The 55729-nt window shown below is 70.5% G+C and carries 52 protein-coding genes, 1 pseudogene and 1 riboswitch (2 of these 54 only partly in view); of the genes and pseudogenes, 27 read left to right on the top strand and 26 right to left on the bottom strand.

The window, feature by feature from the left end; genetic code table 11:
• On the bottom strand, positions 1-2305 hold the 5' portion of the coding sequence (locus tag ABZ297_RS07915) for a flippase-like domain-containing protein (protein WP_355341125.1). 80 nt of this gene lie to the left of the window's left edge; only the first 2305 of its 2385 coding nucleotides appear in the window; the start codon lies at positions 2303-2305; its stop codon lies off the left edge, out of view.
• A 319-nt stretch (positions 2306-2624) separates the two neighbouring features.
• Here ABZ297_RS07915 and ABZ297_RS07910 point away from each other — a divergent pair, with 319 nt between their 5' ends.
• Positions 2625-4640 (top strand): molybdopterin oxidoreductase family protein, encoded by a 2016-nt coding sequence (locus tag ABZ297_RS07910; protein ID WP_355341122.1) that lies wholly within the window; start codon positions 2625-2627, stop codon positions 4638-4640.
• On the opposite strand, the gene ABZ297_RS07905 is transcribed toward ABZ297_RS07910, so the two are convergent.
• Positions 4618-5238: a hypothetical protein gene (locus tag ABZ297_RS07905; RefSeq protein ID WP_355341120.1), complete on the bottom strand. Its 621-nt coding sequence runs from the start codon at positions 5236-5238 to the stop codon at positions 4618-4620. The two genes, ABZ297_RS07910 and ABZ297_RS07905, sit on opposite strands and share 23 nt — an antisense overlap.
• Before the next feature lie 243 nt (positions 5239-5481).
• Between ABZ297_RS07905 and ABZ297_RS07900 the strand changes: the two genes are divergently transcribed.
• Positions 5482-6024, top strand: coding sequence for a helix-turn-helix transcriptional regulator (locus ABZ297_RS07900; protein WP_355341117.1), 543 nt, complete (start codon positions 5482-5484; stop codon positions 6022-6024).
• 102 nt (positions 6025-6126) lie between these two features.
• Here ABZ297_RS07900 and ABZ297_RS07895 read toward each other — a convergent pair whose 3' ends face one another.
• Both ABZ297_RS07895 and ABZ297_RS07890 read right to left on the bottom strand, forming a co-directional pair.
• Positions 6127-6525 carry a GNAT family N-acetyltransferase gene (locus tag ABZ297_RS07895; protein ID WP_355341144.1) on the bottom strand — a complete coding sequence of 133 codons (399 nt, stop codon included), beginning with the start codon at positions 6523-6525 and terminating at the stop codon, positions 6127-6129.
• 114 nt (positions 6526-6639) lie between these two features.
• Positions 6640-7050 (bottom strand): annotated as a pseudogene (locus tag ABZ297_RS07890) (GNAT family N-acetyltransferase); the annotation flags it as partial.
• A 107-nt stretch (positions 7051-7157) separates the two neighbouring features.
• On the opposite strand from ABZ297_RS07890, the gene ABZ297_RS07885 reads away from it, so the two are divergent.
• The gene (locus ABZ297_RS07885; protein ID WP_355341114.1) at positions 7158-7607 is read left to right on the top strand and encodes a hypothetical protein; all 450 of its coding nucleotides are present in this window, start codon (positions 7158-7160) and stop codon (positions 7605-7607) included.
• 21 nt (positions 7608-7628) lie between these two features.
• Here the strand turns inward: ABZ297_RS07885 and ABZ297_RS07880 are convergent, their stop codons facing one another.
• The 4 genes from ABZ297_RS07880 to ABZ297_RS07865 all read right to left on the bottom strand — a co-directional run bounded on the left by ABZ297_RS07880 (position 7629) and on the right by ABZ297_RS07865 (position 9790).
• Positions 7629-8096, bottom strand: coding sequence for an SRPBCC family protein (locus ABZ297_RS07880; protein WP_355341111.1), 468 nt, complete (start codon positions 8094-8096; stop codon positions 7629-7631).
• A gap of 25 nt (positions 8097-8121) precedes the next feature.
• Positions 8122-8502, bottom strand: coding sequence for a VOC family protein (locus ABZ297_RS07875; protein WP_355341108.1), 381 nt, complete (start codon positions 8500-8502; stop codon positions 8122-8124).
• A 41-nt stretch (positions 8503-8543) separates the two neighbouring features.
• Positions 8544-8867 (bottom strand): multidrug efflux SMR transporter, encoded by a 324-nt coding sequence (locus ABZ297_RS07870; protein WP_350812062.1) that lies wholly within the window; start codon positions 8865-8867, stop codon positions 8544-8546.
• A gap of 31 nt (positions 8868-8898) precedes the next feature.
• Positions 8899-8973, bottom strand: a riboswitch (guanidine-III (ykkC-III) riboswitch).
• 10 nt (positions 8974-8983) lie between these two features.
• Positions 8984-9790 (bottom strand): methyltransferase domain-containing protein, encoded by an 807-nt coding sequence (locus ABZ297_RS07865; protein WP_355341105.1) that lies wholly within the window; start codon positions 9788-9790, stop codon positions 8984-8986.
• A gap of 102 nt (positions 9791-9892) precedes the next feature.
• On the opposite strand from ABZ297_RS07865, the gene ABZ297_RS07860 reads away from it, so the two are divergent.
• From ABZ297_RS07860 to ABZ297_RS07850, 3 genes are all read left to right on the top strand, one after another.
• Entirely contained in the window at positions 9893-11698 is a 1806-nt protein-coding gene (locus tag ABZ297_RS07860; protein ID WP_355341102.1) for an acyl-CoA dehydrogenase, read from the top strand.
• A 41-nt stretch (positions 11699-11739) separates the two neighbouring features.
• Entirely contained in the window at positions 11740-12678 is a 939-nt protein-coding gene (locus ABZ297_RS07855) for an MBL fold metallo-hydrolase (RefSeq protein ID WP_355341099.1), read from the top strand.
• 69 nt (positions 12679-12747) lie between these two features.
• Positions 12748-12972, top strand: a complete 225-nt coding sequence (locus ABZ297_RS07850) for a DUF6458 family protein (protein WP_355341096.1) — start codon at positions 12748-12750, stop codon at positions 12970-12972.
• Here the strand turns inward: ABZ297_RS07850 and ABZ297_RS07845 are convergent, their stop codons facing one another.
• The gene (locus ABZ297_RS07845) at positions 12973-13266 is read right to left on the bottom strand and encodes a Dabb family protein (RefSeq protein ID WP_355341093.1); all 294 of its coding nucleotides are present in this window, start codon (positions 13264-13266) and stop codon (positions 12973-12975) included.
• 4 nt (positions 13267-13270) lie between these two features.
• Positions 13271-16978, bottom strand: a complete 3708-nt coding sequence (locus ABZ297_RS07840; protein ID WP_355341090.1) for a CBM35 domain-containing protein — start codon at positions 16976-16978, stop codon at positions 13271-13273.
• A 146-nt stretch (positions 16979-17124) separates the two neighbouring features.
• Here ABZ297_RS07840 and ABZ297_RS07835 point away from each other — a divergent pair, with 146 nt between their 5' ends.
• Both ABZ297_RS07835 and ABZ297_RS07830 read left to right on the top strand, forming a co-directional pair.
• The gene (locus ABZ297_RS07835; RefSeq protein ID WP_355341087.1) at positions 17125-17658 is read left to right on the top strand and encodes an RNA polymerase sigma factor; all 534 of its coding nucleotides are present in this window, start codon (positions 17125-17127) and stop codon (positions 17656-17658) included.
• Entirely contained in the window at positions 17658-18647 is a 990-nt protein-coding gene (locus tag ABZ297_RS07830) for a CU044_5270 family protein (protein WP_355341084.1), read from the top strand. The genes ABZ297_RS07835 and ABZ297_RS07830 overlap by 1 nt, the downstream gene beginning before the upstream one ends.
• 90 nt (positions 18648-18737) lie before the next feature.
• Here ABZ297_RS07830 and ABZ297_RS07825 read toward each other — a convergent pair whose 3' ends face one another.
• Genes ABZ297_RS07825 through pdhA form a run of 3 tightly spaced genes read right to left on the bottom strand, consistent with a single transcriptional unit; the run spans position 18738 to position 22244 of the window.
• Positions 18738-20093 (bottom strand): dihydrolipoamide acetyltransferase family protein, encoded by a 1356-nt coding sequence (locus tag ABZ297_RS07825; protein WP_355341081.1) that lies wholly within the window; start codon positions 20091-20093, stop codon positions 18738-18740.
• A gap of 18 nt (positions 20094-20111) precedes the next feature.
• Entirely contained in the window at positions 20112-21092 is a 981-nt protein-coding gene (locus tag ABZ297_RS07820) for an alpha-ketoacid dehydrogenase subunit beta (RefSeq protein WP_355341078.1), read from the bottom strand.
• Positions 21093-21152: 60 nt separating this feature from the next.
• Positions 21153-22244, bottom strand: coding sequence for a pyruvate dehydrogenase (acetyl-transferring) E1 component subunit alpha (gene pdhA, locus ABZ297_RS07815; protein WP_350812073.1), 1092 nt, complete (start codon positions 22242-22244; stop codon positions 21153-21155).
• Positions 22245-24010: 1766 nt separating this feature from the next.
• On the opposite strand from pdhA, the gene purS reads away from it, so the two are divergent.
• From purS to ABZ297_RS07790, 5 genes are all read left to right on the top strand, one after another.
• A complete protein-coding gene (gene purS, locus ABZ297_RS07810) occupies positions 24011-24256 on the top strand; it encodes a phosphoribosylformylglycinamidine synthase subunit PurS (RefSeq protein WP_355341075.1) in 246 nt (81 codons plus the stop codon).
• A 221-nt stretch (positions 24257-24477) separates the two neighbouring features.
• Entirely contained in the window at positions 24478-24864 is a 387-nt protein-coding gene (locus ABZ297_RS07805; protein ID WP_355341141.1) for an ATP-binding protein, read from the top strand.
• A gap of 162 nt (positions 24865-25026) precedes the next feature.
• The gene (purQ, locus tag ABZ297_RS07800) at positions 25027-25713 is read left to right on the top strand and encodes a phosphoribosylformylglycinamidine synthase subunit PurQ (RefSeq protein WP_355341072.1); all 687 of its coding nucleotides are present in this window, start codon (positions 25027-25029) and stop codon (positions 25711-25713) included.
• Positions 25710-27962: a phosphoribosylformylglycinamidine synthase subunit PurL gene (gene purL, locus ABZ297_RS07795; protein ID WP_355341069.1), complete on the top strand. Its 2253-nt coding sequence runs from the start codon at positions 25710-25712 to the stop codon at positions 27960-27962. The genes purQ and purL overlap by 4 nt, the downstream gene beginning before the upstream one ends.
• Before the next feature lie 214 nt (positions 27963-28176).
• Complete coding sequence (locus ABZ297_RS07790; protein ID WP_355341066.1) at positions 28177-29619, top strand: MFS transporter; 1443 nt, start codon at positions 28177-28179, stop codon at positions 29617-29619.
• On the opposite strand, the gene ABZ297_RS07785 is transcribed toward ABZ297_RS07790, so the two are convergent.
• Complete coding sequence (locus ABZ297_RS07785) at positions 29616-30275, bottom strand: TetR family transcriptional regulator (protein WP_355341138.1); 660 nt, start codon at positions 30273-30275, stop codon at positions 29616-29618. The genes ABZ297_RS07790 and ABZ297_RS07785 overlap by 4 nt on opposite strands.
• A gap of 69 nt (positions 30276-30344) precedes the next feature.
• Between ABZ297_RS07785 and ABZ297_RS07780 the strand changes: the two genes are divergently transcribed.
• Positions 30345-31769 (top strand): MFS transporter, encoded by a 1425-nt coding sequence (locus ABZ297_RS07780; RefSeq protein ID WP_355341063.1) that lies wholly within the window; start codon positions 30345-30347, stop codon positions 31767-31769.
• Here ABZ297_RS07780 and ABZ297_RS07775 read toward each other — a convergent pair.
• Positions 31733-33610, bottom strand: coding sequence for an ABC transporter ATP-binding protein (locus ABZ297_RS07775; protein ID WP_355341060.1), 1878 nt, complete (start codon positions 33608-33610; stop codon positions 31733-31735). The two genes, ABZ297_RS07780 and ABZ297_RS07775, sit on opposite strands and share 37 nt — an antisense overlap.
• A 35-nt stretch (positions 33611-33645) precedes the next feature.
• A complete protein-coding gene (locus tag ABZ297_RS07770; protein WP_355341057.1) occupies positions 33646-35709 on the bottom strand; it encodes a PhoX family phosphatase in 2064 nt (687 codons plus the stop codon).
• Between the two features lie 127 nt (positions 35710-35836).
• Here ABZ297_RS07770 and ABZ297_RS07765 point away from each other — a divergent pair, with 127 nt between their 5' ends.
• Positions 35837-36307, top strand: coding sequence for a sterol carrier family protein (locus ABZ297_RS07765; protein ID WP_355341055.1), 471 nt, complete (start codon positions 35837-35839; stop codon positions 36305-36307).
• Here ABZ297_RS07765 and ABZ297_RS07760 read toward each other — a convergent pair.
• On the bottom strand, positions 36304-37698 hold the full coding sequence (locus ABZ297_RS07760; RefSeq protein WP_355341053.1) for a hypothetical protein: 1395 nt from the start codon (positions 37696-37698) through the stop codon (positions 36304-36306). The genes ABZ297_RS07765 and ABZ297_RS07760 overlap by 4 nt on opposite strands.
• Before the next feature lie 316 nt (positions 37699-38014).
• Here ABZ297_RS07760 and purF point away from each other — a divergent pair, with 316 nt between their 5' ends.
• Complete coding sequence (gene purF / locus ABZ297_RS07755) at positions 38015-39451, top strand: amidophosphoribosyltransferase (RefSeq protein WP_355341050.1); 1437 nt, start codon at positions 38015-38017, stop codon at positions 39449-39451.
• Positions 39448-40497: a phosphoribosylformylglycinamidine cyclo-ligase gene (purM, locus tag ABZ297_RS07750; protein WP_355341047.1), complete on the top strand. Its 1050-nt coding sequence runs from the start codon at positions 39448-39450 to the stop codon at positions 40495-40497. Before purF ends, purM begins: the two co-directional genes overlap by 4 nt.
• A gap of 97 nt (positions 40498-40594) precedes the next feature.
• On the opposite strand, the gene ABZ297_RS07745 is transcribed toward purM, so the two are convergent.
• Positions 40595-40819, bottom strand: a complete 225-nt coding sequence (locus tag ABZ297_RS07745) for a DUF3073 domain-containing protein (protein WP_350812090.1) — start codon at positions 40817-40819, stop codon at positions 40595-40597.
• A gap of 151 nt (positions 40820-40970) precedes the next feature.
• Positions 40971-42050, bottom strand: coding sequence for a Glu/Leu/Phe/Val dehydrogenase dimerization domain-containing protein (locus tag ABZ297_RS07740; protein ID WP_355341044.1), 1080 nt, complete (start codon positions 42048-42050; stop codon positions 40971-40973).
• A gap of 106 nt (positions 42051-42156) precedes the next feature.
• Here ABZ297_RS07740 and ABZ297_RS07735 point away from each other — a divergent pair, with 106 nt between their 5' ends.
• Both ABZ297_RS07735 and bldC read left to right on the top strand, forming a co-directional pair.
• A complete protein-coding gene (locus ABZ297_RS07735; protein WP_355341041.1) occupies positions 42157-43020 on the top strand; it encodes a hypothetical protein in 864 nt (287 codons plus the stop codon).
• Between the two features lie 323 nt (positions 43021-43343).
• Positions 43344-43547 carry a developmental transcriptional regulator BldC gene (bldC, locus tag ABZ297_RS07730; RefSeq protein WP_013133571.1) on the top strand — a complete coding sequence of 68 codons (204 nt, stop codon included), beginning with the start codon at positions 43344-43346 and terminating at the stop codon, positions 43545-43547.
• 129 nt (positions 43548-43676) lie between these two features.
• Here bldC and ABZ297_RS07725 read toward each other — a convergent pair whose 3' ends face one another.
• Positions 43677-44342, bottom strand: a complete 666-nt coding sequence (locus tag ABZ297_RS07725) for a TetR/AcrR family transcriptional regulator (RefSeq protein WP_355341036.1) — start codon at positions 44340-44342, stop codon at positions 43677-43679.
• 203 nt (positions 44343-44545) lie between these two features.
• Here ABZ297_RS07725 and ABZ297_RS07720 point away from each other — a divergent pair, with 203 nt between their 5' ends.
• The 4 genes from ABZ297_RS07720 to ABZ297_RS07705 all read left to right on the top strand — a co-directional run bounded on the left by ABZ297_RS07720 (position 44546) and on the right by ABZ297_RS07705 (position 48342).
• Positions 44546-45538: a LacI family DNA-binding transcriptional regulator gene (locus ABZ297_RS07720; protein ID WP_355341033.1), complete on the top strand. Its 993-nt coding sequence runs from the start codon at positions 44546-44548 to the stop codon at positions 45536-45538.
• Positions 45539-45663: 125 nt separating this feature from the next.
• Positions 45664-45912, top strand: a complete 249-nt coding sequence (locus tag ABZ297_RS07715) for a hypothetical protein (protein WP_355341030.1) — start codon at positions 45664-45666, stop codon at positions 45910-45912.
• A 28-nt stretch (positions 45913-45940) separates the two neighbouring features.
• Complete coding sequence (locus ABZ297_RS07710) at positions 45941-46750, top strand: N-acetylmuramoyl-L-alanine amidase (protein ID WP_355341027.1); 810 nt, start codon at positions 45941-45943, stop codon at positions 46748-46750.
• Positions 46747-48342: a beta-N-acetylhexosaminidase gene (locus ABZ297_RS07705; protein WP_355341024.1), complete on the top strand. Its 1596-nt coding sequence runs from the start codon at positions 46747-46749 to the stop codon at positions 48340-48342. The genes ABZ297_RS07710 and ABZ297_RS07705 overlap by 4 nt, the downstream gene beginning before the upstream one ends.
• A gap of 33 nt (positions 48343-48375) precedes the next feature.
• On the opposite strand, the gene ABZ297_RS07700 is transcribed toward ABZ297_RS07705, so the two are convergent.
• The 3 genes from ABZ297_RS07700 to ABZ297_RS07690 are packed head-to-tail and all read right to left on the bottom strand — an operon-like array spanning position 48376 to position 50659.
• A complete protein-coding gene (locus ABZ297_RS07700; protein ID WP_355341021.1) occupies positions 48376-48939 on the bottom strand; it encodes a GNAT family protein in 564 nt (187 codons plus the stop codon).
• Entirely contained in the window at positions 48936-50003 is a 1068-nt protein-coding gene (locus tag ABZ297_RS07695; RefSeq protein ID WP_355341018.1) for a quinone-dependent dihydroorotate dehydrogenase, read from the bottom strand. The genes ABZ297_RS07700 and ABZ297_RS07695 overlap by 4 nt, the downstream gene beginning before the upstream one ends.
• Before the next feature lie 5 nt (positions 50004-50008).
• Positions 50009-50659 carry a response regulator transcription factor gene (locus ABZ297_RS07690; protein WP_355341015.1) on the bottom strand — a complete coding sequence of 217 codons (651 nt, stop codon included), beginning with the start codon at positions 50657-50659 and terminating at the stop codon, positions 50009-50011.
• Positions 50660-50677: 18 nt separating this feature from the next.
• Here ABZ297_RS07690 and ABZ297_RS07685 point away from each other — a divergent pair, with 18 nt between their 5' ends.
• Positions 50678-51052, top strand: coding sequence for a tautomerase family protein (locus tag ABZ297_RS07685; RefSeq protein ID WP_355341012.1), 375 nt, complete (start codon positions 50678-50680; stop codon positions 51050-51052).
• Between the two features lie 66 nt (positions 51053-51118).
• Positions 51119-52498: a dihydrolipoyl dehydrogenase gene (gene lpdA, locus ABZ297_RS07680; protein ID WP_355341009.1), complete on the top strand. Its 1380-nt coding sequence runs from the start codon at positions 51119-51121 to the stop codon at positions 52496-52498.
• Positions 52499-52535: 37 nt separating this feature from the next.
• Here lpdA and ABZ297_RS07675 read toward each other — a convergent pair whose 3' ends face one another.
• The gene (locus ABZ297_RS07675; protein ID WP_355341006.1) at positions 52536-53003 is read right to left on the bottom strand and encodes an anthrone oxygenase family protein; all 468 of its coding nucleotides are present in this window, start codon (positions 53001-53003) and stop codon (positions 52536-52538) included.
• Positions 53004-53068: 65 nt separating this feature from the next.
• Between ABZ297_RS07675 and ABZ297_RS07670 the strand changes: the two genes are divergently transcribed.
• Together ABZ297_RS07670 and ABZ297_RS07665 are read left to right on the top strand one after the other, a co-directional pair.
• The gene (locus ABZ297_RS07670) at positions 53069-53455 is read left to right on the top strand and encodes a hypothetical protein (RefSeq protein WP_355341003.1); all 387 of its coding nucleotides are present in this window, start codon (positions 53069-53071) and stop codon (positions 53453-53455) included.
• Between the two features lie 7 nt (positions 53456-53462).
• On the top strand, positions 53463-54038 hold the full coding sequence (locus ABZ297_RS07665; RefSeq protein ID WP_355341135.1) for a helix-turn-helix domain-containing protein: 576 nt from the start codon (positions 53463-53465) through the stop codon (positions 54036-54038).
• A 163-nt stretch (positions 54039-54201) separates the two neighbouring features.
• Here the strand turns inward: ABZ297_RS07665 and ABZ297_RS07660 are convergent, their stop codons facing one another.
• Together ABZ297_RS07660 and ABZ297_RS07655 are read right to left on the bottom strand one after the other, a co-directional pair.
• Positions 54202-55485, bottom strand: a complete 1284-nt coding sequence (locus tag ABZ297_RS07660) for a hypothetical protein (RefSeq protein ID WP_355341000.1) — start codon at positions 55483-55485, stop codon at positions 54202-54204.
• Between the two features lie 19 nt (positions 55486-55504).
• On the bottom strand, positions 55505-55729 hold the 3' end of the coding sequence (locus tag ABZ297_RS07655) for a SigE family RNA polymerase sigma factor (RefSeq protein WP_355340997.1). The gene runs 279 nt beyond the window's last position; the window shows 225 of its 504 coding nt (coding positions 280-504); its start codon lies off the right edge, out of view — the gene reads right to left on this strand; its stop codon occupies positions 55505-55507.

Genomic DNA, 55729 nt, shown 5'->3' with positions numbered 1-55729 from the left:
GCAGCAGGACGGCCGACGTGGCCAGCTCGGCGGGCAACCCCGCCACGGTGAGCCCCAGCGTGAGCGAGGCTTCGACCGCGCCCAGTCCACCAGGAGTGGGCGCGGCCGAGCCGATCGCGTTGGCCGTGAGGTAGACGACGGCGACGGCGGTGAAGTCGAGCGAGCCGCCGAAGGCCGCCACACAGGCGTCCAGGCAGCCCACGAAGGCGAGGGTGATCATCAGCGTGCCTGCGCAGCCCTCGATCACCTTGCGGGGCGACTGGAGCACGTCCAGCAGCCGCGGCAGGACGTTCGAGAACAGCGAGCGCATCCGGGCGGTGATGGCCCTGCGCAGGGGCGGCACGCCGAGCAGCGCCACCACCAGCACCGCCACCGCGAGCATCACCACGACGAGCCCGCGCGAGGGCGTGAACGAGGTGGCGGTGCTCGACCCGGTGATGTACGCGAACAGCAGCAGCAACGCGATGTGGAAGATCATCATGACGAGCTGCGACGCGCCCACGCTGGCCACCGCCAGCGCCGGGGAGATACCACGTTTCTGCAGGTAGCGGGTGTTGATCGCGACCCCGCCCACCGCGGCGGGCGCGACCAGCTTCACGAACGAGGACGCGAACTGCACGAGCACGGTCCGCCAGAGCGGCAGCGGCTCCGGCACGAAGCCCCTGAGCATGAGCGCGGCAGCGACGAAGCTGATGAACGAGGCGACCAGCGCCAGCCCCGACCAGGCCCAGTTGGCGGTGGTGATCACTCGCCCCACGTTCACCTGGCTGAGCTGGGAGAGCAGGATGTACGCGGCCAGCGTGCTGGCGATGATCGTGACGAGGGTGCGCGGCCTGAACCGCTCCAGCCGCACCTCCTCGACCTTCGCCTGCGGCTTGAGCGCCACGATCTCCTCGCGGAGCCTGGGGAGCAGCTGCTTGTCCTTCGACAGCGCCGAGCGCGTCTCGCGGGTGAGCGCGATGCGCTGGAGCAGCGGCATGGCGGCGGCGAGCGCGTCGGGCCCGATGACCGCCGCCGCGATGCGCACCGAGCGCTCGGCGCCCACGCGCAGCCCGAGGTAGGTGAGGAGCTGGGCGACGTCCAGCCTGAGCAGCAGGTCGCCGGCGGCGATCTCGCCGCTGCGGGCGTCGGTCAGCACGACCCGGCCCGCCCTGTCGAGGTGGATGCCGTCGCCGGTGAGCCGCCGGTGCGCGAGCCGCTGGATCTGCAGCAGCTCGACCTGCTCCCAGATCTGCGCGACCAGGTCGTCGTCGATCTCGGAGTCGGGGACCTCGTCGAGCGGGGTGGTCTCCAGGTGCTCGTAGGCGAGCAGCGCGGCCTCGGTGCCGATCTCGCTGGTGCCGAGCAGCCGCGGCGTGCTCGCGCCCGCCGCCTGCGCGGCGTACGCCATGAGCGCCTCGCGCTCCAGCTCGGCGCGGAGTGACCTGATGGCCCTGCGCCTGGTCTCCGAGTGCAGCCTGAAGCGCCGCCAGAGCCGGTAGGGCAGGCCGGCGACCTGCCTGTCGCGGTCGAGGACGGTGACGTCGAGGCTGCTGCCGTCCTTGAGCCCGATGGCGTAGCGGCGGCTGCCCTGGTGGTCGTCCTCGATGCGGCGGGCCGAGACCGGGGCGAAGGAGAGCTTGCGGAGCGAGGCGATCACCGCGTTGCCGGGCGGCCTGGTGTTGGGGCTGCCGACGCCGTACAGGGTGCCGTAGCCGATGACCATGCCGACCAGGACGGTGACGGCCGCGCCCGGCAGGGTGATCTGCCTGCCGGAGAAGAGGGCGAAGATGTCGAGCGCGATCACGGTCCACATGAGCGCGCGCCAGGTGGGCCTGCGCGAGATGCGGACCGCGGTCGCGTACGCGATGACCGAGGTGAGCAGCGTGTTCAGCGGCTCGATGGAGCGCCCGCCGGTCAGCAGCATGCGCAGGTCCTGGACGCTGCCCGTGACCAGCCACTGGCCGAGCAGGAAGGAGACGACCATGCCGACGATGGCGGCGATCAGCCCCTCGGCCACGCGCAGGCCGTCGCGGTGGAAGACCCGCTCGACGGCGAACGCCACGGGCACGATGAGCACCGCCGCGCCACCCAGGAACGTCGCGATGCGGCTGAGCAGGTCGGGGACGAGGGTGGTGCCCTCCTTGACGTCCGCCTCGAGGCCGTTGAGGGTCTGCTTGGCGACCAGGGCGAGCAGGATGACCGCGGTGAGCACGATCAGCGTGGAGAAGAACCGCAGCAGGTCGGAGGGGCGGCGCAGGCGCTGCGGCAGAAGCGGCTCGACTACGTAGACGTCCGCGTCAGCTTCAGCGCGCGCTTCGGCCACGGCTGGATCCCCTCCCGAGAGGCCCTCCGCGTCTTCACGTTCCCTGATATCGGCCACCGACAGCGATTCTGTACCTTCCCGGCCGGACCGTACGATCATTACCTTCCAGTGTCCTCAACCGTGACCTTGAGCGCCGCACCGGGTGCGAGTCGGGTCGGCTTCACCCGCAGGCTGCGCCTGGCAGGCTACACGGTGAAATTGGAACCCTTCACCTCTGATTTCTACCGCGAGGCCGGATCGTCCGCGCTGATGGGAAAGCAGGAATTCCGCATGCGGCGCCCCTCAGGCGGTCAACGGCAGGGCGCATAGGCTGTGAGCCATGCCGGGTGAATTGAGGGTTTTGGGGGCTTGTCCGCTGGACTGCCCTGACACCTGTTCCTGGGTGGTCACCGTCGAGGACGGCAAGGCCGTCAAGATGCGTGGCAACCCCGACCACCCCTACACCAGGGGCGCGCTCTGCGTGAAGGTCAACCGCTTCCTCGAGCACACCGAGGCGGCCGACCGCATCCTGTACCCCCTGCGTCGCACCGGCCCCAAGGGTTCGGGCCAGTTCGAGCGGATCACCTGGGACGAGGCGCTCGACGAGATCTCGGCCCGGCTGCGCGGCATCGTCGACGAGCACGGCGGCGAGGCCATCTGGCCGTACAACGGCACCGGGTCGCTCGGCTACCTCCAGGGCTGCGAGGGCGTGGCCGGGCGCCGGTTCTGGAACGTGCTCGGTGCGTCCAAGCACTGGCTGAACATCTGCTCGGCGGCGGGAAGCAGCGGGCTGACGCTCGCCAACGGCACGGCGGGCGGCATGGACCCGGAGAACTTCGCGCTGTCCAGGCTGATCCTGCTGTGGGGCACGAACACGCTGACCAGCGGCCACCACCTGTGGAAGTTCATCCAGGACGCGCGGGCGAACGGCGCGTACGTGGTGGCCATCGACCCGATCCGCACCAGGACGGCCGACCAGGCGGACGAGCACCTGGCGATCAGGCCGGGCACCGACGCGGCGCTCGCGCTCGGCCTGCTCAACGTGGTGCTCGCGGAGAACGCCCAGGACGAGGAGTTCCTCGCGGAGCACACGCAGGGATGGGAGCGCTTCCGCGAGGAGATCCTGAGATACCCGGTCGAGAGGGTGGCCGAGATCACCGGTATCCCGGCCGAGGACGTCCACAGGCTGGGGATGCGTCTCGCGCACACCCGGCCGACCGCGATCCGCGCCACCATGGGCATCCAGCGGCACGAGGGCGGGGGCGCCGCGATGCGGACGATCGCCGCGATCCCCGGCGTCACCGGCGACTGGCGGCACCCGGGCGGCGGGGTCGCGTACTCCACCAGCGGGCACGTCCACTTCGACATCGACACCCGCGACGACCTGCTGGAACGGCCGGTGCGGACGCTGGCCATGACCAGGCTCGCCTCCGAGCTGGACTCGGTGAAGTGCCTGTGGGTGTACGGCGCGAACCCGCTGGGTTCGACGTCCGACACCAACCGGATCAGGCGGCAGCTCGAACGCGAGGACCTGTTCACGGTCGTGATGGAGCACTTCCCCACCGACACCGTCGACTACGCCGACATCGTGCTGCCCGCGACCATGCAGACCGAGCACCTGGACCTCCACGCCGGTTACGGCCATCTCTACCTGCTGTGGAACGAGCCCGCCGTGGCGCCGCCCGGCGAGTGCCTGTCGACCACCGAGACGTTCCGCCGCCTGGCGGCGCACATGGGGATGACGGAGCCGTCGCTGTTCGACTCGGACCTGGAGCTGGCCGAGCAGCTTCTGGGCAGCGGGCATCCCTCGTTGGAGGGCGTCACGCTGGACCGGCTCCGCAAGGAGGGCTGGGTGCGGATGAACTACCCCAAGCCGTTCGCGCCGTTCGCCGAGGGCTTCCCGACCGCCTCCGGCCGGTTGCGCTTCCCCCCTCCCGGGAAGGCGTACGTGCCGTCGATGTCCGCGCGGACGGCTGGGAGCTCGCCGTACCGGCTGACGCTGATCAGCCCCGCCGCGCACACCTTCCTCAACACGATCTTCGGCAACAATCCGGAGTTGCGGCGGCGCGCGAAGGGGCCCGTGGTGCTGGTGAACCCGGCCGACGCCGAGGAGCGCGGGCTGGTGAGCGGGCAGCGGGTGCGGGTGCACAACGGCGGCGGCGAGTTCCTGGCGGACGTCGAGGTCAGCGACCGGGTGGCGCGGGGCGTGGTGGCCTCGCCGAAGGGGCACTGGCCCAAGCACAGCCCGGGCGGGTCGAACGTCAACGCGGTCGTGGAGGAGCGCGACGCCGACCTGGGCAAGGGGCCGGTTTACCACGACAACCTGGTCGAGGTCAGCCCTTGTGCCGGTCCATGAAGGCCACGATCAGGTCGAGCACCTGGGGGCCGTGAGGGCTGCGGAACAGGTCGGAGGCGTGCAGGCTGGCGCCCTTGACGACGTGCAGCTGGTTGTCGGGGGCCTTGGTGGCCGCGTCGTGGGACCGCTGCAGGTCCGTGGCGCCGCCGTAGCCGTCGTTCTCGCTGCCGATCTGCAGCAGCGGGACGGTCAGCCTGGACGCGTCAGCCAGGTCGATCGCCCCTGACAGGCCGACGACGCCCGCGACCTTGGAGCCCAGCTTCTCGGCCGCCGGCACCGCGCTCGTCGCCCCGATCGAGCCTCCCACCAGGAACAGCCGCTTGACGCCCTTCTCCTTGGACAGCCGCTCGCCCATGGCGACGGCGACGTCCTCGGGGAGGTCTGTGCGCTTCCTGGCGTACAGCAGCACGCGGTAGCCGGCCGCGACCAGGCGGTCGGAGAGCGGGCGCCAGTTGCACACGGTGCCGTTGCGCTCGTAGGTGATCACCACGCCGACCGGGCCGTGGCCCGTGATCACGCCGGGCATGTCGTCGCCGTAGGTGAAGATCTTGCCGTCCTTCTCGGTGAAGCAGCCCGAGACGTTCGGTCCGGTGGCCAACGGCACCGGGGTACTGGAGACGGGGGTGCTGGACGACGGGGTGCTGGACGACGGGGTGGCGGACGGCGCCGGGGCGGAGGACGAGGGCGGCGCGGGCGCGGCCTGATCGCTGGCCGTGCCCCCGCAGGCGGTCAGCACCAACATGATCCCCACCAGACCGACGACCCCGCGCATATCCGCCCTCTCCCGCACAACTATGTCTGAACTGACATAGTCTGTGGGCACCATACCCTTGGACGCACGATGACCTCAACGCTTGGATTCGCGATACTCGCCGTACTGGCACGCGGCGACCGCACCGGATACGACATCGCCGCCGTGATGCGGCGTCCCGTCGGCTACTTCTGGACCGCCGGGCACAGCCAGATCCACACCGAGCTGCAGAAGCTGCGCATCGCCGGGCTGGTGGGGTACGAGGCCGCGCACGGGCCGGGGCCGCAGGACAAGAAGGTCTACCACCTGACCCCCGAGGGGTCGGCGAAGCTGCGGGAATGGATCACCAAGCCGCCGCGTGAGCGTCCCGAGCGCGACGAGCTGGTGCTCAAGACGTACGCGGCGTGGCTGGCGGAGCCGGGGCTGGTCAGGCAGATGTTCACCGACCAACTGGCCGCGCACGAGGCGCGGCTGACCGAGTACGAGCGGGCCGAGGCGTCGTTCGGCGAGCCGCCGCCCTTCGGTGACCCGCGGTTCGGCAACTACGCGACGCTGCTGTGCGGGCTGGGCTACGAGCGGCACCGGGCCGAATGGTGCAGATGGATGATCGCCCAGCTCGGCACCGGCTCGTAGCTCCCCGGGTGGCCGCCCGGCTCGGCACCGGCTCGCAGCTTCCCGAGACCCGTTCGGCGCGGCACCCGCTCGCGGCTTCCCGGGGCCCGTTCGGCTCGCCGGTCAGCTGAGGGACAGCTTGTAGCCCTCGTGGGAGGCGGTGAAGCCGAGCGAGTCGTAGAAGCGGTGCGCGTCCGTGCGCGACTTGTCGGACGTGAGCTGGACCATCGCGCAGCCCCTCGCCCTGGCCCTGTCGACCGCCCATGTGATCATCTTGCGGCCGAGGCCCTGGCCGCGGGTGGAGGCGGCGACCCTGACGGCCTCGATCTGGCAGCGCTCCGCGCCCAGCCGGGACAGCCCCGCCAGGTAGGTCAGCTGCATCGTGCCGACCACCTTGCCGTCGTGCTCCGCCACGATCAGCTCGTCGTACGGGTCGGCGTCGATGCGCGCGAAGGCGGCCAGGTAGCGCTCGTCGTTCGGGTCGCCCTCGCGCCGGGCGCCGAGCGGGTCGTCGGCCAGCATCGCCACGATCGCCGGGACGTCGGCGGCGCGGGCCGCGCGGAACAGCAGCGACAGGACGTAGTGCGACTCCGACAGGCCGGGGTTGGACGGCAGGGACATCACCTTGCCGCTCGGGACGAAGCCCCTGCTCGCGTACAGGGCCCTGGCCGCCTTGTTCTGGTCGACAGCCCAGAGCTCGACCTCTTCGACCCCGTACGCCCTCGCCACGGTGAGGGACTCGTCCAGGAGCAGCCCACCCAGGCCGGCGCCTCTGACCTCGGGGGCGACCCACATGGACACGATGTGCGCCCGGCCGTTCTCCTTCCGGACGCAGACCAGCCCGACGTCGTGGCCGTGCTGGGCGGCCACCAACCACCGCGATTCCGGATTTTTCAGCCTTTCGGACCACATAGCCGCGTCGAAGGTGCTCTCCTTGTCGTACGACGAGGCGAACGCGTCCGGAGAGTCCTGGAGGGCCCGCAGCCGGATCGCGCGCAGCCGCTCCCTGTCGTCCGCGCCCAGCTCCTCGATCAGAGTTTCCCGCATGCCCGCATCATGTCAGGGCCCCTTCCGGTGCCGGTCACGGCGGGTAGGGGTGGAATCAGGGTCCGTCCCCGATGTGGTCCGGGGGTCTGGGGAGGCACTGTGGGGACATGAACGAAATCAGTCGACGCGATGAGGTGTCCCTGTCCGGTGCCGCGCTGCGCGGCGCCCCGTGGAAAGCCGCCGCCATCAGCGGCGGCGTGGTGAGCGCGGCCGGTTACGGCATGGGGCTGCTCACCGGCGGCGGGGACCTGGGATGGGCCCTGGGGCTGGGCATCAGCCTGTTCGCGCTGATCGCCGCGATCGGCGCAGTCTCCAAGCCGCACGAGGGCGACCGGGTGACCCGGCAGGCCAGGCTCTGGTCGCTGCGGCACCCGTGGAAGTTCTCGCTGCTGCCCGCCGGGATCGCCGCCGTGCTGGACTACCCGGTGCAGCTTGTACTGGACGGCGAGGGCGTCTTCGGCTCCGCTTGGGCGGCGGCCTGGCACGGCGCCCTGGTCTACCTGATCGCCGCCGTCGTCACGCTCACGATGTCGGGACGGGCCCGCCCGCAGCAGTGACCTCTGGGCGTCCGCGCCCTGTCAGCCGCCCTCGGCCACGCGCTTCAGCCCTTCGAGCGTCCTGACCATGTTCGCCCTGTTGTGGCCGGCCCGGTCGGGCACCTGCGTGACCAGGCGGCCGACTGTCTTCATCCACGGGCGCGCGATGTTCCAGGTCTTCTGCTCGACCAGGCAGCCGCCGGCTGTAGGGGTCAGGTCGAACCGCCAGATCGCGATGTCCATGACCCCGGCCGCCCGCACCTGGTAGGCGAACGTCCTGCCGGGCTCGGCGGCGGTGACCGTGCAGGTGGTGGACCAGCTCCGGGCGCCGTTGCGGTTGTCGCCGACGAACCTGGCGCCCGGCCTGGCCTCCTTGACCTCGCCGATCCACCGCGCGTTCAGGCATTCGGCGTTCCAGCTTGCAAGACTGTCGAAGTCGGTGATCACTTCGTACACCCGTTCCGGTGCAGCGGCGATCTCGATGCTCGCGGACGCGCTCGGTTCGCTCATAACGATCAGCTTCGCTGACCGAACCTTATTCTGACAAGGCTCGCTCGGCCTGGCTGCGACAGACGCAGAACTCGTTCCCCTCGGGGTCGAGCATGGTGACCCAGCCGACGCCGTTCTCCCGGCGATCGTCGAAGATGGTCGCGCCGAGGCCGAGCAGCCGCTCGACCTCCTGGTCGCGGCTCCGGCCCTCGGTGCCGTTGACGTCCAGGTGCACGCGGTTCTTCACGCTCTTGCCCTCGGGCACCCGGATGAACAGCAGGAACGGGTCGTGCTCGGTGCGGAGCATGACCTCGTCGTCGCCCGGCTGGTCACCCTCACCCAGCGGCAGGCCGGTGGCGGCGCTCCACCACGAGGCCAGCTTGTACGGGTCGGCGCAGTCGATGGTCACGGCATGGATCTCAATCACCCCGCCACCCAACCGCGACGCCGCCGAACGCGTCAACCCGGTCAGTGGGCGCTGGACGACAGGTTGAGGCCGACCACGCCGATCAGGATGGCGGCGATCGAGGCGATCCGGACGAGCGACACGTTGTCACCCATCGCGATCATGCCGAGCGCGGCCGTTCCCACGGCCCCGATGCCGGTCCAGACCGCGTACGCCGTCCCGACTTCCAGGGACCTGAGCGCGTACGACAGGAGGCCGAAGCTGAGCGCTCCGCTGACGAGGAAGGCGATGGTCCACCACAGGTGCGACAGGCCGTCGCTGAGCTTGAGCGACAGCGCCATGGCGACCTCGAACACGCCGGCGATGATGAGAACGAGCCAGACCATGACAACTCCCTGCGAGGACGAGACGGATACCGTCGCGTCGTCTTCGCGTTACCGGGTACGGCGCGTCTCGTCCGGGAGCATTCGGGCTCATCGGGTGAACGGCGCCGCGCGGCCGATCATTCCCGGCGGTCCCACCAGATGGTGACCCAGCGCTCGCGCGGGAGCGGCCACATGCCGAACTCCTCGGCCGTCTCGGCGACCTCGTCCGCCCGCGACTGGTCCAGGCAGAGCCGGCGGCAGGCGCTGACCGCGAGGTCGTGCAGGGTGGTGAACCGTTCGAGCGGCGCCTCCCGCTCCTCGACCCTGACCCCGTAGCCGAGGGCGGCGACCAGCGCGACGCAGTCTTCGGCGACGGGCCTGACCGGGCGGTCGACGCCGTGGAAGTGCTGCCAGAGAGGGGTCGTCCAGCTCATCGGGTGGCGGTGCGGCAGTTCGAGGACGACCCGCCGCCTGCTGTGGGCGTTCAGCGCACGCAGGAAGCCGGCCAGGTCGGGGACGTTGTAGACGACGTGCGCGCAGATGGTCACGTCGGCCTCGGGCAGCCCGCCCGCCACGTCGGGCCAGCACCCCTCGACCGCGGTCAGCGGGACGCCCAGCTTGTCGGCCCTGGTCGCCATCTCGGCGAGCATGGCGGGCGAGGTGTCGACGGCGTACAAGTGGCCGATCCGGTCACGCAGCGGGAGCGAGGAAGCTCCGGGGCCGGAGCCGACGTCCAGCAGCGTTCCGCCCTCGGGCAGGGCCTCCGCCAGGCGGGTCATGGTGGGGCCGTCGTCGGGCTCGGCGAGCGCCCTGTCGGTGCGCGCGGCGAAGCGTGCGGGCGAGTGACCCCAGGGGTCGGCCGGAGCCGCAGCCAAAATCTTCTCCGGGATGGCCCACGCCTCAAGGCGTTCTCGCCACCGATCGGCGAGTTCTGCTGCGTCCATGACATGAGCATGCCACGCATACCGGTGGTTACTCACGGGTAGCATAGCTAGTAAGGTTACCCACGAGTAGATAAACCCCCGGGTTCAAGGAGACACGCACTCATGGGCCACTACAAGAGCAACCTGCGCGACCTGGAGTTCAACCTTTTCGAGGTGTTCGGTCGGCGTGAGATCCTCGGCACCGGCCCCTATGCGGAAGTCGACGAGGACGTCGCCCGAAGCATCCTGGACGAGGTCAACAGGCTGTCCACCGGCGTCCTGGCCGACTCGTTCGAGGAAGGCGACCGCCACCCGCCCGTCTTCGACGCCGCGACCGGCAGCGTCACCGTGCCCGAGGGGTTCAAGAAGTCGTTCAAGGCGCTGGTCGACGGCGGTTGGGCGCACCTGGACCTGCCCCAGGAGCTGGGCGGCCCCGGCATCCCGCGGAGCCTGGCGTGGGCCACGGCGGAGATGGTCCTCGGCGCGAACCCCGCCCTGTACATGTACGCCGCCGGACCGAACTTCGCCTACACCCTGTGGAAGCTCGGCACCCCCGAGCAGAAGCGCTTCGCCGAACTGGCCATCGAGCGCGACTGGGGCGCCACGATGGTGCTGACCGAGCCCGACGCCGGTTCCGACGTGGGCGCCGGCCGGGCGAAGGCCGTGCGGCAGCCCGACGGCAGCTGGCACCTCGAGGGCGTCAAGCGCTTCATCACCAGCGCCGAGCACGACATGGCCGAGAACATCTTCCACCTGGTGCTGGCCCGCCCCGAGGGCCACGGCGCCGGCACCAAGGGCCTGTCGATGTTCCTGGTGCCCAAGTTCCACGTGAACCTGGAGGACGGCTCGCTGGGCGAGCGCAACGGCGTCTACGTCACCAACGTCGAGAAGAAGATGGGCCTGAAGGTCTCGACGACCTGCGAGCTGACCTTCGGCGACAAGCACCCCGCGATCGGCTGGCTGGTCGGGGACGTGCACGAGGGCATCAGGCAGATGTTCATGGTGATCGAGCACGCCCGGATGATGGTCGGCACCAAGGCCATCGCCACCCTCTCCACCGGCTACCTGAACGCCCTCGAGTACGCCAAGTCCCGCGTCCAGGGCGCCGACCTGACCAGGATGGCCGACAAGTCCGCCCCGCGCGTGACCATCAGCCACCACCCGGACGTCCGGCGCGAGCTGATGCTGCAGAAGTCGTACGTCGAGGGCATGCGGGCGCTCGTGCTCTACACGGCCACCTTCCAGGACGCCATCCAGCTCGACCCGGACGACCGGCACGCCCACGAGATGAACGACCTGCTGCTCCCGCTGGTCAAGGGCGTCGGCTCGGAGCGCTCGTACGAGCTGCTGGCCCGCTCGCTGCAGACGCTCGGCGGCTCCGGCTACCTGCAGGACTACCCGATCGAGCAGTACATCCGCGACGCGAAGATCGACTCGCTGTACGAGGGCACGACCGCCATCCAGGGCCTGGACCTGTTCTTCCGCAAGATCCTGCGCAACCAGGGCGCCGCGGTCGGCTCGCTGCTGGCGGAGATCAACGCGTTCGCGTCCTCGGACGCGGGCAACGGCAGGCTCAAGGACGAGCGCAGGCTGCTCGCCGAGGCCGCGGCCGACGTCAAGGCCATGGGCGACACGATGGCCGGGTGGGCGTTCGGCGCGCTGGAGACGCCGGAGGAGGTCTACAAGGTCGGGCTGAACACGACCAGGCTGCTGCTCGCGCTCGGCGATCTGGTGATCGGCTGGCTGCTGCTGCGCCAGGCGGAGGTGGCGCTCGCCCGACTGGCTGACGGCGAGGACCCGTTCTACCAGGGCAAGGTCGCCGCCGCCTCGTTCTTCGCGACGACCGTGCTGCCTCGGCTGGCCGCCGAGCGGCGCGTCCTCGACGCCACCGGGCAGGACCTGATGAACCTGCCGGAGGAGGCGTTCTAGACCTTCCCCGCCGCCGCGGGGGCACAGGGTACGGTCAGCAGATGAGCTCGACCTCGCACGATCACCCCCTGCCCCCGCCGCGCGTCGAAGAGGTCTCTGACGGCATCTACGCCTACATCCAGCCCGACGGGAGCTGGTGGATCAACAACACCGGCTTCCTCGCCGGACGCCGCGGCGTGATCGGCGTCGACGCCTGCTCGACCGAGCGCCGCACCAGGGCGTACCGGGAGGCCGTGGCCGCGGTCTCCGGCCGGCCGATCACCACGCTGGTCAACACCCACCACCACGGCGACCACACGTTCGGCAACTACCTGTTCCCCGAGGCGACGATCGTCGGCCACGAGGGCACCCGCGAGCACATCCTGGCCGAGGGCATCCCCGCCTACCGCGCGGCCTGGTCGGCCGAGGTCGAGTGGGGCGCGCTGGAGGCGGTGCCGCCGTTCCTCACCTTCACCGACCGCGTCACGCTCTACTCCGACGACCTGCGCTGCGAGGTCAGGCACGTCGGCGGCGCCGCCCACACGACCAACGACTCCTACGTCTGGATCCCTGAGCGGCGGGTGCTGTTCTCCGGTGACCTGGTGTTCAACGGCGGCACGCCGTTCGTGCTGATGGGCTCGGTGACGGGCGCGATCGAGGCGCTCTCCCAGCTCGACGAGCTGGACGCGGAGACGATCGTGCCCGGGCACGGCGAGATCTGCGGGCCCGAGGTCATCGACCGGGTACGCGGCTACCTGCGTTTCGTGCTGGCGACGGCCGAGCGCGGCCGGGCGGCCGGGCTGACCCCGCTGGAGACGGCCCGCGAGAGCGACCTCGGCGAGTGGGCGGGCCTGCTCGACCCCGAGCGGATCGTCGGCAACCTGCACCGGGCCTACGCCGAGCTCGACGGGCTGCCCCCGGGCGGCCCGATCGATCTGGTCGCCGCCGTGGGCGACATGATCACCTTCAACGGCGGCAGGCCACTCTCGTGCCTCGCCTGAGGGTGTGATCAGCCTTGCCCGGGTATGACCGTGGGCGTACTCGCTCTTTGCCTTCTGGAGGTCGTTGTCATGGGTGTCGGCGTCAGCATCTTCTTTCTCACGCTCGGCGCCATCCTGAAGTTCGCCATCGAACCGGATGTCTTCGGGCAGAGCGTCCACATGGACATCATCGGCATCATCTTCATGATCGTCGGTGGCGTGGGCGTGATCCTGAGCGTCGTGCTGGCCCCCAGGCGGGGGCGCACCTCCGACGAGCGGCTGATGCACCGCGAGAACCACCCGCCGGAGGCGTGACTAGACGTTCAGCTGGACGGCGGCCCTGTCCGCCATGATCGGCCTGATGTGCTCCGCGATCAACGCCTGGTGCCGGGGGTGATCGCGGTACACCAGGTAGTCGTCGACCGAGTCGAAGTCGGCGACCACCGCGAACTCGTAGTTGCCCTGGTTGATGCCGGCGTCGGCGCCCACCGTGTAGGCCCGCAGCTCCGGGATCAGGCCCGGGAGCTTGCGCAACTCGGCCGCGACCGTGGCCTTCTGCTCTTCGGTGGCGGCCTCGGTCCAGGTGAACAGCACGACGTGGCGAATCATGAGGTCAGCCTATCGAGAGCCGGTCCACGTTCGGCCCGCCGTTGACGGTCGTGGCGGTGGCCCTGATCTTGTTCACCCCCTGCACCAGGTCGGCCGTGACGGTGGCGGTCTGCCAGGTGTCCCAGTTGGTGGTGCTCGGGAAGTCACGCGTGAGCACCGCCGCGCCGTTCACCGCGATCGACATCGGACGGTTCGTCGTCGTCCCGTTGCTGAAGCGGAGCACCAGGTCGGCGGGGCCCGCGGTGGCCGCGTTCACCGTCCACTCGACGTAACTGCCCGTCACGTTGTCGTAGTTCACGAAACCCGTGCCCGTGAAGCCCGCGTGGTTGGACTCGACCACGCCCTGCGAGATCGTCGCGTCCTCGGCCTGGTAGTCGGTCGTCGGGGCCTGCGGGATCACCGCGAGCCGGTCGACGTTGGGGCCGCCGTTGGCGGTGGTGGCGGTGGCCCTGATCTTGTTGACGCCCTGGGCCAGGTCCGCCGTGACAGTGGCGGTCTGCCAGGTGTCCCAGTTGGTCGTGCTCGGGAAGTCACGCGTGAGCACCACCGCGCCGTTCACCGCGATCGACATCGGACGGTTCGTCGTCGTCCCGTTGCTGAAGCGCAGTTCCAGGTCGGCGGGGCCCGCGGTGGCCGCGTTCACCGTCCACTCGACGTAACTGCCCGTCACGTTGTCGTAGTTCACGAAACCCGTCCCCGTGAAGCCCACGTGGTTGGACTCCACCACACCCTGCGAGATCGTCGCGTCCTCGGCCTGGTAGGTGGCGGGGCCGGTGGGGCCGCTGTCGGTGGTCTCGGTGACCGGGGCCGAGGCGGCCGAGGAGTTGCCCGCCGCGTCGTGGGCCTTGACCGTGAACGTGTACGAGGTGCTCGCCGCCAGGCCGGAGACGGTGGCCGTGGTGCCGGTGACCGTGGCGGCCGGCGACGTGCCGTTGTAGACGTCATAGCCGGTCACGCCGACGTTGTCGGTGGCGGCGTCCCAGGTCAGGGAGACGCTGGACGAGGTCTTGCCGGTCGCGCGCGGGTTGCCCGGCACGTTCGGGCTCTCGGTGTCGGGCGGTCCCGTCGGGACGGTGACCGTCGAGGTGTTCCACCCGGAGACCCTGACGCTCGCGGCGCCGCTCAGGTCCGACGGGCGGAAGGTCGCCGTCAGCGTCTTCGACTCGCCCGGCCAGAGACTGATCGCGTTGTCCGTCCACTGGACCGGCAGCACCGGCCTGCCCGAACTGTCGACGACGTGCGCGTCCAGCATGAACGCCGGGATGGCGCCCGTGCCCGTGTTCTTGACCGTCACGGTGACCTTCCCGGCCTCCGGCGAGGACGCGGTGGCCGTGATCGGAGCCTGCGCCAGGGTGTTCAGCCCGGTCAGGTTGGCGTAACTGCTGGTCGGGACGTAGTACCAGTCGTTGCCCGCCCAGTCGATCACGTCGCTGGCGGTGGACAGCGCGTAGACGTTGCGGTCGATCTCCTCGCCGTTGCGCAGCAGCGACAGCCGTACCAGGTAGGTCGTCGACAGGCCGCTGATCGACGGGATCGTGACCGCCGTCGCCTTGCCGCCGTCGGCGGGCGCGCTGACCGTCGCCGTGTTGCTGTACTTGGACGTGCCGTCCAGGTTGAACACGTCGGTCTTGACCGTCAGGTTCGAGGCCGCCTGGGTCGTGGAGTTGACCACCACGACCGACTTGTTGTCGTAGGAGTACTGCACGTGCAGCGGCCTGTTCGCCTCACGCGTGCCCCAGTACGAGCCGCCCTGGTCGAGGTAGTAGTCGAAGAGCTGCCAGTGCAGCGAGGACCAGCCGCTGTTGAGCATCCAGTAGATGACGCCGGTCGACGGGTCGCTGGAGTCGGTGAAGTTGCGTCCGTACGCCTCGAACTGCGCCCGGACCGCCTCGTACTGCGCCAGCTGCGCCTTCTTCACGTAGTCGGTCAGCCCGGTCGGCGCGCCGTACCGGCCCCTGAGCGCGTTGTGGTAGATCGTCAGGTTGTTGAACGTGCTGGACGGCGAGCGGTGGTACTGCGTCGCGCTCGGGCTCTGCCAGAGCGAGTCGATCTGTGACGTGGTCATCATCCGCTTGAGCGAGTCGAGCGTCGGGACGTCCGGGCCCGCGCTGGTCTCGGAGTTGAAGCCGAACGCGCCGCCTTCGCGCTTGTTGTACCAGTAGTTCGGCGGCACCCAGTCGTACGGCCCCGGCATCTTCAGGCCCGAGTTGCCCAGTTGCGGGCTGGACTTGTCGGAGGCCACCGAGACGACCGGGAGCTGCCACTCGGCGGCGGTGAGCGCGTCGAGGTAGTCGGTCTCCTTCTGGGCCGTCGGCGGGTTGTCGGAGCCGATGAGGAAGGAGATCACGCTCGGGTGGTTGCGCAACCGCACCGCCTCCGCCTGCATGGACGCCTTGGCGATCGGGTAGTCGGCCGCGGCGAACGAGCCCTCCCACTTGTTGCAGCACTCCCAGCCCGGCATCATCAGGATGCCGTACTGGTCGGCCAGGTCGTACAGCTCGTCGGTGTCCAGGTGGCCCTCGACGCGGACGGTGTTGAGGCCGAGGTCCTTGACGTAGCGGATCTTGTCTTCCAGGTAGCCGAGGTTCTTGCGCAGGAAGATGTCGGGCGACCAGCCACCGCCTCTGATCAGGATGTTCCGGCCGTTGACCTTGTAGTAGCGGCGGCCGCCGGCGTTCTTGCCCGACTCGATCTTGCGGACGCCGAAGCGCTGCTTCAGCGTGTCGCTCTCCGCGCCGCCCACCGTGGCCGTGAGATTCAGGTCGTAGAGCGGCTGGGCGCCCATCGTGTACGGCCACCAGACCTGGGGGTTCGTGAGGGTCTGGGGGAAGGTGATGCGCTTGGTCTCGTTCGCCGCCAGGGCGACGTCCTGGGAGAACGTCTGAGACCCGATCGCGCCCGTGACCGTCGCCGTCACCGGGCTGCCCGAGCCGTTGCGGACGTCCGCCTTGATGGTGAGGTCGGCGCGGTCAAGGGCCGGGACGGCCAGGTTCGTGATCACGTGCGCGTTGCGGAGCGAGACGTCGGCGCTGCGCCGGATCAGGACGTCGCGGAAGATGCCCATGTTGTCGTCGCGCGGGACCTGGACCCAGTCGATCCAGCCGATCGTCAGGTTGCTGTTGGGGTTGTTCGGGTTGATCCGGAAGGCCACCGAGTTGGCGCCCGGGTGGACCAGGGCGGTGACGTCCCGCTCGTGCCTGGTGTAGGCGCCGGCGACCTGCGCGGCGGTGGCCACCTGGGTGCCGTTCACCCAGACGTCCGCGCTCGAGATCACGCCGCTGAAGTCGAGGAAGGTGCGCAGGCCGGTCTCGGTGCCGAGCGTGAAGTCCGAGCGGTACCACCACGGGACGTCGAAGTCCGCCGTCGGGATCGACTGCATGTTGGTGGAGTAGAACGGGTCGGGGTAGACCTTGTTCTCCAGCAGCCCGGCCAGGACGGTCGAGCGCGGGCCCACCGGGTACCAGCCGCTCGCGGCGTAGCCCGGGGTGGAGATGGTCGCGCCGGAGTCGGAGACCTTGGCCGACGACTGGATCTTGTAGCCGGCGAGCGCGGTCGAGGAGCCGGCGGTGACGGCCGGGGTGGCGGTCGCGGGTGCGGCCACCGCGGGCGCGGCCACCGCGGGTGCGGCCGCTGCGGGTGCGGCCACTGCCACGCCGGCCGCGCTCAGCAGCAACGTGCAGGTGGATAACAGGAGCAGGAGGAAGCGCGCCATGAGTCCTCGCAAGGCCGAGGGGTTCGTTAGTAAACCTTCTTAACAGCCATGGGCGAACTCGTAAATGCCCAACTTGTGGAAGGGTCCCTCGCCAGCGGGCAATAAGAGATGTCCTGCTCCTCTCACCAGGCAAGGGAGATCCTTGCGTGCTCACTGCCCCCGACGGCGCGATCGCCTCTCCAGAGCGCTTCGCCACCGTCTTCGACGTTCACTACGAGGAGATCCGCCGCTACATCGGGCGGCGGCTCGACCCCGGCGTGGCCGAGGACCTGGCCGCCGAGACCTTCCTGATCGCCTTCCGGCGGCGCACCCGCTTCGACGCCGCCAGGGGCGGGGTCCGCGCGTGGCTGTACGGCATCGCCACCAACCTCATCGGCCGGCACCGGCGCGCCGAGCTGCGCCGGTACCGCGCCATGGCCAGGACGGGCCCGCCACCCGACGACAGCGGGCACGACCAGCTGGTCGCCGACCGGCTCAGCGCTGAGGTGACGGCCGCGCGGCTGGCCGAAGCGCTGGCGGGACTGTCGCGCGGTGAACGCGACGTCGTGCTGCTCATCGCCTACGGCGAGCTCACCTACGACGAGGTGGCCGCGGCGCTCGGCGTCGCCAACGGCACCGTCGCGTCCCGGCTCAGCCGGGCCAGGGCCAAACTGCGGAACGCACTGGGAGTTGAAGTCTGATGCGGGAGTTCCAGCTCATCGACGAGGTCATGCCCGGCCTGCCGCCCGCGAGTCCCGCCGACGTCAACGCGGTCCGCGCCCGCGTCCTGGACGGCGGCCGCAGGCGCTCGCGCCGCCCGATCGTCCTCGCCGTGGCCGCCGCGCTCGGCGCGTTCGCGCTGCTCCTCCCCTGGTCGGGCGGCGATCAGGTCACCACGGCCACGACCAGCGGCCCCAGGACGGAGCTGGAGGCAGCCGCCGACCGGCTCGCCGCCCAGCCGACCGGCTCGGGAGCGAACTGGCTGCGCGAGATGGACCAGGTCTACGTGCAGCGGGCCCCCGAAGGTGGCTACCTGACGCAGGAGCGGCTCAGGGACCAGCTCTGGTCCACCGAGGACGGCCGGAACACCGGCGTCTACCAGCAGCTCTCCGTCAAGCCCTTTCGGCCGGGCGACGCTGCGGCGTGGAAGAAGGCGGGTTCGCCCGAACTGTGCACGATGGACTGCGGGAGGCGCTACATCAGCAAGCCGACCGCGGAGATCTTCGAGCTGGCGCAGGGGCTTCAGCTTCCGATCGCGCGGGTGCTGGCGCTGCCGACCGATCCGGGGACGCTCGCGGAAGAGCTGCTCAGGAGCTACCCCAGCGGGGCGAAGGTCGACAGGGACACCTGGCTCTGGCGTGCCGGCGAGCGGCTGCTGCTCGACTCCCCCGCCACGCCTGCCACCCGTGCCGCCGTCTACCGCATGCTGGCCGCCCTGCCCGGGACCACGATCGCCGCAGGGATCTCCGACGTCGACGGGCGGCCGGGGATCGCCCTGCGGCGGGGGGCTCCGATCCAGGAGCAGCTCGTGATCGACCCGGAGACGGGGAACCTGCTCGCGTCCCAGGACGTCGCCGTCGACCAGGTGGCGTCGGTGGCGCGGATGGTCGGGGTCGGCGTGCCCTACCAGTCCTTCGTCATCAGGCGGCTCGGCTGGACCGACGAGCCACCCCGCCTGCCCAAGCACTGACCCGGCGCGGCCCCCGCGCGCAGGCGCGGAGGCCGCCGTGGCGTCGTGCTGGGCGACCCGCCAGGAGGTACCTGGCGGGGCCTCAGAGTGTCAGCTCCAGGCGAGCATGCGGAGCGGGTCCTCCAGCATGGCGCCGACGTCGCGGAGGAACAGGGAGCCCAGTTCCCCGTCGACGATCCGGTGGTCGAAGGAGAGCGACAGGGTGGTCACCTTGCGGACGGCGAGCTGCCCGCCGACCACCCACGGCGCCTCCCTGACCTGGCCGAACGCGAGGATGGCCGCCTCGCCGGGGTTAAGGATCGGGGTGCCGGCGTCGACGCCGAACACGCCGACGTTGGTGATCGTGAATGTGCCGCCCGCCATCTCGGCCGGCTGGGTGCGCCCGGCCCTGGCCGTCTCCGTCAGCCGTCCGAGCCGCCTGGCCAGCTCGGGCAGCGGCAGCTCGTGGGCGTCCTTGACGTTGGGGACGATCAGGCCGCGCGGGGTGGCGGCGGCGATGCCGAGGTTCACGTAGTGCTTGACCACGATCTCCTGGGCGGCCTCGTCCCACGACGAGTTGATCATCGGGTGGCGTCGGGCGGCCACGAGCACCGCCTTGGCCACCAGGAGCAGCGGCGAGACCTTGGTGTCAGCGAAGTCCGGCAGCGCGCGCAGGCGGGTGACGGCCTCCATCGTCTCCGTCATGTCCACCTGGAGGAACTCGGTGACGTGCGGGGCGGTGAACGCGCTGGCGACCATCGCCTGCGCGGTCATCTTCCTGACGCCCCTGACGGGGATACGCTCCTCTCCCCGCTGAGGCGGAGCCTGCGGAGCCGTCACCGGGGTGGCGCCTTCCGCCGCCGCGTGGACGTCCTCCCTGGTGATCGAGCCCTCGGGGCCGGTGCCGGTGAGGACGGTGAGGTCCACCCCGAGGTCCTTGGCCAGCTTGCGGACCGGAGGCTTGGCCAGCGCCCTGCCTCTCACAGCGGGCGCCGCCATCACCACGCTCGGAGGCGCCGTGGGCGCCACGGCGGGAGCGACCGCTGCCGGTGCGGGTGAAGGAGCCGGGGTGGCGGGTTTGCGGGTGCGGCGCTTGGTGGCGCCGGTCTTCACGCCGTAGCCCACGAGGACCGCCTGGCGCTCCTCCTTGGGAGCGGGGCTGCCGTGGACGCCCGGTTCCACCGCGCCCTCCGCCGGAGGGCTGGGGACGGCTTCCTTGCCGCCGTCGGGCTCGGTGTCGACGGCGATGATGGGATTGCCCACGTCGATCGTCTGGCCCTCGTCGGCCATCAGGCCCGAGACCACGCCGTCCCACGGGATCGGCAGCTCGACGATGGACTTGGCCGTCTCGATCTCCACGACGATCTGGTTGACCTTGACCTGGTCACCCGGCTTGACGTGCCAGCGGACGATCTCCGCCTCCGTCAGGCCCTCGCCCACGTCGGGGAGCTTGAACTCGCGTCGCATGGAAACGAAAACCCCCTCTCAGTAGGCGAAGGCGCGGTCGACGGCGTCGAGCACCCTGTCCAGGTCGGGCAGGTAGTGCTCCTCCAGTCTCGACGGAGGGTACGGCGTGGAGAATCCGCCGACGCGCAGCACCGGCGCCTCCAGGTGGTAGAAGCACTGCTCGGTGATCCTGGCGGCGAGCTCGGCGCCGAAACCGCTGTTCACCGGCGCCTCGTGGACCACCACGGCGCGTCCCGTCCTGCGGACGGAGTCCAGCACCAGCGGCAGGTCCAGCGGGTTGAGCGAGCGCAGGTCGACCACCTCCAGCGAGCGGCCGTCCTCCTCGGCGGCAGCGGCCGCCTCCAGGCAGGTCTTGACCATCGGGCCGTAGGCGAACAGCGTCAGGTCGGTGCCCTGCCGCGCCACCCTGCCCTTGTCGAGAGGGGTCCACCAGTCGGTGGACGTGGTGTCGATCTCGGCCTTCTCCCAGTAGCGGCGCTTGGGCTCGAAGAAGATGACCGGGTCGTCGGAGTGGATGGCCTGCTGGATCATCGTGTACGCGTCGGCCGGGTTGGAGCACGACACCACGCGCAGCCCCGCCGTGTGGGTGAAGTACGCCTCCGGCGACTCGCTGTGGTGCTCGACCGCGCCGATGCCGCCGCCGCACGGGATGCGGACGACCACCGGCAACCTGATCGCGCCGAGCGAGCGCATCGGCATCTTGGCGAGCTGCGTGATGATCTGGTCGGCCGCCGGGAAGACGAAGCCGTCGAACTGGATCTCGCACACCGGACGGTAGCCGCGCAGCGCCAGCCCGATCGCGGTGCCGATGATGCCGGACTCGGCCAGCGGGGTGTCGATGACCCGGTCCTCGCCGAAGTCCTTCTGCAGCCCGTCGGTGACCCGGAACACGCCTCCGAGCTTGCCGACGTCCTCGCCCATGATGAGGACCTTGGGGTCGTCCTCCATGGCCTTGCGCATGCCCTCGTTGAGCGCCTTGGACAGGCTCAGCACGGTCACGACGCCTCCTTCCTCGGCGCCATGACGGTCATGCTGTGTCCCTTGGTTCCTGCGCTTCGCTCAGTCACGGAAGCCCTCCAGGTACGCGGCGAACTGGGTGCGCTCCTCGTCGATCAGCGCGTGCGGCTCGGCGTACACGTGGCCGAAGATGTCGAGCGGGTCCGGGTCGGGCATGGCCAGACAACGTCTGCGCAGGTCGGCGCCGAGCTGGTCGGCCTCGGCCTCGATCGAGTCGATGAACTGCTGGTCAGCCAGCTCGTTCTTGAACAGGTACGCCTTCACCCGCTCGATGGGGTCCTTGAGCTTCCACGCCTCCAGCTCGCTGGCCACCCGGTAGCGGGTCGGGTCGTCGGTGGTGGTGTGCGCGCCCATGCGGTACGTGAACGCCTCGATCAACGTCGGCCCCTGGCCTTCGCGGGCGTTCTTCAGCGCCTGACGGGTGACGGCGAGGCAGGCGAACACGTCGTTGCCGTCGACCCTGATGCCGGGGAAGCCGAAGCCGGAGGCCCGCCGGTAGAGGGGAATGCGGGTCTGCTTCTCCAGTGGCTCGGAGATCGCCCACTGGTTGTTCTGGCAGAAGAACACGATCGGCGCGTTGAACACGCTGGCCCAGATGAACGACTCGTTCACGTCGCCCTGGGAGGTGGCGCCGTCGCCGAAGTAGGCGATGGCGGCGGCGGTGGCGTCGTCGCGCTGGATGCCCATGGCGTACCCGACGGCGTGCAGCGTCTGGCTGCCGATCACGATCGTGTACAGGTGGAAGTTGTGCTCTTTCGGGTCCCAGCCGCCGTGGTTGACGCCGCGGAACAGGCCGAGCAGCTTCACCGGGTCGACGTCGCGGCACCAGGCGACGCCGTGCTCGCGGTAGGTGGGGAAGGCCATGTCGGAGTCGGTCAGCGCGCGGCCCGAGCCGATCTGCGCCGCCTCCTGGCCGAGCAGCGACGCCCAGATGCCGAGCTCGCCCTGCCGCTGCAGGGCCACGGCCTCCAGGTCGATACGCCGGACGAGCACCAGGTCGCGATAGAGGGACCTGACCTCTTCCGCCGTCAGGTCGATGTCGTAGTCGGGGTGCTCGACCCGCTCTCCCTCCGGGGAGAGCAACTGGACGAGCTCCGGGGGTGCTTCGGCACCACGAGAGGCGTCGACTGTCACGTGCCGCTCCTGTGCGGTCGGGGCCGGTGTCGATGGGGTTGCCACCTTAGGCCAGCCTTTTGAGCGTGCGGACCATGTGGTGGTGGTTCGTACGCGTTTGGGGACATGGTGGCAGACGTCACAGCCCTCCGCGCAAGCCCCATGCCCTCCCCGTTCCCTCTGTGTCCGCGGCGACACGTCCACTGGGACTGTCGTGAACCTTTCCATCCACTCGCGGCAATAAGGGGTAAAGATCGCGCCAGGACGACGGCTCACCCGCGCTTGTAACCCTTCGGTCTCGTGGCGACAAGAAGAGACAACGATCAGGTCAGGGGGGCGACATGTCAGGGCCTGTCACGGAGGGGTGCGGCCGTGATCCATACGGTCCCGGTGAGATCCGGGCGTCCGACGGTCTGTCGCTGAGTTAGCCATGGTTGCGCCGTCAGTTCTGTTCAGGCTGCCCGAAAACAGGGTGATCATGGTCGCTCTCGTCCCGGCGGTCGCGCTGCGCGTGATGGCGATGCTGGGTTACCCGTCCGCGCTCTGGTTCTGGGCGGACTCCTTCACCTACGTGCGCGCGGCGGCCGACCCCGCGCCCGGAGCGTTCCGGCCCGCCGGGTACTCGCTGCTGCTCGCCGCGCTCCGGCCCGCGCACAGCCTGGCTCTGGTCACGACCGTGCAGCATGTGCTCGGCCTGGCCCTGGCGGTGGCGGTGTACGCGCTGCTGCGGCGGCGCGGGCTGCCGGGCTGGGGAGCGACGGTCGCCGTCCTTCCGCTGCTCTACGACGAGTTCCTGATCCTGCTCGAGCACATGATCATGGCGGAGGCGCTCTTCACCGTGCTGGTCACCGCCGGGGTGCTGGTGCTGCTGCGGACCCCGGTCAGCCCGCGCGCCGCCGCCGCGGGCGGGGTGCTGCTGGGCCTGGCGGGCATCACCCGGACGATCGGCGTGCCGGTGCTGGTGCTGGCGGCGGGCCACCTGCTGCTGCGGCGCGCCGGATGGCGGCCTCTCCTCTGCCTGCTGCTGGCTGGAACGTTCCCGCTGGCCGGGTACGCGGGGTGGATGCGGGCGGAGGCGGGCACGTTCGCGCTGACCAGAGCCGACGGGATCTTCCTGTGGGGCCGCACGACGACGTTCGCCGACTGCGGCGTGATCAGGCCGGAGCCCCGGCTGGCGGCGCTCTGCCCGCGAGGGGCCGACCGGGCCGCGCCGCCGTTCTGGCTCTGGGGGGCGTGGTCGCCGCTCAAGCGGGTGCCCGACCGCGAACGCAACAGGCTGGCCGGGGAGTTCGCCAGGAGCGCGATCCTCGCCCAGCCGGGCGGCTACCTCGGGGCGGTCGGCCAGGACCTGGGGCAGTTGCTGCGCTGGGAGCGGACCACCGCCCGCAGCGAGTCGAGCCGCAGGACCAACCCGTACTGGTTCCCGTTCGAGGAGCAGAGGCGGCGTGACCGGGCCGCGGAGGCCTACGCGGGCGGCCGGGCCGACACCAGGATCGTCGAGCCGTTCGCCGGGTGGCTGCGGGCCTACCAGCGCTTCGGCTACCTGCCGTTCCCGCTGCTCGCGGCGCTGCCGGTGACGGTTCTCACACTCGCGCCCTTCCTGGCCCGCCGCGACGCGCTGCTTCCCGCGTCGAGCGCCGCGCTGCTCGTGCTCGCGCCGCCCTTCGTCGCCGGGTTCGACATCCGGTACGTGATCCCGGCCATCCCGCTGACCTGCCTGGCCGCCGGGCTGGTCGTGGCGGGCACTAGGCTGAGACCGCTGTTCGCACCAGACCAGGAGGACCCCAGTGGCGCGCGTCATCGTGGACGTCATGCTGAAGCCCGAGATTCTCGACCCGCAGGGTCAGGCCATCGCCCGCGCTCTGCCCCGGCTCGGCTTCTCCGGTGTTTCCGCCGTGCGGCAGGGCAAGCGATTCGAGGTCGAATTGGCCGGCCCGGCCGACGAGGCGGCGCTCGCGGACGTCCGCAAGATGGCCGAGACATTGCTGGCGAACACCGTCATTGAGGACTACACCGTCCGCGTTGAGGGCTAGAACGGCACATTTGCCACCTGGACTTTCCCCTGATGGGTAAAGTCGGATTCTGCCGTGCCACAATGCCACGGGCTTGCCAACAGTAAATAACAACAACGTGATTTTGCGGTTAGCCCCGATTTCACGGGGAAACCTACTCCAGGTGACATTGCGGAGCCCGGAGGAGTCCGGTGGATATTGAGTTCTCGTTGGCACTGCCTCGGGCTGCCGTCGGCATCCCGATGGTCAGGCGGGTGCTAGGCGATGCGATGCGTTCGCTCCACGTGAGCGAGACGTGCATCTCCGACATGCTGCTCGCGGTCTCCGAGGCGTGCTCCAACGCGGTGCGGCACGGTGGTCCCGCCAACCGCTACGAGGTGACGGCGTCGATCGGCTACGGGCGCTGCGACGTCCGCGTGGCCGACAGCGGAGGTGGTCTGCCGTCGATGCCGCCGCACTTTCCACCCTCCGACACCGAGAACGGCCGCGGCCTGCTGATCATGCGCTCGGTCGTCGACGAGGTCTCCTTCGGCGTCACCCCCGGCCACGGCACGACCGTCCACCTGCGCAAGCAGCTCGCCTGGGATGACGAGGCCAGTGCCCGGCCCCGCGAGCTCGCCGCCGTCTGACCTTCCCCCAGCCCCTGAGGAGGGCCTCTGACGAGGACCCAGACGGGGGCCCCTGACGAGGGCCAACGAGAACACACAGGCGCACCCGATAACCTAGAGAAGCCGCCCGCCGTCCGCCCCGAAGAGACGGTGGCCGCGCGCTCCTCGGAGGGGACGACTGTCATGAGCGCTGCCCGTGTGGGCGTAGTCACGTTTCCAGGAACTCTCGACGACCAGGACGCCGCCAGAGCCGTGCGCCTCGTGGGCGCGGAGGCGGTACCGCTGTGGCACGCCGACCACGACCTGAAGGGGGTCGACGCGGTGTTCCTGCCCGGCGGCTTCTCCTACGGCGACTACCTGCGCTGCGGCGCCATCTCCAGGTTCGCGCCGCTGATGCAGGAGCTCGTCCCGGCCGCCAGGAACGGGCTGCCCGTGCTCGGCACCTGCAACGGGTTCCAGATCTTGTGCGAGGCGCACCTGCTGCCCGGTGCGCTGACCCGCAACGCGTCCCTGCACTACGTCTGCCGTGACCAGCGGGTGCGCATCGAGCACGCCGACACCCCCTGGACCGGCTCCTACACGCAGGGCCAGGAGATCGTGCTGCCGGTCAAGCACGGCGAGGGCCGCTACGTGGCCTCCGCCGAGACCCTGGCCGCGCTGGAGGCGAACGGGCAGGTGGTCGTGCGCTACGTCGACGGCAACCCGAACGGCTCGATGAACGACATCGCGGGCATCCGCAACGAGGCCGGCAACGTGGTCGGTCTCATGCCGCACCCCGAGCACGCCGTCGAGGACCTGGTCGGCGCACCGAGCACCGACGGCCTCGGCTTCTTCACCTCCATCCTCGAGAAGCTGGTAGTGAACGCATGAGCACCGACTCCGTCAAGAGAGCCGAGGGCACGCCCGACGAGCCGATGCCCTTCGCCGAGCTGGGCATGAAGCAGGACGAGTACGACCGGGTCAAGGAGATCCTCGGCCGCCGTCCCACCGGCTCCGAGCTGGCCATCTACAGCGTGATGTGGTCGGAGCACTGCTCGTACAAGTCGTCCAAGGTGCACCTGCGGCAGTTCGGCACCAAGGCGCCGAAGTCCGAGGCGCTGCTGGTCGGCATGGGCGAGAACGCGGGCGTCGTCGACATCGGCGACGGCTGGGCCGCCACCTTCAAGATCGAGTCCCACAACCACCCGTCGTACGTCGAGCCGCACCAGGGCGCCGCCACCGGCGTCGGCGGGATCGTCCGCGACATCATGTCGATGGGCGCCCGCCCGATCGCGGTCATGGACGCGCTCCGCTTCGGCGGCGCCGACGCCACCGACACCCGCCGAGTGCTGCCCGGCGTGGTCGAGGGCATCAGCCACTACGGCAACTGCCTGGGCCTGCCCAACATCGGCGGCGAGGTCGTCTTCGACCCCTGCTACATCGGCAACCCGCTGGTCAACGCGCTCTGCGTGGGCCTGCTGCGTAAGGACCAGATCAAGCTGGCCACGGCGCCGGGGCCGGGCAACAAGGTCGTGCTGTTCGGCGCGTCCACCGGGCCCGACGGCATCGGCGGCGCGTCCGTGCTGGCCAGCGCCACCTTCGAGGACGAGTCGCACGCCAAGCGGCCCGCCGTGCAGGTCGGCGACCCGTTCATGGAGAAGCTGCTCATCGAGTGCTGCCTGGAGCTGTACGCGGCCGACGTGGTCGTCGGCATCCAGGACCTCGGCGCGGCCGGTGTGTCCTGCGCGACCACCGAACTGGCCGCCAAGGGCACCGGCGGCATGCACGTCGACCTCAACCTGGTCCCGCTCCGCGACCCCTCGCTCAGGCCTGAAGAGATCCTGATGAGCGAGTCGCAGGAGCGGATGATGGCCGTCGTCCGTCCGTCCGACATCCCGGCCTTCATGGCGATCTGCGAGAAGTGGGACGTCCCCGCGACCGTCATCGGCGAGGTCACCGACACCGGCCGGCTGGTGATGACCTGGAACGGCGAGACGATCGTCGACATCCCGCCCGGCACCGCCGCCGACGAGGGGCCCGTCTACGAGCGGCCGTTCCACGAGCCGGCCGGGCAGGCCGCGCTCAACGCCGACACCCCTGAGAGCCTCGACCGGCCGGCCGACCTGCGGGCCACCCTGCTCCAGCTGCTCGGCTCGCCCAACCTGGCGTCCAAGGAGTGGGTGACCTCCCAGTACGACCGCTACGTCCGGTCCAACACGGTGCTGGCGCAGCCCGCCGACGCCGGGATGGTGCGCATCTCCGAGGTCATGGCCGGGGCCGAGCCCACGACCAGGGGCATCGCGCTGGCCACCGACGGCAACGGCCGCTACGCCAAGCTCGACCCGTACGCGGGGGCGCAGCTCGCGCTGGCCGAGGCGTACCGCAACGTGGCCGTCACGGGGGCCGAGCCGCTGGCCGTCACCAACTGCCTCAACTTCGGCTCGCCCGAAGACCCCGAGGTGATGTGGCAGTTCGCCGAGGCCGTGCGCGGGCTCGCCGACGCCTGCAAGGCCCTCGGCGTGCCGGTGACCGGCGGCAACGTCTCCTTCTACAACCAGACCGGCTCGACCGCCATCCACCCCACCCCGGTGGTGGGCGTGCTCGGCGTGATCGAGGACGTCGCCAAGCGGGTCAAGCCGGGCTTCACCGCCGAGGGGCTGCGTATCGCGCTGCTCGGCGAGACCCGCGACGAGTTCGGCGGCTCCGAGTGGGCGCACGTCGCCCACGGCCACCTCGGCGGGCTGCCGCCCGTGGCCGACCTCGAGGCCGAGCAGGCGCTGGCCACCGTGCTGGTGGAGGCCGCCAGGCGGGGGCTGCTGGAAGGGTCGCACGACCTGTCCGACGGCGGGCTCGCGATCGCGCTCGCCGAGTCGTGCCTGGTGCGAGGCGTCGGCGCCACCGTGACGCTGAGCGGCGACGTGTTCACCGCGCTGTTCAGCGAGTCGGCGGGGCGGGCGCTGGTGGCCGTCCGGCCCGAGGCGTTCGACGAGTTCGCGGCGCTGTGCGGCGACCACGAGGTGCCCTGCTACGGCCTCGGCACCACGGGCGGCGAGGCGCTGGTGGTGGAGGGCGCGCTGGAGGTTCCGGTGGCGGAGTTGCGCGAGGTGCACTCGGGCACGCTGCCCGCGCTGTTCGGCTGACGTACGTGAGAAGAGGGCCCGGTACGGCGTACCGGGCCCTCTTCCTGCATGTCAGGCCGGTGCGCGGCCCCTTCGGGTGTTACGTCTTCGTGTTGGTCACGAAACAGAGGGTGACGGACGGGATTGACGCCACTTGGCCCCATCAAAGGGTTGCGCAAGCGGGCCCGATAACCCCGCGCAAAAGGGACGTACGTCGTACGTCATAGTGGAGGTCATGGTCGCGGTCTCCCCCGAGTACCACAACCGCCTCCGCTACGCCTGGCGCGTCTGCTCGGTCACCAGCCTGGGGCTCGTCCTCATCGGCGTCGCGGGCAGCACGCTGAACGTCGCGCTGCCGGCGGTCGTGCGGCACTTCCACGCCGACCCGTTCCAGTCGGGCTGGATCCTCCTGTCGTTCCTCCTGGTCAACACGGCCAGCCTGGTGTTCTTCGGCCGGGTCGCCGACCTGCTGGGCAGGCGGGAGGTGTACCTGGCGGGCTTCGCGCTGTTCACCGTGGCCTCGCTGCTCGCCGGGCTGTCGCCGGACGTGTGGTTCCTGGTCGCGATGCGCGTGTTACAGGCCGTCGGCTCGGCGATGATCCTGGCCAACGGCACGGTCATCATCACCGACGCCTTCCCTCCCGACAGGCTCAGCCAGGGCATGGGCGTCTACATCGGGACGCTGTCGGTGGCGCAGCTCGCCGGCCCGACGCTCGGCGGCCTGATCGCGGAGACGGCGGGCTGGCAGTGGATCTTCTGGGTGAACGTGCCCGCCGGGCTGCTCGCGCTGGGCTGGGGCGCGATGATCCTGCGCAAGGTGCCCCGGGGGCCGAAGGAGCCGGTGGACGCGCTGGGCAACGCGCTGGTGTTCGCGGCGCTGTCGGCGGCGCTCATGGCGCTGTCGGAGGCGGGCTCGGGCGGCCTGTCGAGTCCGCTCGTGCTGGGCGGATCGGCGGTGTTCGTGGCGCTGGTGCCGCTGATCGTGCTGGTGGAGCGACGGGCCTCGCATCCGGTGCTCGACCTGCGGCTGTTCGGCGGGCGGATGCTGGCCTGCGCCAACCTGGCGTCGTTCTGCAACGCGGTGGCCCGTGCGGCGCTGATCCTGGTGGTGGCCCTGTACTTCCAGGCGGCGAGGGGCGTGGACGCCTTCACAGCCGGCCTGAGCGTCCTGCCGGTGCCGGTGGGCATGGCCCTGGCCTCGCCGATCGCGGGCTCGCTCGGGCGCAGGGTGTCGCCGTACGCGCTGTCCGTCGGCGGCTGCCTGATGAGTGCAGCGGGGCTGGCGACGCTGATGCTCACGGCGGATCCCGCCACCCCGTACTGGATCATCGGCGTCGGCCTCTTCGTCGCCGGGTGCGGCAGTGGCACGTTCCTGACGGGCAACACCACGCAGGTCATGCGCGCGCTGCCGAGCGGGAGCCTCGGGGTGGTGAACGGCTTCCGGCTCATGGTGATGAACGTCGGCATCGTCCTCAGTGTGGGCCTGTCGCTGAGCGTCCTGGCAGGGTCGGTGGGCCCCCAGCTGCGAGCGCAGGTCTACGCCGCCACCCTGGCCAGGCTCTCACCGGTGGCGGTGGACCAGCTGATGGGCGGCTTCCAGCACACGTACGCGGTGCTGTTCGCCGTCGCCCTCGCGGGCGCCGCCCTGGCCGCCCTGGCGCGTGACGCGCGACCCTAAGGCCGGCGGGCGGCGGCAAGGGTTTCGATGCCGGTGAGGACGAGGTCGACGCCGAAGGCGTCGTAGAAGCCGGGGCTCATGCCCTCGACCATCGGGCCGGCCATCTCCACCAGGTTCGGGTACCTGTCGGCCGGCAGGGACTCAAGGCCCAGGCGTTTCACCCGCACCAACTCGGCGACCTCCTCGGGGGTGCGGCCGGAGGCGAAGTGGACGGGCGCGTCGGCGATGGCGATGGCGCTCTGCAGCAGGTACTTGGAGATCAGGCAGCTCTCCTCGATGCTGAACCCGGCCTCGCGGGCCAGGCCGAGGGCCAGGTCCCAGACGACGAGGAAGCTGGGCACGGCGGCCTGGTCCACCTGCGCCAGGACGTTCTTCGCGCACGGGTAGCGGCGCAGCACCCGGATCAGCCCCTCCGCCAGGTCGCGTAGCCGGCACTGCCACGAGCGGTCGTCGGCGGGCTCGGGGGCGAAGTCGGAGATCAGGTGGTCGGCCATGCCGACGAGGAGCTGCTCCTTGTTCTTGAAGTGCCAGTAGAGGGCCATCGGCGTCACGCCCAGGTCGGTGGCCAGACGCCTGATGGTCACGGCGTCGAGCCCTTCGGTGTCGCCGATCTCCAGGGCCTGTTCCACGATCGCCTGCGCGGTCAGTTTTCCCATCACGGTTGACAACTATACGTCGTACAAGTTGAACTATACGACGTACAAGTACGACGTATAGGAGATGCTGTGGACAGGAAGTGGTGGGCGCTCACGGCCGTGACGCTCGGGACCTTCATGACGTACCTGGACAACAACGTGGGCAACGTCGCGTTGCCGACGATCCAGCGGGAGCTGCAGCTGACCGTCTCAGGGCTTGAGTGGATCGCGACCGGCTACATCCTGGTCTTCGCCGGGCTGATGCTGGTCGGCGGGCGGCTGGCCGACCTGTTCGGCGCCCGGCGGGTGTTCCTCGCGGGCCTGACGGTCTTCACGCTCTCCTCGCTCGCGGCCGGGCTGGCGACCTCGGGCGCGACGCTCATCGCGGCCCGCGCCGTGCAGGGCGTGGGCGCGGCGATGCTGACCCCCACGGCGCTCTCGCTGCTGACGCAGATCTTCCCCGACTCCGGCGAGCGCGGCAGGGCCGTGGGCATCTGGAGCGCCTCAGGCGCGTTGTCGATGGCGCTCGGCCCGGTCACGGGCGGCTTCATCAGCGAGAACCTGCACTGGGGCTGGATCTACCTGATCAACGTGCCGGTCGGGGCGGTCACGCTCGGGCTCGCGCTCTGGGCGGTACGGCCCGCGTTCGTCCGGGTACGGCACAGCCTCGACCTGCTCGGGCTGGCCACGTCCGCGCTGGCGCTGTTCGCCCTGACCTACGGGCTCATTGAGGGCGACGGCGCGGGCTGGACCTCGCCCGAGATCCTGGCCGCCTTCGGCCTCGCCGCGGCGTCCGCGCTGGCCTTCGTGCTCGTCGAGGCGCGCTCGGCCGAGCCGATGATCGACCTGTCGCTCTTCAGGGCCCGGGTGTTCAGCGGCGGCATGCTCACCACGGGCATCTGGTCGTTCGGCGTCTTCGGCATCTACTTCTTCAGCGCGCTCTGGCTGCAGAACGTCCTCCGCTTCACCCCCACCCAGGCCGGGGCCGCGTTCGTGCCGATGGCGCTGATCATGGCGGTCGTCGCGATCCTGTCGCAGCGGGTCGGCCGGCGGCTCGGCATCGGCCCGACGGTCGCGCTCGGCCTGGCGTTCATGGCCGTCGCGATCTTCATGCTCTCGGGCGTCGGCGCCGACGGCGGGTACGGCGACGTGCTGCCCTGGTTCGCGCTGTACGGCGCGGGCGCGGGGCTGCTCGTGCCGCTGACCGCCGCGATCCTCGGCGGGATGCCCCAGGGCAGGTCCGGTGTCGCCTCGGGGGTGCTGAACGTGTCGCGGGAGGTGTTCGGGCTGCTCGGCATCACGGTGCTGGGCGCAATCCTGACGTCCGGGCAGAGCGCCAGCGGCAAGCCGCCGCTGGCCGCCTTCCTGGACGCCTACCAGGTCACGCTGGTGATCGCGGCCGTGATCGTGCTGGCGGGGATCCCGGTGAGCCTCTACGCGCTGCGCGCCCGCCGTACCCCCCGCGAGACGGACGCGCCTCAGGCCGCCTCCACCGTGGTGGGCTCGGCGAACTGAGTGCGGTACAGCTCCTCGTAGCGTCCGCCGGCTGCCAGGAGCTCGGCGTGCGTGCCGCGCTCGACCACCTGGCCGTCCTCGACCACGAGGATGAGGTCGGCGGCGCGGATCGTGGACAGGCGGTGCGCGATCACCACGGCCGTCCGGCCCTGGAGCGCCTCGCCCAGCGCCTCCTGCACGGCCGCCTCCGAGGTGGAGTCGAGCGCCGCCGTGGCCTCGTCCAGGATGACCACCCTGGGCCTGGCCAGCAGCAGCCGGGCGATCGTCAGCCGCTGGCGCTCGCCGCCCGACAGCCGGTAGCCGCGCTCGCCCACGACGGTGTCGAGGCCGTCCGGCAGCGACTCGATGAGCGCGGCCAGCCTGGCCCTGCCCAGCGCGTCCCAGACCTCCTCCTCACTCGCCTCGGGCCTGGCCAGCAGCAGGTTCGCCCTGATCGTGTCGTGGAAGAGGTGGCCGTCCTGAGTGACCATGCCGAGCGTGTCGCGGATCGAGTCGGCGGTCAGGTCGCGGACGTCCACGCCGCCGAGCCGCACCGCGCCCGAGTCGACGTCGTAGAGCCGGGGCAGGAGCTGCGCGACCGTGGACTTGCCCGCCCCCGACGAGCCCACCAGGGCCACCATCTGGCCGGGCTCGGCCTTGAACGAGACCCCGTGCAGCACCTCGACCCCGCCCCGGCTGTCGAGGACGGCGACCTCCTCCAGCGAGGCCAGCGACACCTTGTCGGCCGCCGGGTAGGCGAACCGGACGTCGTCGAACTCGACCGTCACCGGGCCGTCGGGAACCGTGACCGCGTCCGGCTTCTCCTGGATGAGCGGCTTGAGGTCGAGCACCTCGAAGACCCGCTCGAAGCTGACCAGCGCGCTCATCACGTCCACCCTGGCGCTGGCCAGGGCCGTGAGCGGCGCGTACAGGCGGGTCAGCAGCAGCGCCAGCGCCACGACCGAGCCGGGTTCGAGCTGGTCGCGCAGCGCGTAGAAGCCGCCCAGGCCGTAGACGAGCGCCAGGGCCAGCGCCGACACCAAGGTCAGCGCCGTGACGAAGACCGACTGGGTCATGGCGGTGCGCACGCCGATGTCGCGCACCCGCCTGGCCCTGGCGGCGAACTCCGCCGACTCGCGGGCGGGCCTGCCGAACAGCTTCACCAGCGTCGCGCCCGGCGCGGAGAACCGCTCGGTCATCTGCGTCCCCATGGCCGCGTTGTGGTCGGCCGCCTCCCGCCTCAGCCTGGCGATCCTGGTGCCCATCCGACGGGCGGGCAGCACGAACACCGGCAGCAGCAACAGCGCGAGCAGGGTGATCTGCCAGGAGATGCCGATCATCACGGTCAGCGTCAGAACGAGGGTGACGACGTTTCCTGCCACGCTGGACAGCGTGTCGGTGAAGGCCCGCTGCGCGCCGATCACGTCGTTGTTAAGCCGGCTGACCAGCGCGCCGGTGCGGGTCCTGGTGAAGAACGCGACGGGCATCCGCTGCACGTGGTCGAAGACGGCGGTGCGCAGGTCCAGGATCAGCCCCTCGCCGAGACCCGCCGACAGCCACCGGGTCACCAGGCCGAGACCCGCCTCCGCCAGGGCCAGCCCGGCGATCAGCGCGGCGAGACCTCCGACGACGCCGAACGGCTCGCCCTTGACGATGGCGTCCACGACCCGGCCCGCGAGGACCGGCGAGACCACCGCCAGCGCGGCCATCACCACGCTTATCAGCAGGAACAGCGTCAGCCGTTTGCGATGCGGACGGGCGAAGGCCGCAACGCGACGGAGCGTCGCCCTCGACAGAGGGCGACGCTCCTTCTGGTTGTTCATCGAATAAAGCTGGTGCCAGGCGGTCATCTCCATGCTCATGGCATGGAAGCCTAGAACCTCAAGTCAACTTCAGGTCAACTACCGATCTTCTTGCCCTGGCCGTGCCAGGCCACCGCGACCGACGGGCGCGGCTGGTCGCCGTCCGGCCAGCGGCTGGCGGGCTTGTCGGGGGTCGCGCCGTCGATCTCGCCCGGGTGCTGCACCGCGACGAAGACACTGAGCTGGTCCTCGGTCACCATCGGCCCGCAGGTCTCGGCGCCGACCGGCACCGTGAGGAACTGGCGCAGGTGGCCACGCTCCTTGCCCTTCAGCGGCATCACGAACATGCCGTCGTTGCTGCCGAGCTGGTTGCCGTCGGTGGCGATCCACAGGTTGCCGTCACGGTCGAAGGCGACGTTGTCGGGGCAGGAGATCGGCGAGACCTGGGTCTTGTCGTACCCGGCGAAGTAGGTCGCGGGGTCCTTCGGGTCACCACAGACCAGCGGGAGCGACCAGGCGAACGTCGTCGCGCCCGCGTCGTCGCGCTTCTCCACCAGCTCCAGGATGTGGCCGTGCTTGTTGGACGGGCGCGGGTTGGCCTCGTCCACCTGCGCGGCGGTGCGGTTGGTGTTGTTGGTCAGCGCCACGTACACCGCGCCGTTGACCGGGTTGCGCTCCATGTCCTCGGGACGGTCCATCTTGGTCGCCCCGACCTTGTCGGCCGCGACGCGGGTGTAGACCAGCACCTCGGTGGCGGTCATCCCCTCGACGTGCGACTCATCGCCGCTGACCAGCGGGATCCACTCGCCGGAGCCGTCGAACGCGCCGTCGGACGGCAGCTTGCCCGACCCGTCGATCTCCTCCTTGGGGCTGTCGCCCGTGAACTTGGCCACGTACAGCGTGCCCTCGTCGAGCAGCGTGCGGTTGTGCCGGTCGAAGCCCTGGATGTAGCGCTTCTTCGAGACGAACTTGTAGATGTACTCGAAGCGGGAGTCGTCGCCCATGTAGACCACCAGGCGGCCGTCACGGGCCAGCGTGGTGTTGGCGGCCTCGTGCTTGAACCGGCCGAGCGCGGTGCGCTTGATCGGCGTCGCCTCGGGGTCGAACGGGTCGATCTCCACGATCCACCCGAACCTGTTGACCTCGTTCGGGTGCTTGGCCAGGTCGAAGCGCTCCTCGATCCGGTCGAACCGGCGGCTGCTCGACGGCGTGCCGCTCGGGATCGTGTAGCGGGACATGTAGGGCTTCTGCGCCGCGGGCACCTTGTCGCCGTTGACGAAGTACTGGTCGAAGTTCTCCTCGGCCGTCAGCACCGTGCCCCACGGCGTCACGCCGCCCGAGCAGTTGTTCAGCATGCCGACCGGCTTGAGCCCCGCCTGGTCGGCGGCCGTCTTGAGCAGGTCGGAGCCCGCGGCGGGGCCGCTGAACTTCATCGGCGTCTGTGCGGTGACGCGGCGGTTGTAGCGGCGGCGTCCGTCGGTGACGAGCTTCCACTGGCCGGTCTTGCCCGCCCGCTCGATCTCCACGACCGAGCCGCCGTGCGCGGCCAGCGCGATCTTGATCTGCTCCTCGGTGGCCGCCGCGCCCGTGGTGTAGCCGCGGAACATCAGGTTCTCGTCGGTGTACTCGTGGTTCACCCAGAGCAGGGCGCGGTCCTTGCCCATCGGCAGCAGGGTGACGTAGTCGCAGTTGTAGCCGAACTGCTTGGCCTGGGCCTCGGCGCTCTGGTTGGCGAAGTCGAAGGCGGGCGCGTCGGGGAGGACAGGGTCGCCCCAGCGCACCACGACGGCCTGCTCGTAGCCCTCGGGGACGGTCAGCGCGTCCTCGGTGTTCGGCGGAACCGGGGTGAAGCGGATGTTCCCGCCGCCCTTCAGGGTCTCCGCCTCCGCCGTCTCGGCCACGGGGTCGTCGGCCAGGGCCGGCACGGCCCCCGCGACACCGGCGCCCACGACGAGCGCGCCCAGCGCGCCGGCGCGCAGCACGCCGCGGCGGGACAGGGCCTCCTTGACGACGTCGCCGAAGTAGGAGTTCGCGCTGGTGTTCGCAACGTCGTGCGCACAGGCGTTGCCGCATCGGAACTGACAGGTCAGCGCGGAACGGCCGGCCTTGTGCGGGGTGGAAAGCAGTGGCAGCAGCCGGCCGGGCGTGGGGTTCGCCACAGGTCCTCCAAGTTGTGCTGTTTGCGCCGTTTGTGCGCAGTCGTTCGGCGGGGACGTTACGGTCACCGTCCAAACCGGAAGTGAACGGCGGCCTCCGGCACGGTGAACGCTTCCGGGGAGACACCAGATGGACAATGGTGAGGTGCCACCACGCAAACTCGACTTGGAGAAGGTACGGGCCGCGCTTGACGCGCAACTGGTCGCGCTGGACGAGCCGCCCTTCGACGGCCCCGCCACCACGCTGCCACGGGCGCTCGTCGCGGCCGTGCTGGCCGCCTACGACCGCGGGCTCCAGCCCGAGCGCGACGCCGCCCGGCAGGCCGTCAGGTATCTGCTCGACAGGCTCGCCACCGCCGCGCCCGGCCGGACCGTCGAGGTGCGGGTCCCGCCGTACGCCGCCGTCCAGGCCATCGCCGGGCCCCGGCACACGCGTGGCACACCCCCGAACGTCGTCGAGACCGACGGGCGCACCTGGATCGAACTGGCCCTGGGCCGCCTCACCTGGGGCGAGGCGATGGCGAAAGGCGCCGTCTCGGCCAGCGGGTCCCGGGCCGACCTCTCCGAGCACCTGCCCCTCCAGGACGATCCGACCGGCTAGCGTGGCCGGTTCATCCAGGGGAACTTCTGCTCGAAGCAGCGGTCGGCGAGCTGGCCGGGCAGTTGGCCGCACTCCTGCACCACGTTCCAGAACCAGACGGCCACGATCGCGAACAGCACCAGCGCCAGGACGCTGAGCACGATGCCGGTGATGGCGCGGCCCTTGCCCACTCCCCTGCTGACCGCGACACCGCCGAAGACGATCGACAGGATCGCGGTGATCAGACCGGTGAAGCAGACGAACACCAGGAACGGGCTCGCCACGCCCAGCACCAGGGAGGCGGTGGCGAGGCCGCTGCCGGGCCTGGGCGGCTGGTAGCCGGGCGGATACTGGCCCGCCCCGCCGGGCGGCGGGTACTGGCCGCCGCCGCCAGGCGGCACGTACTGCCCCGCACCGCCGTACTGGCCGGGCTCGCCGTACTGGCTCGGCCCGCCGTAGGGGCCCTCGCCGCCGGTCGGCGGGTACCGGCTCTCGCCGCCGGGCGGCGGGCCGTAGGGCGGTCCGCCTCCACCTGGAGGGCCGCCGTACGGACTGGAGGGCGAGGTGCCGGGGACGGCCGGCTCGCCCGGAGGCGGCTCAGGGCGCGGCTCCTGGGTACCGCCCCCGGCGCCGTAGGTGGCCTCAGGGCCGTACTCCTTGGGGCCGCCCTCGTACGGGGAGCCCGGGGCGGCCTGCTCGCCCTGTGCGGCGAACGAGGGCCTCTCGCCCTGGGTGGTCGGTTCGTACCGGGATGGCGCCGGAGCGCCGGGGCGGCCGGGTTCGGGCTCCGCGGACGTGCCCTCCCATCCCGGGTAGGGAGGCGTGGCTCCCGGGACCGGGAACACCCGGGTCTCCTCGGCGCTCGGCCGCTCGAACGCGACGGTCCGCTCGGCGTCCGGAGGGCCCTTGTCCGCACGGCCCGCCTCTGAAGGACCCGTATCCCCGCGGCCCGCCTCCGGAGGGCCCGCGCCGCCGCGGCCCGCGTCCGGCGGCATCTTGGGGCGCGGGGACTCCGAGGGCTCCGGCGTCTCCGGCGAGTCGGGCAGGTCCGGGTGGTGCGGCCCGCCGGGCCCGCCGCCCGGCCCCGGAGCCGGCCCCGGCTGCGGCGGCGGGGCAGGGCCCTCCGGGCGCGGCACGATCGGCGGGACGGGCGTGATCGGCTCCTCCGCCTTCGCGGGCGCACCAGGCCCGGACTCCGGCCCCCCGGGCGCGCCAGGCTCCCTCCCCGGCCCCTCAGGCGCCCCTGCCTCGCGTCGCCCGCCCTCCGGGGGTTCGGCCGTGGGGTGGCCGCCCGACGGCTTCTCAGGCGGCTCCTCCGTCCTCCCCTCGCCCCACCGAGGGGTGGCAGGGGTCTCCTCGGGCTCTTCGGGACGGTCCTCGCGCGGGCGGTTCGGGTCCCCAGGTGTGGTCACGTCTGCGTCTCCCGACGGGTCGGAATGCCGGATACTTCACTTTTTCTCGGAAGCGCCCGCCAAAACCCTGCGACACGGCAATCATCCGTTCACTCTTCGGTCACCAAACGTCCAAGCGAGGTCGCGGAAGCCCTGGTCGCGCAGGCCGTCCTGCCCCACAGGCGGGGAACGCCATGAGAGAGGGCCTGACGGGCCCCTGAACACCTCGCCGGTGAGATCATCCGCGGCGGATCGAACGCGGGACAGGCCCGCCCACGCCCACTGATCCGGCCCCCGGGTGTGCGAGCAGGGAAGCGGCCGACCTAGACTGAAGCACGTGCTGAAGGGCGACGGCCGGATCGGCCATGACCTGGACCCCAGTGACCGTGCACCCAAGGACGCCTGCGGTGTCTTCGGCGTCTGGGCGCCAGGCGAGGAAGTTTCCAAACTCACCTACTACGGGCTGTACGCGTTGCAGCACCGCGGCCAGGAGTCCGCTGGCATCGCGGTCAGCGAGGGCAGCCGTATCCTCGTCTACAAGGACATGGGCCTCGTCGCCCAGGTCTTCGACGAGTCCGTGCTGGGCACGCTGCGCGGCCACCTGGCGATCGGCCACTGCCGCTACTCCACCACCGGTTCCAGCGTGTGGGAGAACGCTCAGCCCACGCTGAGCTCCACCGACGTCGGCGGGCTCGCGCTGGCCCACAACGGCAACCTGATCAACACACCCGTGCTGGCGGAGCGGCTGGCACCGGGGGCCACCAGGGCGACCACCGACACCGAGGTGCTCACCACCCTGCTCGCCCAAGACCGCAGCCGGTCCGTCGAGGACTCCGCCGTCGAGCTGCTGCCGCAGGTCAAGGGCGCGTACTCGCTGGTGTTCATGGACGAGAAGACCCTCTACGCGGCCCGCGACCCGCAGGGCATCCGCCCTCTGGTGCTCGGCCGCCTGGAGCGGGGCTGGGTGGTGGCCTCCGAGACCGCCGCCCTCGACATCGTGGGCGCCACGTTCGTCCGCGAGATCGAGCCGGGCGAGCTGCTCACCATCGACGAGCGCGGCGTCCGCTCGCGCAGGTTCGCCCTGGCCGAGCCGAAGGGCTGCCTGTTCGAGTACGTCTACCTGGCCCGTCCCGACACCACGATCGCGGGCCGCGGCGTGCAGGTCACCAGGGTCGAGGTGGGCCGCGTGCTGGCCCGCGAGCACCCCGTCGAGGCCGACCTGGTCATCCCGACCCCCGAGTCGGGCACGCCCGCGGCCGTCGGCTACGCCCAGGAGAGCGGCATCCCGTACGGCCAGGGCCTGGTGAAGAACTCCTATGTCGGCCGCACCTTCATCGAGCCGTCGCAGACCATCAGACAGCTCGGGATCCGGCTCAAGCTGAACCCGCTGCGCGAGGTCGTCGCAGGCAAGCGGCTGGTGGTGGTCGACGACTCGATCGTCCGCGGCAACACCCAGCGCGCGATCGTCAAGATGCTGCGCGAGGCGGGGGCGCGCGAGGTGCACGTCCGCATCTCCTCGCCGCCCGTGTCGTGGCCGTGCTTCTACGGCATCGACTTCGCCACCAGGGCGGAGCTGATCGCGGGCTCGCTCACGGTCGAGGAGATCCGGGCCTCGCTGGGGGCCGACTCGCTCGGCTACATCTCGCTGGAGGGCCTCACCGAGGCCACCACGATCCCCGCCGACCGGCTCTGCCGGGCCTGCTTCGACGGCTCCTACCCCATCCCGATCGACCAGGACAACGTCGGCAAGTTCGTGTTGGAGAGCAAGGCGTGAGCGAGCGAAGCAATGGGCCCGGCAGCACGTACGAGGCCGCGGGCGTCGACATCGAGGCGGGCGAGCGCGCCGTCTCGCTGATGAAGGACAAGGTGGCCCGTTCGCGCCGCCCGGAGGTGGTCGACGACGCCAGCGGCTTCGCCGGCCTCTTCGACGCCTCGGCCCTGCTGCGCTACCAGCGCCCGCTGCTGGCGACGTCCACCGACGGGGTGGGCACCAAGGTCATGATCGCCCAGCGCTACGGCAAGCACGACACGATCGGCATCGACCTCGTCGGCATGGTCCTCGACGACCTCGTGGTGTGCGGGGCCGAGCCGCTGTTCATGACCGACTACATCGCCTGCGGCAAGGTGGTGCCGGAGCGGGTCGCCGAGATCGTCGGCGGCGTCGCCGAGGGCTGCCGGCTGGCGGGCGCGGCGCTGGTGGGCGGCGAGACGGCCGAGCACCCCGGCGCGATGGGGCCCGACGAGTACGACCTGGCGGGCGCGGGCACGGGCGTCGTGGAGGCGTCCGCGCTGCTGGGCCCCGACCGGGTCCGAACCGGAGACGTGGTGCTGGGGCTGGCGTCCTCGGGCGTCCACTCCAACGGCTACTCGCTGGTGCGGCACGTGCTGCGCGAGGCGTCGCTGTCGCTCGACGCCGTGCTGCCCGAGCTGGGCAGGCCGCTGGGCGAGGAGCTGCTCGAACCGACGCGCATCTACTCGCTCGACTGCCTGGAGCTGGCCCGCACGCTGGACGTGCACGCCTACGCGCACATCACCGGCGGCGGCGTCGAGGGCAACATCACCCGCTCCATGCCCGGGCATCTCGACGCGGTCCTCGACCGCTCCTCCTGGACTCCCCCGCCCGTCTTCCAGGTGCTGGCCGGCCACGGCCGCATCGCGCAGAAGGACATGGACAGGACGTTCAACCTGGGAGTCGGCATGGCCGCCGTGGTCGCCCCCGAGAGCGCCGACGAGGCGATCCGGCTGCTGGGCGCCAGGGGCCTCGACTCGTGGGTTCTCGGCGAGATCGTGCCGGGCACGGGCCAGGCCCGCTACCGCTGAGCGACGACAAAGCCCCACGGATGGTTGTCCGTGGGGCCCGACGCTTGACCGAGGGCCGGCGACGCCGGAACCTCGGCCACGTCAACCAGATGAACGGCTATCGGCGGCCGGACGTACGGTCATCGTCGTCGTCTCCGGCACCGTAGTCATCGGCGTAATCGGCATAGCGATCCGCCAGCTCGTCGTTGAGGTCGTCGGCGTCATTACTGGAGTCTCCGACCCCGAGTTCATCGCGAAGACGATCAAGATCTGTGCCACCGCTGTTGTACTTCAGCTGGCGAGCAACCTTGACCTGCTTGGCCTTTGCTCGGCCGCGCCCCATTGGCTCGACCCCCTCGTGTGGGGTCGTCCCCGACCCCTCGTCGCTAACGCACCACACACTGACGCCGCCTGACTTCGGGCGTCAGCCTATCGTTCGCCTATTACCGTACCTGTTTTGTGCCCAGCTCGGTACGTCGTATGGACGTGGGGCGTCAGTGGCCCAGCCAAATCGCCCGAATACGTCCGACTTCCGACATTCTGCGCTCGGCCAGCCTATCGGCTGCCACGGCGGGGGGAACGCCCTCGTCGGCGGCGATTGCGAAGATCTTCAGAGTCGTGTCGTAGATCTGGGCCGCCTTGGCTCTGGCGCGCTCCATGTTGAAACCCTCGATCTCGTCTGCGACCTGAATCACACCGCCGGAGTTGACCACGTAGTCGGGGGCGTACAGGATGCCGCGCTCGGCGAGCTGCTTCTCGACGCCGGGGTGGGCGAGCTGGTTGTTGGCCGCACCGCAGACGATCGACGCCTTGAGCTCGGCCACGGAGGTGTCGTTCAGCGCCCCTCCCAGGGCGCAGGGGGCGAAGACGTCGAGGTCGGAGGTGACGAGGGCGCGGGCGTCGGCGACGACGTCCACCTCGGGGTGGCGCTGGCGCACCCGCTCGACGGCCTGGGGGCTGACGTCGCACACGACGACCTCGGCGCCGTCCTCGCGCAGGAGGTCCACCAGGCGGTGGCCGACCTTGCCGACGCCCTCGACGCCCACCCGCCTGCCGTGCAGCGAAGGCGTGCCGAACACGCGCTCCGCCGCGGCGCGCATGCCCTGGAAGACGCCGAACGCGGTGAGGATCGAGCTGTCGCCGGCGCCGCCGTGCGCCAGGGTGCGGCCGGTCACGTAACGCGACTCGCGCGCGACGATGTCCATGTCCTCGCTGTAGGTGCCCACGTCACAGGCGGTGATGTAGCGCCCGCCGAGCGACTCGACGAACCTGCCGTAGGCGCGCAGCAGCGCCTCGCTCTTGTCGCGCGTGGGGTCGCCGATGATGACGGCCTTGCCGCCGCCCAGGTCGAGCCCGGCGAGCGCGTTCTTGTAGGCCATCCCCTTGGCCAGGTTGAGCACGTCGGCGAGGGCCGCCTGCTCGTTCTCGTAGGGGTAGAACCTCGTTCCCCCCAGGGCCGGGCCGAGCACGGTGTTGTGGATGGCGATGATGGCACGCAGGCCGCTCTGCTCGTCGGCGCAGAACACGACCTGCTCGTGGACGTCCTTGTGGGACGACCCGAAGACGTCGGTCACGGTAGTGACTCCCTGTCCGGTCCGCCGCCTCTTTGCGGCGGAGATCACCTATCAGCGTAGTAGCCACAACGGTGCAAGCAGGTTGTCTTCATGACACGATGCCTCCGTGCTGCCCTATGCCGCGTACCTCCGCGTCTACGAGCCGCTGACCGCGTTCCCCGAATCCGAGCGCAAGGTCTGGGCCGACTACGCCGACTCCCGTGACCGTCCGCGCCGTGCCAACGCGCTCAACGCCGAGCACGACGAGTCCGTCAGGCGCCTGCTCGGCATGCCCCCGCATCCGGCACCCGCCCAGGAGAGCCACAACGCCTATCTGCGGCGCGTAGAGGACCGTCTGTACGTGTGTCCCTGGCAGACCCGGTTGCGCTCGTGGCTGGCCTTCTCGAAGCTGCGTGGCGGCACTCCTGTGAAGCTGATGGACCGTCTCGTCCCCAAGGCGATCGCCGACCAGACGGCCGACGACTTCGACCGGCACAAGCGCAGCCAGGGCTCCTCGGCGCTGCGCACCCACATCCGCACCACCGCGTGGCACGTGCCAGCGTCCTGGTTCGTGCCGTTCGACGGGAACGAGCGCTGGCTGGTGCTCGGCTCGGCCAACCCCGGCCAGGACGTGACGACCGCTACGGGCCGCAACCTCATCTACGTGACCTCCATGGCCCAGGCCAGGCGGCGCTCGGCGCGGGCGCTGCAGGTCCTGCGCAGGCACCTGGGCGACGCGGCCGCCAACTTCGACGTCGAGGACGTGGCCCGCTGGCTGGAGGAGTTCCACCCGCACTCGCTGGTAGAACTCGACTACGGCGGCCTGGTCCACCTCATGGACGACGACGCGCTCCAGGCCGACCAGTCGGTGGCCGAGCTGGCGGCGGCCCTCACGGGTTTGGACACGGGTCAAGAAGAGCTTGCGTTCGCCATGTACCAGAGGGTCGTCCTTCGATGGAAGTCAATGCAACTTCTGGAATCTGCCAACTGAGCCCCATTGCGACCGTCTGACCTGCATGAGTAGGTCATGACTCGCGGCTACTCGCTTCTGCGAGAAGAGTAGTTTGCCGTTTTCACTGCGATACCACGAAACGTGTCGCTAGAATCACCGAGCGTGACATCGCCATGTGGGCGGGCAGTTGGGTCAAAGAAGGGCTCGCCAATCGCTCTGCGTGGCGGTATGGTCACTTCGGGTGATGCCGCATATGGTCCAGAAAAGCCGCACGCTTCGGGCCATAGGGGGACATCCGTGACACGCGCAACCGCAGTCGCCGGATCGCTACGAACGGTCCACACGGAGGAGAGGCCGCACAAATGTCAGCTCGTACACCCGAGGCCGAGCCACTGCTCACGCCCGCCGAGGTCGCGACCATGTTCAGGGTCGACCCCAAGACCGTCACCCGGTGGGCCAAGGCGGGCAAGTTGACGTCGATTCGTACACTCGGCGGTCACCGGCGCTACCGGGAGACCGAGGTTCGGGCACTGCTCGCGGGCATTCCGCAGCAGCGCTCGGAGTAATGCCGAGATCGTCACGAACCTCAGGGGGGTTGAACGGTGGGCCAGGTTCCCAAGCCCGGTCCACCTTTGTGACGACGACACGTCGCAACGGGAGCTGGCGCCGCCCGCCCGGCGCCATCCTTCCCTCCCTCAGGCCAACTGCTCCCGGGTGAGCAGTTCCAGGAGCCTGTTGACCTCGCCGTCGTAGCCGGCGGCCACCCCCAGCAACGCCACCATGTGGTCGACGAGCATCTTCTCGAGCGTCGCACGCTCGATGTCACGGTGTTCGAGCCAGTCGAGGCCCGCGGTCTCGACCGAGGCGATCCACGAGCGCAGGGTGGTGCGCAGCACCGGGCTCGGCTCCTCGACCCTCATCTGCTTCTGGATGAGGCGGAACAGGCGGCGGCGCACGCCGTCGACGATCTCTCCCACCTCGCCCGCCCGGTTGGCCGGACCACCGCGCAGCAGCGCCGCGAAGCCCGCCGCGTGCTCCTCGACGAAGTCGAAGTACCGCCTGAGCCCCGAGGCCAGCTCGTCGAGCGGCCTGCCGCCCTCCTGGGGCCGCAGCCGCGACTCCAACTGCTCCGCCGCGCTCCTCAGCGCCGCCACGTAGAGCTCCTGCTTGCCGCCGAAGTAGTGGTAGACCAGGGCCCGCGAAGCGCCTGCCGCCGAGGCCACGTCGTCGATCGAGACATCTTCGGCGTCGCGCGTGCTGAACAGCTCCAGGGCCGCCGCCATGAGCTCCTCGCGACGGCGGTCGACGCTGAGCCTGCGGCGGGCCGGTCGCGCCGTCTCGGCTGGCTTCCCGGGTGTCACACCTGCACAGTAGCCGACCCCCTACCCGATAGCGGACGTGTGACCTTCAGGTCAATATCAGCCTTCCCTAACCTGAGGCCGTACCCTGCGGGGAACTCGATCGTTTGGTGAGACAGGTGCCCATCTTCGCATCGCGGGGGAGACACATGTCAGGACCACCCGTCAACACTTCAACCATTACCGAGCTCCGCGAAGCAGACGCGGTGCCTCGGCCCCGGCCCACGATCCGCAACGTCGCCGAGCGGGCCGGCGTCTCGAAATCGCTGGTCTCGCTGGTGCTGCGCGGCTCGCCGCACGTGAGCGAGCACCGGCGCGAGGCCGTGCTCCAAGCCGCCAGGGAACTCGGCTACCGCCCCAACGCGGTGGCCCGCAGCCTCGTCGAGGGCCGCACCCACCTCGTCGGCGCGCTCGTCGCCGACCTGCACAACCCGTTCTACGCCGAGTTCCTCGACGGCTTACAGGAGAGCCTGCACGGCGACGGACTGCGCATGCTGATCGGGAACAGCCAGTGGGACCCCTCCTTCGAGGACGAGGCCGTGGAGGCCTTCCTCGAGCTCAGGGTCGACGGGCTGGTCCTGCTGGGCATCGCGCCGACCAGCGAGACCCTCATCGAGGCCACCTCCTACACCCCGACCGTCGTCGTAGGGGAACGTGACATCGAGCTCAACGGCGTCGACATCGTGGTCGACGACGACCAGCTCGGCGCCCGCCTGGCCATCGACCACCTGGTCGAGTTCGGCCACAAACGGATCGCGCACATCGAGGGCCCGCGCCCCTCACGCTGCGAGGGCTACCTCGTAGCGATGCGCAGGCACTCGCTCGCCCCGTTCATCATGGTCGAGCACGCCGAGTCGACGGAGGAGGGTGGCAGGCAGGCGGCGATGGCGCTGCTGACCCGCGACCCGAGACCCACGGCGATCTTCGCCGCCAACGACGCGGTGGCGCTCGGGGTGCTGTCGGCGGCCGGCGAGATGGGCCTGCGGGTGCCCGAGGACCTCTCGGTCGTCGGCTACGACAACACGCACCTGTCGGCCTCGCAGCACATCTCGCTCACCTCCGTCGACCAGCCCAGACGCACCATGGGACGGTCGGCGGCGGCGCTGCTCAGCGACCGTATCGGTGATCCCGCCAAGGTCGCCAGGCTGCGCCAGGTGACACCCGAACTGATCGTGCGGCGCAGCACGGGTCCGGCCTAGGAAATCCCAAGGCTGGGTCAACCCGCCCAGCCACAACACGGCACGTTGGTTTACTCATCAGGGTCATGCGGTGGTGAGGTGTGACCGGACTTTGTTCGGTCACAAGCTGATCCGGGGGGACAGTCATGCGTGATCCAGAACTGGTGTCCTGCGCCCAGCGCGCTGCGTCCGAGCTCGAACGCGCCTGGGCGCAGTGGCGCGCGTCCAGGGGCAGGAGCGGCGACACCGGGGCGGAGTCCGTGGCGAGCTACGTGGCCCACTCCCTCGACCACCCGTGGGGCCGCCCCCGTGTCGTGCTCGGGCTCGACGCCGAGGAGGCGCGGGAGCTGGCCGCGCTGCTCCAGCGGCAGGAGGTCGGCGAACGCGTCTGGTGACGGCCCGGGTTGGCGTAAGTTGGAGTTCATGCGAGCTTTCCCAGCGTCCGTCCTCGCCATCTGCGGCCTGATCGCCACCGGCTGTGGCGGCGCCGTCACCGGTGGCGCGTCGGCGGGCCGGGCCGCCGAGCCGGCCCCGGCCCCGCCCGCGCAGGCCGCTGGCGTCGCGACGGCCAAGCCTCTCGACGGCAAGGTCGTCGTCATCGACCCAGGTCACAACGGCGGGAACTACAAGAACCCGGCGGCCGTCAACCGCAAGGTCAACGTGCTGACCAAGTGGAAGCCCTGCGACACCACCGGCACCGAGACCACCGGCGGCTACACCGAGGCCGCCTTCACCTGGGACGTCTCCAACCGCCTGGTCAAGCTGCTCGAGTCGCGCGGCGCCAAGGTCACGCTGACCAGGTCGAGCAACACCGGGGTCGGCCCCTGCATCACCGAGCGGGCCGCCATCGGCAACAAGGCCAAGGCCGACGCCGCGCTCTCCGTGCACGCCGACGGCGCGCCTCCGGCCGGGCACGGCTTCCACGTGATCATGCCGAAGAAGATCAACGGTCCGGTCGACCCGGTGGTGGGCAAGTCCAGCAAACTCGGCGTGGCCGTCCGCGACTCCTTCAGGAAGGGCACCGGTCTGCCGTACTCCACCTACATCGGCAGCAAGGCCCTCGACTACCGCTCCGACCTGGGCGGGCTCAACCTCTCGACGGTGCCGAAGGTCTTCGTCGAGTGCGGCAACATGAAGAACCCCGCCGAGGCCGCCAAGTTCCAGGATCCGAAGTTCCGGCAGCGGATCGCGCTGGCGCTGGCCGACGGATTGCAGCACTATCTCGAAGCATGATTCCTCGCGCGAACCTGCACAACCCACTGTCTGGTTCCTACGAGCTGACCACGGGCGCCGCGATCTCCGGGCCCGCCGACCTGGTCGACGCCGTCCGCCTCGCGCTGCCCTTCCTCGACCTGCGTCCCGGTGATGCGGGCGCGATCGAGCTGCGGCTGGACCCCGCGCTCGGCCCGGAGGACTACCGGCTGGTCACGGGGTCGCGCGGGGTCGAGATCGCGGCGGGCGGCCGGGCGGGCGCCTTCTACGCGGGGCAGACGCTGCACCAGTCGCTGCCCGACGCGTCCTACCGGTTCACCACGCGGGAGGGGTGGATCGTTCCGGGGGCGCGGATCGAGGACTCCCCCCGCTTCTCGTGGCGCGGCCTGCACCTGGACGTCGCCCGGCACTTCTTCCCCAAGTGGGAGATCCTGCGCCTGCTCGACCTGATGGCCGTGCACAAGCTGAACCGGTTGCACCTGCACCTGGCCGACGACCAGGGCTGGCGGGTGGAGAGCCGGGCCTACCCGCTGCTGCACGAGGTGTCGTCACACCGGCCGCGCACGGCGTCCAACTACCACCGCGAGCCTGAGACCTACGACGACCTCCCGCACGGCGGCTACTACACGCTCGACGACCTGGCCGAGATCGGCGCGTACGCCCGCGCCAGGGCCGTCACGGTCGTCCCGGAGATCGACGTGCCCGGCCACGCGTCGGCCATCCTGGCGGCCTACCCGTCGCTCGGCGCCACCGGGGAGCGGCACGACGTCCTGCACCGCTGGGGCATCTCCTCGGCGATCCTGTCGCCGACTCCGCCGACCGTGGAGTTCCTGACGGCGATCTTCGACGAGCTGATCGGCGCGCTCGGCGAGACCCCGTACGTGCACATCGGCGGCGACGAGGTCGTCCTCGACCGCTGGTCCGCCTCGCCGGAGATCACCGCGTACGGCGAGTCTCTCGGCCTCGAGTCGGTGGTGGACCTCCAGGGGTGGTTCCTGAGGCGGCTCGCCGACGCGCTCGCCGAGCGCGGCTCACGCGCGGTCGTGTGGGATGAGGCGTTCGTCAGCGGCCGGCTGCGCCAGGACACCGTGGTGATGCCGTGGCGCGGCATGGGCGTCGGCCGCCGGGCCGCCGCGGCCGGGCACGACGTGGTGGCGACGCCGGTGTTCCCGCTGTACTTCGACTACGCGGAGTCCGCCTCCCCCGACGAGCCGATGGCGATCGGCGACACCATCACGGTGGCGGACGTCGCCGCGTTCGACCCCGCCCCCTCCAGCTGGACCGCCGAGGAGCGCTCCCACGTCCTCGGGGCGCAGGGGCAGCTGTGGACCGAGCGCGTCCCCGACGCCCGCACGCTCGACTACCGCGTCTGGCCGCGCGCCTGCGCGCTGGCCGAGGTGACATGGTCGGGCGGCGGCGACGACTTCGACGAGCGCCTGCGCGCCCACCTCGGGCGGCTGGACGCGCTCGGCGTGGAGTACCGCCCCCTGGAGGGGCCGCACCCGTGGCAGCGGCGACGCCCGCACCGGCCGGGCACGGTGAGTGTCGCCGATGTGATGTCCCGCCTCGACACCATGACCTACGACGCGGAGTCCACCCGCCCGAGTGTGTGACCCACCGCCTGCGCCCGGCCGGCCCTCTGACTCTCAGGAGACAGTCGGCGGCCGGTCGTGCAGGATGCGCTGGAAGAGCAGGTGGTCCTGCCAGACCCCGTTGATCGCCAGGTACCGGGGAGCCCGGCCGATCAACTCGAACCCGGCCTTCGCCAGGACCCGCTGGGAGGCCACGTTGTGCACCAGGGTGCCCGCCTGGATCCGGTGCAGGCCGAGCTGTTCGTCCGCCGCGTGCAGGACCGCCTGGACCGCCAGGGACGCGATGCCCCTGCCGTTGTACTCACCGTCGACCCAGTAGCCCAGGTTGGCGTTGCGGAACGGCCCCATGACGATGCCCGACAGGGTCATGGTGCCGATCATCCGGTCGCCGTCGACGAGGATCAAGGGGACCAGCTGGCCCAGGCGCTGGGTCTCGACCATCTCCCTGATCCGCGCCCGCTGCCCCGCCAGGGTGAAGAACTCGGGCGCGCGGCGCGGCTCCCAGGGGAGCAGGTGCTCGCGGTTGCGTTCGTAGGCCGCCAGCATCGCCTCCGCGTCGGCCTCGACGACGGGGCGCAGCAGGATGCCGTCCTTGAGCGGCGTCGCTTCTGTGATCATGGCCCCACTCTAGGGGCGGTGCGGCCGATGGCCTCGGCGACCGAGGTGAGGCCGTGCCGCCTGACCCGGCGGGCCAGCTGCCGGTGGATGCGCGAGGCCCACAGCGGGCCGCCGTAGATCCAGCCGGTGTAGCCCTGCACCAGGGTCGCGCCCGCCAGCAGGCGCTCCCAGACGTCGTCGACGTCCTCGACGCCGCCGACCGACACCAGCGTGATCTGGTCGCCCACCCGGGCGCGCAGGCGGCGCAGCACCTCCATCGAGCGCACCTTCAACGGCCGCCCCGACAGGCCGCCCGTCTCGCCGCCGTGCCTGATCGTGGTGTTGGTCGCGATGATGCCGTCGAGCCCCAGCTCCAGCGCCAGGTCGGCGACGGCGTCGACGTCCTCGTCGGCGAGGTCCGGGGCGATCTTGACGAGCAGCGGCGTGCGCCGGGGAGTGCCGTCGGCGACCTCCTTGACCGTGGCGAGCAGCGGGCGCAGCAGCTCGACCGCCTGCAGGTTGCGCAGCCCCGGCGTGTTCGGCGAGCTGACGTTGACCACCAGGTAGTCGGCGAGCGGGGCGAGCTCCTTGGCGCTGGCCGCGTAGTCGGCCGCCGCCTCGGACTCCGGCACCACCTTGGTCTTGCCGATGTTGACCCCGACCACCACCGGCACCCCGCGGACGCGGCGCAGGCGGCGCGCGGCGGCCGCGGCCCCGGCGTTGTTGAAGCCCATCCTGTTGATGATCGCCCGCTGCGACACCAGCCTGAACAGGCGCGGACGCGGGTTGCCCGGCTGGCCGTGCGCGGTGATGGTGCCGACCTCGACGTGGCCGAAGCCGAGCGCGGCGATGCCCTCGGCGCAGGCGGCGTCCTTGTCGAACCCGGCCGCGAGCCCGAGCGGCCCGGGGAAGTGCACGCCGAACGCGCTGACCCGCAGCGCCGGGTCGCGCGGCGCGAGCGCACGGTAGAGCAGCCGCTTGACCAGCGGCAGCGACGAGAGGACCGCGAAGGCCCTGACAGTGAGATGGTGCACGGCCTCGGCGTCGAAACGCCGCAAGACCTGCGAGAACACGAGGCGATACATCAGACTCAGGCTACCAAGCCGGCCTCGTGCGCGATGATCGCGGCCTGCACCCGGTTGCGCACGTCCAGCCGGGTCAGGATGGTGCTGACGTACGCCTTCACCGTGCCCTCCACGATGTGCAGCCTGCGGGCGATCTCCGCGTTCGACAGCCCGGCTCCGAGCAGGGCGAGCACCTCGCGCTCCCGCTCGGTCAGCGCCGCTACGCGGTCGCGGGCGGCGGCTCCGCGCGCCATCCGGCCGCCCGACAGCTGCGCGATGACCCGCTGGGCCACCTTCGGCGACAGGTACGCCGCGCCCTCGGCGACCGCGTGGACACCGGCGATCAGCTCGCGCGGGTCGCCCGCCTTGAGCAGGAAGCCGCCGGCTCCCACCTCCAGCGCCTTGGCGATGTAGTCGTCCTCGCCGAAGGTGGTCAGCATCACCACGGACGTGCCCGGCGCGGCCCTGCGAATCTCGGCCGCGGCCGCGAGGCCGTCGAGCTTCGGCATCCGGATGTCGAGCAGCGCGACGTCGGGGTGGTGGCTGATGGCCAGATCGACCGCCTCCCTGCCGTCGGCGGCCTCGGCGACCACGTCCAGCTCCGGGTCGGAGGCGAGGATGGCGCGGACTCCGGCGCGGATCATGGCTTCGTCGTCGGCGAGGAGTATGCGAATCACATCTCTATAGTGGCCGACGTGGCACAGGTGAAAATCTACGGGCGCCGCGACGTGTGGGCGGGCCGGCAGCGCGAGGTGTCCGACTGGCTGCACTCCTGCCTGGTGAGCGCGTGGGGGCTGCCGGAGGACAAGCGGTTCCACCGGTTCCTGCTGCTGGACGCCGACGACCTGGTCTGCCCGATGCGGAGCGAGAGCTACCTGATCATCGAGGTGATCTGCTTCACCGGCCGCAGCGACGACGCGAAGCGCGCGCTGATCCGGGCCGTCTACGAGAAATCCGGGTACGCGGCCGAAGACATCGAGATCACCATCATCGAGATGCCCAAGGTCAACTGGGGCATCCGCGGTGTCCCCGCCGACGAGCTGGCGCTGCCGTACACGGTCGAGGTATAGCCGATCCGCCGCTCCCCCGCCGACCAGCAGCAGAGGCAGCGCTGAGCGGGCGGTATGGTCCGACTCATGAGCACTCACTATGACGTCGTCGTTCTCGGCGCGGGTCCGGGGGGATACACGGCCGCGGTCCGCGCCGCCCAGCTCGGGCTGCGCACAGCGGTCATCGAGGAGAAGTACTGGGGTGGCGTCTGCCTGAACGTGGGCTGTATCCCGTCCAAGGCGCTGCTGCGTAACGCCGAGCTGGCCCACATCTTCAACAACGAGGCCAAGACCTTCGGCATCAGCGGCCAGGTCAGCTTCGACTACGGCGCGGCCTTCACGCGCAGCCGCAAGGTGGCTGACGGCCGGGTCAAGGGCGTGCACTACCTGATGAAGAAGAACGCCATCACGGAGTACGACGGCCGCGGCACCTTCCTGGACTCCAACACGATCCAGGTGAACGGCGAGACGATCACCTTCGCCAACTGCATCATCGCCACCGGTGCCTCGACCCGGTTGATCCCCGGCACGTCGCTGTCGGAGCGGGTGGTGACGTACGAGGAGCAGATCCTGTCCGACCAGCTCCCGGCCAGCATCATCATCGCGGGCGCGGGCGCGATCGGCGTGGAGTTCGCGTACGTCCTGCACAACTACGGCGTCAAGGTGACGATCGTGGAGTTCCTCGACCGCATGGTGCCGCTGGAGGACGAGGAGGTCTCGGTCGAGCTGGCCAAGCGCTACAAGCGGCTCGGCATCGAGGTTCTCACCTCGACCCGGGTGGAGAACATCGAGGACACCGGCGCCTCCGTCAAGGTGACGGTCACCCGCGACCAGCAGCAGCAGGTCCTGGAGGCCGACAAGGTGCTGCAGGCGATCGGCTTCCAGCCGCGCGTCGACGGCTACGGGCTGGAGAAGACCGGTGTCGCGCTCACCGACAGGGGCGCCATCCAGGTCGACGGCCGGGGCCGCACCAACGTGCCGCACATCTACGCCATCGGCGACGTCACGGCCAAGCTGATGCTCGCGCACGCCGCCGAGTCGATGGGCGTCATCGCCGCCGAGACCATCGCGGGTGCCGAGACCATGGAGCTGGACTTCGCGATGATCCCGCGCGCGACGTACTGCCAGCCGCAGGTGGCCAGCTTCGGCTACACCGAGGCGCAGGCCCGCGACCTGGGCTACGACGTGAAGGTGGTCAAGTTCCCGTTCACGGCGAACGGCAAGGCCCACGGCCTCGGCGACGCGGTGGGCTTCGTCAAGCTCATCAGCGACAACCAGTACGGTGAGCTGCTCGGCGGCCACCTGATCGGGCCCGAGGTCACCGAGCTGCTGCCCGAGCTGACGCTGGCGCAGCAGTGGGACCTCACCGTGCACGAGGTCGCCCGCAACGTGCACGCCCACCCGACACTCGGTGAGGCGGTCAAGGAGGCGATCCACGGCCTCGCGGGGCACATGATCAACATGTGAGCCGCCCGCGTGATCGGTACGGCGCGGGCCGTACCGATCACCGCCAGAAGTACAGCCCCGCGACCAGCAGCAGCAGGCTGATCACGGACGAGACGGTGCGCAGCGTGTTCCAGCGCGTCCAGCGGGGTGAGAACCCCTGCCACTGCACCTCCCCCGCCTCCAGCGCGTTGTTCAGTGGCACGTTGACGGCGCCCGTCACCATGAGCGCGCCCACGAAGTAGACCACTCCGGCGGCGAAGAAGGCGATGGCCGCGCCGCTCTGCCCGAGCGGCAGCACGAGCCCCCCTGCGGCGACGGACGCGACCGGGGCCAGCACGAAGGCCGACAAGAATCGCGGATTGAGGATCTTCCTGTTCATGCTGCGCATGGACTCTGCCGCCTGATCTGCGGCGACCGCGTCGAGGCCGGGCACGACGGACGTGGAGAAGGCGTGGAAGGCGCCCGCCATGAGGCCGTTCAGGACGATGGCGAGGGCAGCGGCGATCAGCGCCAGAACCGACAACATGCCCACATAATCCCCCTTATGTCCTGTCCTTGCATTGTTTTATCCGCGCGTATAACTTTATCCGCATGGATAAGAATCTCTGGCCCCTGGTCCGGGCCCTCTTCGTCGTCATGCTGGTGATCTCGGTCGCGACGCTCGCCGTCGCCGCGGTGGTCGGCGGCACCTGGGTGGTGTGGCTGCGCGGCGGGGCGGTCGCCGCCGCCTCCGCCTGGCTGGTCGCGCTCTCCGGGCAGGCCGCCGACGGCAGGCGGGCGGCCTACGTCCGTATCCGGTTCATCTCCACCATCGCGCCCCTCGGGATCATCCTGATCCTGGTCGCGCCGGACAGTGGCTATCCGCTGTGGATGAAGGTGGAGCAAGGTGTCATCGGGGTCGTCCTCGCCGCCGTCGCCGTCCTCGTCAACCGCCGGGCCGTACGGCAGGCGTTCCCCAAGCGTGGCAAGCTAGGCTGACGTGGAGATGCCCGCAAGCCGCCACGCGGCCACCGAGGCGCGCAAAGCGCAGATCGCCGCCGCCACGATCGCCGTCCTCGCCCGCCGCGGCTACGCCGCGACCACTTTCGAGGCCATCTGCGAGCAGGCGGGGCTCAGCAGCAAGCGGCTCATCTCCTACCACTTCTCCAGCAAGGACGAGCTGTTCGCGGCCGTGGCGCGGCAGGTCGTCGAGGACGCGGCGGCGTTCATGCGACCCGCGCTCGACGCGGCCGAGGGCGCCCGCGCCCAGCTCGAGGCGTACATCAGGGCGAACGTCGCGTTCATCGCCGCGCACCCCGACCACGTGCGCGCGGTGCAGCAGATCGCCTTCAACACCACGCCCGTGGGGCAGGACGAGAGCGAGGCCGCCGTCGACAGGCTGGCGCGGCTGTTCGACGACGGCCGGCGCACCGGGTCGTTCCGGCGGTTCGACTCGCGGATGATGGCCTCCGCGCTGCGCGCGGCACTCGACGCGGCGGCCGACCGGCTGGTCGACGACATGGACCCGCAGCTGTGCGCGGACGAACTCGCCGAGGCGTTCGACCGCGCGACCCGGCCCTAACGGCCTCAGAAGTCCGGGACGCCGGTGCTGTCGTTCCTCAGGGTGCCGTCGAGGGCCTGCTCAGCACGTCGCGGTCGGATGTTCTGCCAGGACGCGCCGCGCTGACCACCTCAGGCGCACGCCCCGGACCTGCCCGTTTCGGGTGTCCAGGGCGTTGCCGTGTTCATGACGCCCGGACGCCCCTGACGATCCCGTCAAGGTCCGATACGGAGGCGGTCACCACGATCCCCAGACCGACTTCCGGAGTCCACGCGAACCGTCTCGTGCGCCCGGACCCGCCGGGGTTCAGCAGCATGCCCTGCACGCCGGCGACGGTCGCGCGCTCGGGCTCGGTCCTCGACAGCCCCTGCCACCAGAGCGAGCTTCCCACCGCCCCGCCACGCTGGACGGAGACGGCGACGGCGCCCTCGTTCCAGCGCTGGGTCGTGGCGCGCCAACCGGGCCCCATGGTGATCTCGGCGAGGTCGCGCTTGAGCGCCGGACGGGGGAAGGAGATCCCGATCCCGTCGACGGACTCGCCCTGGCGTTCCGGACGCGGCCTGATCCCGTCGACGATCCGTGCCAGCTCGCCATCGGGCAGGCTCCCTGCCGACACCCGGACGCCGATCCCGGGCTTGACCAGCCAGAGCATCATCCGGTCGCCCTGTCCGGTGACCCCTTCATAGGCCGGGGAGCCCTGCACCGAGGTACGGCGTACCGTGCGCGGCGGCCGGTCCGGTGATCCGGCGGCGCGCAGCCGGTCGAGCGTCGCCGCCGTCCGGCCGTACACGACCTCGACCTCGACCCGCTGGCCTGACTCACCCTGCCAGGACCTGCTGAGGATGCCGTCCCGCTGGTCGATCACGCCCGCTGCTTCCAGATCGTGCGGCAGGTAAGCGACGAGCATGCCTGCGAAGAAGGGGGACGCGACGACGCGCAGCCCGCCGGCGATCCGGTCTCGCTCCTGTTTCAGGTCCGGCGACACCGCCACCTTGAGAATCAGACCGCTGTCGGCGACCCAGTACAAGGAGGTTCCGTCGCCTGACAGCACCGGGGCGTCGAGGGTGCGGGGCTCGACCGGTGAGTCCACGATGTTCAGCGCGAGGATGTCCATGGAGTCATTGACGGCGGTGCCCGCCCGGTAGGCCGAGACCTGCACGAATCGGGGTCCGTCCTGCCATCTGAGCGCCGTGCCGCGTAGCCCCCCTTCCCGCACCCGCAGGCGCTGCGGCCTGCCCATGCCCTCGGGGAGGTAGCCGATCCGCACTCCGTCCAGCGTCTCCAGGGACGAGGCGACCTGGTCGGGCTCCGACGCCGCCAGGTACGCGGGCACGCCCCCCAGGGCCACCAGCACGGCGGCCACGGCGACCACCACCAGCCTGCGCTGCCTGGTCCGCCGCGTCGTCCGGGCCGTCACCCGCGCGGCCAGGTCCGGCGCCGCCCGCAGTGACCGGGTCTCTTCGCTCATCGCCTGGCGCAGCATGCTCTCAAGATCCGACACTGTGCACCACGTCCTCGCCGAGTAGCGTCCGCAGCCGAGCCAGCGCCTTCGAGGTCTGGCTCTTGACCGTCCCGACCGAGCAACCGAGCGTCTTCGCAGCCTGGGCCTCGGTCATGTCTTCCCAGAACCTGAGCACCAGCACGGCCCGCTGCCGCGGCGCCAACGCCCGCAGACCGTCCATGAGGACGTGCCGCAGCTCGACGTCCTCCCG

This window comes from Nonomuraea sp. NPDC005983 (assembly GCF_040614375.1).
GTDB lineage: Bacteria > Actinomycetota > Actinomycetes > Streptosporangiales > Streptosporangiaceae > Nonomuraea.
The sequence above is the reverse complement of the archived record's forward strand: the minus strand, read 5'-3'. Positions and strand labels throughout refer to the sequence as shown.

Coding starts and splice junctions, on each gene's coding strand:
- ABZ297_RS07860 (WP_355341102.1), top strand. CDS start 9,893: ATGGGCCACTACAAGAGCAACCTGCGCGACCTGGAGTTCAACCTTTTC.
- ABZ297_RS07660 (WP_355341000.1), bottom strand. CDS start 55,485: ATGAGCGAAGAGACCCGGTCACTGCGGGCGGCGCCGGACCTGGCCGCG.
- ABZ297_RS07855 (WP_355341099.1), top strand. CDS start 11,740: ATGAGCTCGACCTCGCACGATCACCCCCTGCCCCCGCCGCGCGTCGAA.
- ABZ297_RS07900 (WP_355341117.1), top strand. CDS start 5,482: ATGACCTCAACGCTTGGATTCGCGATACTCGCCGTACTGGCACGCGGC.
- ABZ297_RS07665 (WP_355341135.1), top strand. CDS start 53,463: ATGCCCGCAAGCCGCCACGCGGCCACCGAGGCGCGCAAAGCGCAGATC.
- ABZ297_RS07880 (WP_355341111.1), bottom strand. CDS start 8,096: ATGAGCGAACCGAGCGCGTCCGCGAGCATCGAGATCGCCGCTGCACCG.
- purQ (WP_355341072.1), top strand. CDS start 25,027: ATGAGCGCTGCCCGTGTGGGCGTAGTCACGTTTCCAGGAACTCTCGAC.
- ABZ297_RS07775 (WP_355341060.1), bottom strand. CDS start 33,610: ATGAGCATGGAGATGACCGCCTGGCACCAGCTTTATTCGATGAACAAC.
- ABZ297_RS07710 (WP_355341027.1), top strand. CDS start 45,941: ATGCGAGCTTTCCCAGCGTCCGTCCTCGCCATCTGCGGCCTGATCGCC.
- ABZ297_RS07705 (WP_355341024.1), top strand. CDS start 46,747: ATGATTCCTCGCGCGAACCTGCACAACCCACTGTCTGGTTCCTACGAG.
- ABZ297_RS07830 (WP_355341084.1), top strand. CDS start 17,658: ATGCGGGAGTTCCAGCTCATCGACGAGGTCATGCCCGGCCTGCCGCCC.
- ABZ297_RS07715 (WP_355341030.1), top strand. CDS start 45,664: ATGCGTGATCCAGAACTGGTGTCCTGCGCCCAGCGCGCTGCGTCCGAG.
- ABZ297_RS07670 (WP_355341003.1), top strand. CDS start 53,069: ATGGATAAGAATCTCTGGCCCCTGGTCCGGGCCCTCTTCGTCGTCATG.
- lpdA (WP_355341009.1), top strand. CDS start 51,119: ATGAGCACTCACTATGACGTCGTCGTTCTCGGCGCGGGTCCGGGGGGA.
- ABZ297_RS07895 (WP_355341144.1), bottom strand. CDS start 6,525: ATGCTGGCCGACGACCCGCTCGGCGCCCGGCGCGAGGGCGACCCGAAC.
- ABZ297_RS07845 (WP_355341093.1), bottom strand. CDS start 13,266: ATGATTCGCCACGTCGTGCTGTTCACCTGGACCGAGGCCGCCACCGAA.
- ABZ297_RS07825 (WP_355341081.1), bottom strand. CDS start 20,093: ATGCGACGCGAGTTCAAGCTCCCCGACGTGGGCGAGGGCCTGACGGAG.
- ABZ297_RS07910 (WP_355341122.1), top strand. CDS start 2,625: ATGCCGGGTGAATTGAGGGTTTTGGGGGCTTGTCCGCTGGACTGCCCT.
- ABZ297_RS07850 (WP_355341096.1), top strand. CDS start 12,748: ATGGGTGTCGGCGTCAGCATCTTCTTTCTCACGCTCGGCGCCATCCTG.
- bldC (WP_013133571.1), top strand. CDS start 43,344: ATGTCAGCTCGTACACCCGAGGCCGAGCCACTGCTCACGCCCGCCGAG.
- ABZ297_RS07865 (WP_355341105.1), bottom strand. CDS start 9,790: ATGGACGCAGCAGAACTCGCCGATCGGTGGCGAGAACGCCTTGAGGCG.
- ABZ297_RS07790 (WP_355341066.1), top strand. CDS start 28,177: ATGGTCGCGGTCTCCCCCGAGTACCACAACCGCCTCCGCTACGCCTGG.
- ABZ297_RS07765 (WP_355341055.1), top strand. CDS start 35,837: ATGGACAATGGTGAGGTGCCACCACGCAAACTCGACTTGGAGAAGGTA.
- ABZ297_RS07745 (WP_350812090.1), bottom strand. CDS start 40,819: ATGGGGCGCGGCCGAGCAAAGGCCAAGCAGGTCAAGGTTGCTCGCCAG.
- ABZ297_RS07785 (WP_355341138.1), bottom strand. CDS start 30,275: ATGGGAAAACTGACCGCGCAGGCGATCGTGGAACAGGCCCTGGAGATC.
- ABZ297_RS07870 (WP_350812062.1), bottom strand. CDS start 8,867: ATGGTCTGGCTCGTTCTCATCATCGCCGGCGTGTTCGAGGTCGCCATG.
- ABZ297_RS07695 (WP_355341018.1), bottom strand. CDS start 50,003: ATGTATCGCCTCGTGTTCTCGCAGGTCTTGCGGCGTTTCGACGCCGAG.
- ABZ297_RS07885 (WP_355341114.1), top strand. CDS start 7,158: ATGAACGAAATCAGTCGACGCGATGAGGTGTCCCTGTCCGGTGCCGCG.
- purL (WP_355341069.1), top strand. CDS start 25,710: ATGAGCACCGACTCCGTCAAGAGAGCCGAGGGCACGCCCGACGAGCCG.
- ABZ297_RS07675 (WP_355341006.1), bottom strand. CDS start 53,003: ATGTTGTCGGTTCTGGCGCTGATCGCCGCTGCCCTCGCCATCGTCCTG.
- ABZ297_RS07840 (WP_355341090.1), bottom strand. CDS start 16,978: ATGGCGCGCTTCCTCCTGCTCCTGTTATCCACCTGCACGTTGCTGCTG.
- ABZ297_RS07805 (WP_355341141.1), top strand. CDS start 24,478: ATGGTCAGGCGGGTGCTAGGCGATGCGATGCGTTCGCTCCACGTGAGC.
- ABZ297_RS07700 (WP_355341021.1), bottom strand. CDS start 48,939: ATGATCACAGAAGCGACGCCGCTCAAGGACGGCATCCTGCTGCGCCCC.